This is a genomic window from Paenibacillus sp. FSL R7-0179 (assembly GCF_038002265.1).
Lineage (GTDB): Bacteria > Bacillota > Bacilli > Paenibacillales > Paenibacillaceae > Paenibacillus_AQ.
Genome location: NZ_JBBOCC010000002.1, coordinates 17501 through 75171 on the forward strand (window position 1 = coordinate 17501; position 57671 = coordinate 75171).

The 57671-nt window shown below is 54.0% G+C and carries 39 protein-coding genes, 13 tRNA genes and 3 rRNA genes (1 of these 55 cut by a window edge); 46 read left to right on the forward strand and 9 right to left on the reverse strand.

Annotated elements, in window-relative coordinates:
* The 18 genes from MKX63_RS16870 to MKX63_RS16955 form a co-directional block, all read left to right on the forward strand.
* Positions 1-177: ribosomal RNA gene (locus MKX63_RS16870) — 16S ribosomal RNA — on the forward strand (it extends 1384 nt beyond the left edge of the window).
* A gap of 250 nt (positions 178-427) precedes the next feature.
* Positions 428-3353: ribosomal RNA gene (locus MKX63_RS16875) — 23S ribosomal RNA — on the forward strand.
* A gap of 146 nt (positions 3354-3499) precedes the next feature.
* A 5S ribosomal RNA gene (gene rrf / locus MKX63_RS16880) occupies positions 3500-3616 on the forward strand.
* The 16S, 23S and 5S rRNA genes sit together here with 13 tRNA genes alongside, the layout of an rRNA operon.
* 50 nt (positions 3617-3666) lie before the next feature.
* A tRNA-Asn gene (locus MKX63_RS16885) sits at positions 3667-3742 on the forward strand.
* A gap of 3 nt (positions 3743-3745) precedes the next feature.
* Positions 3746-3835: transfer RNA gene (locus MKX63_RS16890), tRNA-Ser, on the forward strand.
* A 162-nt stretch (positions 3836-3997) separates the two neighbouring features.
* Positions 3998-4072 (forward strand) — tRNA-Glu (locus MKX63_RS16895).
* A 116-nt stretch (positions 4073-4188) separates the two neighbouring features.
* Positions 4189-4264: transfer RNA gene (locus MKX63_RS16900), tRNA-Val, on the forward strand.
* Between the two features lie 32 nt (positions 4265-4296).
* A tRNA-Met gene (locus tag MKX63_RS16905) sits at positions 4297-4373 on the forward strand.
* A gap of 22 nt (positions 4374-4395) precedes the next feature.
* A tRNA-Asp gene (locus MKX63_RS16910) sits at positions 4396-4473 on the forward strand.
* A 95-nt stretch (positions 4474-4568) separates the two neighbouring features.
* Positions 4569-4643, forward strand: a tRNA-Gln gene (locus MKX63_RS16915).
* 26 nt (positions 4644-4669) lie between these two features.
* A tRNA-Lys gene (locus MKX63_RS16920) sits at positions 4670-4745 on the forward strand.
* 16 nt (positions 4746-4761) lie between these two features.
* Positions 4762-4845 (forward strand) — tRNA-Leu (locus tag MKX63_RS16925).
* A gap of 7 nt (positions 4846-4852) precedes the next feature.
* Positions 4853-4927 (forward strand) — tRNA-Gly (locus tag MKX63_RS16930).
* Positions 4928-4937: 10 nt separating this feature from the next.
* Positions 4938-5014, forward strand: a tRNA-Arg gene (locus tag MKX63_RS16935).
* Between the two features lie 144 nt (positions 5015-5158).
* Positions 5159-5232, forward strand: a tRNA-Pro gene (locus MKX63_RS16940).
* A gap of 17 nt (positions 5233-5249) precedes the next feature.
* Positions 5250-5320: transfer RNA gene (locus tag MKX63_RS16945), tRNA-Gly, on the forward strand.
* 398 nt (positions 5321-5718) lie between these two features.
* Positions 5719-6672 (forward strand): helix-turn-helix transcriptional regulator, encoded by a 954-nt coding sequence (locus MKX63_RS16950; RefSeq protein WP_341018728.1) that lies wholly within the window; start codon positions 5719-5721, stop codon positions 6670-6672.
* 176 nt (positions 6673-6848) lie between these two features.
* Positions 6849-7691, forward strand: a complete 843-nt coding sequence (locus MKX63_RS16955) for a DNA-binding protein (protein ID WP_341018729.1) — start codon at positions 6849-6851, stop codon at positions 7689-7691.
* A 195-nt stretch (positions 7692-7886) separates the two neighbouring features.
* Here MKX63_RS16955 and katA read toward each other — a convergent pair whose 3' ends face one another.
* Positions 7887-9341: a catalase KatA gene (gene katA, locus MKX63_RS16960; protein WP_341018731.1), complete on the reverse strand. Its 1455-nt coding sequence runs from the start codon at positions 9339-9341 to the stop codon at positions 7887-7889.
* Between the two features lie 243 nt (positions 9342-9584).
* Positions 9585-11201: an alpha-glucan family phosphorylase gene (gene glgP, locus MKX63_RS16965; RefSeq protein ID WP_341018733.1), complete on the reverse strand. Its 1617-nt coding sequence runs from the start codon at positions 11199-11201 to the stop codon at positions 9585-9587.
* Between the two features lie 312 nt (positions 11202-11513).
* Between glgP and rbsK the strand changes: the two genes are divergently transcribed.
* The 6 genes from rbsK (at position 11514) to MKX63_RS16995 (ending at position 16803) form a co-directional block, all read left to right on the forward strand.
* Complete coding sequence (rbsK, locus tag MKX63_RS16970; RefSeq protein WP_341018735.1) at positions 11514-12452, forward strand: ribokinase; 939 nt, start codon at positions 11514-11516, stop codon at positions 12450-12452.
* A gap of 82 nt (positions 12453-12534) precedes the next feature.
* Positions 12535-13299: a type I 3-dehydroquinate dehydratase gene (aroD, locus tag MKX63_RS16975; RefSeq protein WP_341018737.1), complete on the forward strand. Its 765-nt coding sequence runs from the start codon at positions 12535-12537 to the stop codon at positions 13297-13299.
* A 176-nt stretch (positions 13300-13475) separates the two neighbouring features.
* The gene (locus MKX63_RS16980; protein WP_341018739.1) at positions 13476-14168 is read left to right on the forward strand and encodes a response regulator transcription factor; all 693 of its coding nucleotides are present in this window, start codon (positions 13476-13478) and stop codon (positions 14166-14168) included.
* Positions 14165-15532, forward strand: coding sequence for a sensor histidine kinase (locus MKX63_RS16985; RefSeq protein ID WP_341018740.1), 1368 nt, complete (start codon positions 14165-14167; stop codon positions 15530-15532). Before MKX63_RS16980 ends, MKX63_RS16985 begins: the two co-directional genes overlap by 4 nt.
* The gene (locus MKX63_RS16990; RefSeq protein WP_341018742.1) at positions 15529-16131 is read left to right on the forward strand and encodes a PepSY domain-containing protein; all 603 of its coding nucleotides are present in this window, start codon (positions 15529-15531) and stop codon (positions 16129-16131) included. The genes MKX63_RS16985 and MKX63_RS16990 overlap by 4 nt, the downstream gene beginning before the upstream one ends.
* Before the next feature lie 111 nt (positions 16132-16242).
* A complete protein-coding gene (locus tag MKX63_RS16995; protein ID WP_341018744.1) occupies positions 16243-16803 on the forward strand; it encodes a PepSY domain-containing protein in 561 nt (186 codons plus the stop codon).
* 74 nt (positions 16804-16877) lie between these two features.
* Here MKX63_RS16995 and MKX63_RS17000 read toward each other — a convergent pair whose 3' ends face one another.
* Both MKX63_RS17000 and MKX63_RS17005 read right to left on the reverse strand, forming a co-directional pair.
* A complete protein-coding gene (locus tag MKX63_RS17000; protein ID WP_341018745.1) occupies positions 16878-17648 on the reverse strand; it encodes a MerR family transcriptional regulator in 771 nt (256 codons plus the stop codon).
* A gap of 243 nt (positions 17649-17891) precedes the next feature.
* Positions 17892-18644, reverse strand: coding sequence for a 3'-5' exonuclease (locus MKX63_RS17005; RefSeq protein ID WP_341018746.1), 753 nt, complete (start codon positions 18642-18644; stop codon positions 17892-17894).
* Between the two features lie 232 nt (positions 18645-18876).
* On the opposite strand from MKX63_RS17005, the gene MKX63_RS17010 reads away from it, so the two are divergent.
* The 6 genes from MKX63_RS17010 (at position 18877) to MKX63_RS17035 (ending at position 31825) form a co-directional block, all read left to right on the forward strand.
* Positions 18877-19296, forward strand: a complete 420-nt coding sequence (locus tag MKX63_RS17010) for a hypothetical protein (protein ID WP_341018747.1) — start codon at positions 18877-18879, stop codon at positions 19294-19296.
* A gap of 13 nt (positions 19297-19309) precedes the next feature.
* Complete coding sequence (locus tag MKX63_RS17015; protein ID WP_341018749.1) at positions 19310-24295, forward strand: DUF4132 domain-containing protein; 4986 nt, start codon at positions 19310-19312, stop codon at positions 24293-24295.
* Positions 24296-24907: 612 nt separating this feature from the next.
* Positions 24908-27019 carry a LuxR C-terminal-related transcriptional regulator gene (locus tag MKX63_RS17020; RefSeq protein WP_341018751.1) on the forward strand — a complete coding sequence of 704 codons (2112 nt, stop codon included), beginning with the start codon at positions 24908-24910 and terminating at the stop codon, positions 27017-27019.
* 188 nt (positions 27020-27207) lie between these two features.
* Positions 27208-28779, forward strand: coding sequence for a methyl-accepting chemotaxis protein (locus MKX63_RS17025; RefSeq protein ID WP_341018752.1), 1572 nt, complete (start codon positions 27208-27210; stop codon positions 28777-28779).
* A 15-nt stretch (positions 28780-28794) separates the two neighbouring features.
* On the forward strand, positions 28795-29223 hold the full coding sequence (locus MKX63_RS17030) for a chemotaxis protein CheW (RefSeq protein ID WP_341018754.1): 429 nt from the start codon (positions 28795-28797) through the stop codon (positions 29221-29223).
* 76 nt (positions 29224-29299) lie between these two features.
* Positions 29300-31825: a chemotaxis protein CheW gene (locus tag MKX63_RS17035; protein ID WP_341018756.1), complete on the forward strand. Its 2526-nt coding sequence runs from the start codon at positions 29300-29302 to the stop codon at positions 31823-31825.
* On the opposite strand, the gene MKX63_RS17040 is transcribed toward MKX63_RS17035, so the two are convergent.
* Both MKX63_RS17040 and MKX63_RS17045 read right to left on the reverse strand, forming a co-directional pair.
* The gene (locus tag MKX63_RS17040) at positions 31788-32573 is read right to left on the reverse strand and encodes a spermidine synthase (protein WP_341018758.1); all 786 of its coding nucleotides are present in this window, start codon (positions 32571-32573) and stop codon (positions 31788-31790) included. The two genes, MKX63_RS17035 and MKX63_RS17040, sit on opposite strands and share 38 nt — an antisense overlap.
* Positions 32574-32715: 142 nt before the next feature.
* Positions 32716-34068 (reverse strand): MATE family efflux transporter, encoded by a 1353-nt coding sequence (locus MKX63_RS17045; protein ID WP_341018760.1) that lies wholly within the window; start codon positions 34066-34068, stop codon positions 32716-32718.
* A 133-nt stretch (positions 34069-34201) separates the two neighbouring features.
* On the opposite strand from MKX63_RS17045, the gene MKX63_RS17050 reads away from it, so the two are divergent.
* Both MKX63_RS17050 and MKX63_RS17055 read left to right on the forward strand, forming a co-directional pair.
* On the forward strand, positions 34202-34897 hold the full coding sequence (locus MKX63_RS17050) for a TetR/AcrR family transcriptional regulator (RefSeq protein ID WP_341018762.1): 696 nt from the start codon (positions 34202-34204) through the stop codon (positions 34895-34897).
* Between the two features lie 207 nt (positions 34898-35104).
* A complete protein-coding gene (locus MKX63_RS17055; RefSeq protein ID WP_341018764.1) occupies positions 35105-37729 on the forward strand; it encodes a beta-mannosidase in 2625 nt (874 codons plus the stop codon).
* A 456-nt stretch (positions 37730-38185) separates the two neighbouring features.
* Here the strand turns inward: MKX63_RS17055 and MKX63_RS17060 are convergent, their stop codons facing one another.
* On the reverse strand, positions 38186-39106 hold the full coding sequence (locus tag MKX63_RS17060; protein ID WP_341018765.1) for a DsbA family protein: 921 nt from the start codon (positions 39104-39106) through the stop codon (positions 38186-38188).
* Positions 39107-39218: 112 nt separating this feature from the next.
* Here MKX63_RS17060 and MKX63_RS17065 point away from each other — a divergent pair, with 112 nt between their 5' ends.
* The 13 genes from MKX63_RS17065 to MKX63_RS17125 all read left to right on the forward strand — a co-directional run bounded on the left by MKX63_RS17065 (position 39219) and on the right by MKX63_RS17125 (position 53508).
* Positions 39219-39563: a winged helix-turn-helix transcriptional regulator gene (locus MKX63_RS17065; RefSeq protein WP_341018766.1), complete on the forward strand. Its 345-nt coding sequence runs from the start codon at positions 39219-39221 to the stop codon at positions 39561-39563.
* 121 nt (positions 39564-39684) lie between these two features.
* Positions 39685-40179 carry a CYTH domain-containing protein gene (locus MKX63_RS17070; RefSeq protein WP_341018767.1) on the forward strand — a complete coding sequence of 165 codons (495 nt, stop codon included), beginning with the start codon at positions 39685-39687 and terminating at the stop codon, positions 40177-40179.
* 99 nt (positions 40180-40278) lie between these two features.
* Entirely contained in the window at positions 40279-41667 is a 1389-nt protein-coding gene (gene thrC, locus MKX63_RS17075) for a threonine synthase (protein ID WP_341018768.1), read from the forward strand.
* A 1034-nt stretch (positions 41668-42701) separates the two neighbouring features.
* Positions 42702-43688, forward strand: a complete 987-nt coding sequence (locus MKX63_RS17080) for a Gfo/Idh/MocA family protein (protein WP_341018769.1) — start codon at positions 42702-42704, stop codon at positions 43686-43688.
* Between the two features lie 49 nt (positions 43689-43737).
* Positions 43738-44613: a radical SAM/SPASM domain-containing protein gene (locus MKX63_RS17085; protein ID WP_341018770.1), complete on the forward strand. Its 876-nt coding sequence runs from the start codon at positions 43738-43740 to the stop codon at positions 44611-44613.
* Positions 44614-44731: 118 nt separating this feature from the next.
* Complete coding sequence (locus MKX63_RS17090; RefSeq protein WP_341018771.1) at positions 44732-45406, forward strand: response regulator transcription factor; 675 nt, start codon at positions 44732-44734, stop codon at positions 45404-45406.
* The gene (locus MKX63_RS17095; protein ID WP_341018772.1) at positions 45403-46770 is read left to right on the forward strand and encodes a sensor histidine kinase; all 1368 of its coding nucleotides are present in this window, start codon (positions 45403-45405) and stop codon (positions 46768-46770) included. The genes MKX63_RS17090 and MKX63_RS17095 overlap by 4 nt, the downstream gene beginning before the upstream one ends.
* Before the next feature lie 124 nt (positions 46771-46894).
* Entirely contained in the window at positions 46895-47833 is a 939-nt protein-coding gene (locus MKX63_RS17100; RefSeq protein ID WP_341018775.1) for an alpha/beta hydrolase, read from the forward strand.
* 170 nt (positions 47834-48003) lie between these two features.
* Positions 48004-50106, forward strand: coding sequence for a class I SAM-dependent methyltransferase (locus MKX63_RS17105; protein ID WP_341018777.1), 2103 nt, complete (start codon positions 48004-48006; stop codon positions 50104-50106).
* Between the two features lies 1 nt (position 50107).
* Positions 50108-50800: a response regulator transcription factor gene (locus MKX63_RS17110; protein WP_341018778.1), complete on the forward strand. Its 693-nt coding sequence runs from the start codon at positions 50108-50110 to the stop codon at positions 50798-50800.
* 62 nt (positions 50801-50862) lie between these two features.
* Positions 50863-51819: an ABC transporter ATP-binding protein gene (locus MKX63_RS17115; RefSeq protein WP_341018780.1), complete on the forward strand. Its 957-nt coding sequence runs from the start codon at positions 50863-50865 to the stop codon at positions 51817-51819.
* Positions 51812-52549, forward strand: coding sequence for an ABC transporter permease (locus MKX63_RS17120; RefSeq protein WP_341018783.1), 738 nt, complete (start codon positions 51812-51814; stop codon positions 52547-52549). Before MKX63_RS17115 ends, MKX63_RS17120 begins: the two co-directional genes overlap by 8 nt.
* Positions 52550-52575: 26 nt before the next feature.
* Positions 52576-53508, forward strand: a complete 933-nt coding sequence (locus tag MKX63_RS17125) for a sensor histidine kinase (RefSeq protein ID WP_341018784.1) — start codon at positions 52576-52578, stop codon at positions 53506-53508.
* Positions 53509-53570: 62 nt separating this feature from the next.
* Here MKX63_RS17125 and MKX63_RS17130 read toward each other — a convergent pair whose 3' ends face one another.
* Positions 53571-53921, reverse strand: coding sequence for a nuclear transport factor 2 family protein (locus MKX63_RS17130; protein WP_341018786.1), 351 nt, complete (start codon positions 53919-53921; stop codon positions 53571-53573).
* A gap of 160 nt (positions 53922-54081) precedes the next feature.
* Positions 54082-54999: a helix-turn-helix transcriptional regulator gene (locus tag MKX63_RS17135; RefSeq protein WP_341018788.1), complete on the reverse strand. Its 918-nt coding sequence runs from the start codon at positions 54997-54999 to the stop codon at positions 54082-54084.
* Between the two features lie 126 nt (positions 55000-55125).
* On the opposite strand from MKX63_RS17135, the gene yicI reads away from it, so the two are divergent.
* On the forward strand, positions 55126-57459 hold the full coding sequence (yicI, locus tag MKX63_RS17140) for an alpha-xylosidase (protein ID WP_341018790.1): 2334 nt from the start codon (positions 55126-55128) through the stop codon (positions 57457-57459).
* Positions 57460-57671: the final 212 nt, after the last annotated feature.

Below are 57671 nucleotides of genomic sequence, written 5' to 3' on the forward strand. Positions count from 1 at the left end.
GCGGTGAATACGTTCCCGGGTCTTGTACACACCGCCCGTCACACCACGAGAGTTTACAACACCCGAAGTCGGTGGGGTAACCCGCAAGGGAGCCAGCCGCCGAAGGTGGGGTAGATGATTGGGGTGAAGTCGTAACAAGGTAGCCGTATCGGAAGGTGCGGCTGGATCACCTCCTTTCTATGGAGAATCGTCTTCTGCAATGAAGACATTCAAATCGGAAGCTTCGCTTCCAAACCAATCAGGTTTAGGCCTGTTACTCACTCGTTGGTCAGTTTTGAGAGTTTAAGCTCTCTTCTTTACCTTTGATCCTTGAAAACTGGATACCGAAACGAATTTGCGTTTTAGAACATCTTTTAGCTGAAACTTGTGTAAGCAAGTGGAAATAGTTATTAGTTGCTACCGTGATTTTCCTAACGGAAAACACATTGGTTAAGCTACTAAGAGCACACGGAGGATGCCTAGGCGCCAGGAGCCGACGAAGGACGTGGCGAACAACGAAACTGCCTCGGGGAGCTGTAAGCAAGCTTTGATCCGGGGGTGTCCGAATGGGGAAACCCAGCTGTGGTAATTCGCAGTTACTCGTATCTGAATACATAGGATACGCAGAGGCAGACCAGGGGAACTGAAACATCTAAGTACCCTGAGGAAGAGAAAACAATAGTGATTCCGTCAGTAGCGGCGAGCGAACGCGGAACAGCCTAAACCAAGGGGCTTGCCTCTTGGGGTTGTGGGACGTCTCACATGGAGTTACAAAGGAATAGGGTAGGCGAAGAGGTCTGGAAAGGCCCGCGATAGAGGTAAAAGCCCTGTAGCCGAAATGGTATTCTCTCCGAGACGGATCCCGAGTAGTGCGGGGCACGTGAAACCCCGTATGAATCCAGCAGGACCATCTGCTAAGGCTAAATACTACCTGGCGACCGATAGTGAAACAGTACCGTGAGGGAAAGGTGAAAAGCACCCCGGAAGGGGAGTGAAATAGAACCTGAAACCGTGTGCTTACAAAAAGTCAGAGTCCTCTTTATGGATGATGGCGTGCCTTTTGTAGAATGAACCGGCGAGTTACGTTTAACATGCAAGGTTAAGGTGAGAAGCCGGAGCCGCAGCGAAAGCGAGTCTGAATAGGGCGACTGAGTATGTGGACGTAGACCCGAAACCGTGTGATCTACCCCTGTCCAGGGTGAAGGTGCGGTAACACGCACTGGAGGCCCGAACCCACGCATGTTGAAAAATGCGGGGATGAGGTGGGGGTAGCGGAGAAATTCCAATCGAACTCGGAGATAGCTGGTTCTCCCCGAAATAGCTTTAGGGCTAGCCTCGGTGAATGGAGTGGTGGAGGTAGAGCACTGATTGGGTGCGGGGCCCGCAAGGGTTACCAAGCTCAGTCAAACTCCGAATGCCATTTACTTCTTGCCGGGAGTCAGACAGTGAGTGCTAAGATCCATTGTCAAAAGGGAAACAGCCCAGACCATCAGCTAAGGTCCCCAAGTGTGTGTTAAGTGGGAAAGGATGTGGAGTTGCACAGACAACCAGGATGTTGGCTTAGAAGCAGCCACCATTGAAAGAGTGCGTAATAGCTCACTGGTCGAGTGACTCTGCGCCGAAAATGTAACGGGGCTAAACACACCACCGAAGCTATGGCTAGATACTTTGTATCTGGGGTAGGGGAGCGTTGTGTAGGGGTTGAAGGTGTACCGTAAGGAGCGCTGGACACTACACAAGTGAGAATGCCGGTATGAGTAACGAAAAGATCAGTGAGAATCTGATCCGCCGAAAGCCCAAGGTTTCCTGAGGAAGGCTCGTCCGCTCAGGGTAAGTCGGGACCTAAGGCGAGGCCGACAGGCGTAGTCGAAGGACAACAGTTTGAAATTACTGTACCACCGTAATCCGCTATGAGCGATGGGGTGACGCAGGAGGGTAGTGACGCGGACTGATGGATGTCCGTCTAAGCAGTGAGGCTGGTGTGCAGGCAAATCCGCACACCGTAAGGCTGGGCTGTGATGGGGAGCGAAAATTACAGTAGCGAAGGTCATGATCTCACACTGCCAAGAAAAGCCTCTAGCCAGGAGAAGGTGCCCGTACCGCAAACCGACACAGGTAGGCGAGAAGAGAATTCTAAGGCGCGCGGAAGAACTCTCGTTAAGGAACTCGGCAAAATGACCCCGTAACTTCGGGAGAAGGGGTGCCTCGGTAGGGTGAATAGCCCGAGGGGGCCGCAGTGAAAAGGCCCAAGCGACTGTTTAGCAAAAACACAGGTCTGTGCGAAGCCGTAAGGCGAAGTATACGGGCTGACGCCTGCCCGGTGCTGGAAGGTTAAGGGGAGCGGTTAGGAGCAATCCGAAGCTGTGAACCGAAGCCCCAGTAAACGGCGGCCGTAACTATAACGGTCCTAAGGTAGCGAAATTCCTTGTCAGGTAAATTCTGACCCGCACGAATGGCGTAACGACTTGGGCGCTGTCTCAACGAGAGATCCGGTGAAATTTTAATACCTGTGAAGATGCAGGTTACCCGCGACAAGACGGAAAGACCCCATGGAGCTTTACTGCAGCTTGATATTGAATTTGGGTACGATCTGTACAGGATAGGTGGGAGCCGTTGAAGCAGGAGCGCAAGCTTCTGTGGAGGCGCCGTTGGGATACCACCCTGATCGTATCTAGGTTCTAACCTAGTACCGTAACCCGGTACGGGGACCGTGTCAGGCGGGCAGTTTGACTGGGGCGGTCGCCTCCTAAAGAGTAACGGAGGCGTTCAAAGGTTCCCTCAGAATGGTTGGAAATCATTCGCAGAGTGCAAAGGCATAAGGGAGCTTGACTGCGAGACCTACAAGTCGAGCAGGGACGAAAGTCGGACTTAGTGATCCGGTGGTACCGCATGGAAGGGCCATCGCTCAACGGATAAAAGCTACCCTGGGGATAACAGGCTTATCTCCCCCAAGAGTCCACATCGACGGGGAGGTTTGGCACCTCGATGTCGGCTCATCGCATCCTGGGGCTGAAGTAGGTCCCAAGGGTTGGGCTGTTCGCCCATTAAAGCGGTACGCGAGCTGGGTTCAGAACGTCGTGAGACAGTTCGGTCCCTATCTGTCGTGGGCGCAGGAAATTTGAGAGGAGCTGTCCTTAGTACGAGAGGACCGGGATGGACGTACCGCTGGTGCATCAGTTGTTCCGCCAGGAGCATGGCTGAGTAGCTACGTACGGACGGGATAAGCGCTGAAAGCATCTAAGCGTGAAGCCCCCCTCAAGATGAGATTTCCCAACATGTAAGACCCCTTGAAGACGACGAGGTAGATAGGTTGGAGGTGGAAGTGCAGCAATGCATGGAGCTGACCAATACTAATCGGTCGAGGGCTTATCCAAAAAACTACCCCAAAAAGTGAAGATGACGCTGACGAAGCGGATTCCGAGTACTTTCCGGGGGCCCCGTAAGAAGGGCGAGCGCAGATTCGTTTCGGATTCAGTTTTCAGGAATCAAATTCCTGAAGCATTTACGTTGTAAATGCCCGTTTGGTGGCGATAGCGGAGGGGTTCCACACGTACCCATCCCGAACACGACCGTTAAGCCCTCCAGCGCCGATGGTACTTGGACCGAAGGGTCCTGGGAGAGTAGGACGCCGCCAAGCGGACCATCCACACACATTGTGGTATTTTTTTTGCCTAATTGTTTACATATTCCCTGATAGCTCAGTTGGTAGAGCACTCGACTGTTAATCGAGTTGTCACAGGTTCGAGTCCTGTTCGGGGAGCCATATGGAGAGGTGTCCGAGTTTGGCCGAAGGAGCACGATTGGAAATCGTGTAGGCGCCACAAGCGTCTCGAGGGTTCGAATCCCTCTCTCTCCGTAGCTGTACTTCCCTGCAAGGGGATGAGAACCCTCTGTGGTTCGTTGGAGCATAAGCTTCGTTAGCACTACATCGCAATCTCGTAACGAAGTGAAGAGTATCCCTCTCTCTCCGTAGCGTTACCTCCCTGCAAGGGGATGAGAGTAAATGTATTTACAGCATGGCTCGTTGGTCAAGGGGTTAAGACACCTCCCTTTCACGGAGGTAACATGGGTTCGAATCCCATACGAGTCACCACTTTCTTCTTTGGATGATGGGATGAGAATTCCCTGGGTTCGTTGAAGCATAGGCATCGTAAGGAATACTTCGCAATCTCGTAACGGAGTGAAGAGTATCCCAAACGAGTCATATATGGAGGCTTAGCTCAGCTGGGAGAGCATCTGCCTTACAAGCAGAGGGTCGGGGGTTCGAACCCCTCAGCCTCCACCATCTTTCTTAACCGAATAGATTTTGTACAATGACGCGGGGTGGAGCAGCCCGGTAGCTCGTCGGGCTCATAACCCGAAGGCCGCAGGTTCAAATCCTGCCCCCGCAACCAATCTTGACAAAGTACTAAACCTGGAACCGTGGTGTAGTTGGCCTAACATGCCTGCCTGTCACGCAGGAGACCGCGGGTTCGAATCCCGTCGGTTCCGCCATTTTAATTGGTATTAAGACATGAGGGATTGAGCATCCTATATCTCGAAGTATAGAGTATCCATCCGATTCCGTAGTATTTTGCTAATTATAATATTGGGGATTAGCCAAGCGGTAAGGCAACGGACTTTGACTCCGTCATTCATAGGTTCGATTCCTATATCCCCAGCCATCTATTTTCGATTGTTTCTCTTATGAGAGCCATTAGCTCAGTTGGTAGAGCACCTGACTTTTAATCAGGGTGTCGAAGGTTCGAGTCCTTCATGGCTCACCATTTTCTTGTAACGTGTGCGCGTGTGGCGGAATGGCAGACGCACCAGACTTAGGATCTGGCGTTTCACGACGTGGGGGTTCAAGTCCCTTCACGCGCACCATGTTTTTGCGGACGTGGCTCAGCGGTAGAGCATCGCCTTGCCAAGGCGAGGGTCGCGGGTTCGATTCCCGTCGTCCGCTCCATATAGATTTTGCGCCCTTAGCTCAGCTGGATAGAGCGTTTGACTACGAATCAAAAGGCCGGGAGTTCGAATCTCTCAGGGCGCGCCATATATTGCTTCCTTGAATTATCTAAGTGTCCGTCAGATTCGAACGAGTTCGTTGGAGCATATGCTTCGATAGGATTACTTCGCAATCGGATGCGTTGCATCCGTATCTCTCAGGGCGCGCCATTACTACTTCATTAATTATTAACGGGATGTAGCTCAGCTTGGTAGAGCACCTGGTTTGGGACCAGGGGGTCGCATGTTCAAATCGTGTCATCCCGATATTTCATTTCACCTATGCGGGTGTAGTTCAATGGTAGAACTTCAGCCTTCCAAGCTGATAGCGTGGGTTCGATTCCCATCACCCGCTTATATCTGTATCACGTGAGTCTGTCATCCCTATAGGGATGACAGACTTTTTTGCTATTCGGATATGTATGCGAAAAATCGAATACGTTCGCTGCTGATGAGCTATATAAGGAGAATGTATGCGGAAAACCGAACACAATAGAATTCAGAGTATCTATGGTTAATTTGGCTAAGCTGTAGCAGTCAAATGGCAGCCAGAAGGCAGAGAGATGGAGAAAAGTAAGCTCCGTTTAGAGTGGTATTAGCACCAGTATCCTTCACCCGCTAGGGCGATCTTCTTGTATGGCCGGGATTGCAATAGTATTGAAGGGCGTTATGTTTCTATAGAACTGATATAGTATAACTATTGGACTATTGGATCATAGGCAACACTTACTTGGAAGCTGAGGAGCATTTGTTATGACAGACAAAGTAATACGGATTTTTAGAATCATTAACGCTATTCAGTCGAACCCCGGGATTACTGCAGCAGATTTGGCCTTTAGGTGCGAGGTGAATATTAGAACGATCTACAGGGATCTTGAGGTGATCAGCCATTTTGCTCCGGTTACGAATGAGGGAAGGGGCACGGGGTACCGGTTCATGGGGAAGTTCTTTTTGTATCCGCTGGATTTCTCGGAGCAGGAGTCGCTGGCGTTCTCTTTGCTGCCTTCGGTACTGAACCAGGATAGAATTCCGCCGGGTTTTCATTCTGCGTATGACAAGGTGATGGGTACTCATCTGAAGGAGAAATCGCGGCAAAATGGCCTGCTGGAGAATATCGCGGATATTATTCAAATGGGCACCCCGGCCTACCGCAAGGAAAGCCGGAACTTCCTGCAGCCGCTGATTGGAGCAATTCTGGAGCAGCGCAGCATCCGTACGGTATACCACTCGCAATCAAGCAACGTCACTACGGCGCGGAAGATTGACCCGTATTATCTGATCCCGCGGGATCAGCGCTTTTATCTCATTGGCTATTGTCATCTGAAGGGCGCCATCCGTACGTTCCGGATCAGCCGGTTTGAGCAGGTGGAGATGACGGCATCCACTTTTGATAAGGGGAATTTCAATATTAAGCAGTATCTGAAAAACACCTGGTCGATCAACCGGGGAACCCGGAATGTCACGTTCAAGGTACGGTTCGATCCGGAGGTGGCGCGTTACATTAAGGAAGAGGAGCTGTTCGTGCAGCCGCGGATGAGCGAAGAAGGCGATGGAACACTGCTGTTCGAAGTCACGGTTAATAATGAGAAGGAGTTCATCAAGTGGATTCTGCAGTATGGCCCAAATGCGGAGATTCTGGAGCCGGAGTCGGCCAGGGAGCACTTGAAGGAGCGGCTGGAGCATTGGCTGGATGTGTATCAGCAGTAGCCGCAGACTACAATATTACATAATATGGAATAAAAAATGTCGAAAAGGTTAGATTGAATAGCTCAACTGGAGAATAAAGGCTTTTTTAGAGAGATATATGCCCTGAATGAATTGACCGGAGCGGTGAAGCAGGTTATTATTGGAATATAATGGAATGATAGGAGGCAAGATAGAAATTGCTGGAACTGGATGGGATGAATGAAGACTCTTTGACTGATATGCTTAAAGTCTCGTTCTCATGGGAGAACTGGGCGGCAATTCTCGAGATTTCAGACAAGCTCTTTGAACTTGCAGTTCTAACCTACGGCTCCCATCAACAGGGTGCAAAGAAGTATTTTTTGAAAAAAAATATAGTGTATTATCTCGGCTACAGCGCGTGCATGAAGGGGATTGCCTATCAAAAGCTCGGTAACCTCGCTGAATCAAGAAAATGTATAGGCTTGTATTCAGATTTGAGCTGGATCAAGGATGTGGATCAGGAAGCTGCCGCAGAAGTGGAATACTACAGGAACATTGCGATAGCCAACACCTTCGTCATTGATCTGCTGGAAGGAAAGGTAGAAGTTCTCCCTGATTATGTTGAATTCATTCGCACAGGGGACCAGGAGGAGCTGCTTGCCTGCCTGATTACTGTGCTGGAATCTGCCATTAAGTACAATTTTTCTATCGATTGGGTACTGGATGAATTCAATGAGCAGCTACAGGAACTAAGCTGCAGAGAGAAACAGGAAGATATCAGATACTACATAGACTATATGCATCTTAGTGCAATTTATTTGTATAAAAGGGAGAAAATTCATGATGCAATTAATTTGACTCTCTATATTTTGGTAATAAGTAGTAAACTTTATGACGGGACAGGCTTTAGGAAGATCGTGTCGTTTTATGAGCATATCCGAAGCCATGCGACCGCAGAACAACAAGAATCTTATCAAAATATAATGAAAAATATCTTAGAGAGGGAGTTTTTAAAAGATGAAAAAGGCGATCTCGTTATTAACAGCCGTATTGTTGATTAGCGCAAGCGTAGTGGTAACAACGGCAAGCGCAGGCGGCCAACTTTCCGCAGCCTCCGGCAATATCTCTATTAACAATCACGGAGCAGGCCACTAGTCTATAATCTCTCTGTCTCATGAATCTGGAAATATAATCTGCATATCATGCAAAAAAGGGGTAAGCGACGATGCTTATCCCTTCTTTGCTGCGGAAAGAGGTTACTCTGTTACAGCCAATCCCAGTCCTTCTGCAATTCGCCGTCCAAACTCCGGATCGGCTTTGTAGAAGTGGCCAATCTGGCGGAGCTTGATCTCCTCAGACTCTACTGGAGTCATGGCACCTACAATATTGCTTACGAGCCGGGCACGCTCTTCTTCGCTAAGCAGACGGTACAGGTCACCCGGCTGGGTGTAGTGATCGTCATGATCATAAGACACGCTATCCGCCTGGCCGGAGACTTCAAAAGCAGCTGCCTTATGCTGCGCTGACTCGGTTGCCCCGCCGGAGCTGTTAGGCTCGTAGTAGACGGAGCTTCCCCCGTTATTCGTAGCATTCATCGCGCCGTCGCGCTGATTATTGTTGACCTCGGCGATGGGGCGGTTAATCGGCAGATGGTTATGGTTCGCTCCTACCCGGTAGCGGTGGGCATCCCCGTATGCGAACAGGCGGCCCTGAAGCATTTTATCCGGAGAAGCCTCTATGCCTGGAACGAATGAGCCGGGGGAAAAGGTGGCCTGCTCCACTTCGGCGAAGTAATTCTCAGGATTGCGGTCCAGCACCATGCGGCCTACCTCAATCAGCGGATAATCCTTCTGTGACCACACCTTGGTTACATCAAACGGATCGAAGCGGTAGGTGTCGGCATCCTCCACAGGCATAATCTGCACATGCAGCCTCCAGGCCGGGAAGTCTCCTGTATCAATGGCGTTGAACAAATCCTCTGTATGATAATCCGGGTTCTCCCCGGCTAGCTGTGCTGCCAGCTTAACATCGAGATTCTTGACGCCCTGCTCTGTCTTGAAGTGGTATTTCACCCAGACAGCTGCGCCTTCGGCATTCACCCACTTGAACGTATGGCTGCCGAAGCCATGCATATGGCGGAGAGTAGCCGGGATGCCGCGGTCAGACATCAGAATCGTTACCTGGTGCAGAGACTCGGGAGAGAGGGACCAGAAGTCCCAGACCGCATTCGGGTTCTTCAGATGGGTCTGCGGATGACGCTTCTGGGTATGGATGAAGTCCGGGAATTTGATGGCGTCACGGATGAAAAAGACAGGCGTGTTATTGCCGACCAGGTCGTAGTTGCCTTCCTCGGTGTAGAATTTCACAGCAAAGCCGCGCGGATCACGCACGGTATCGGATGAGCCCAGTTCCCCGGCTACGGTAGAGAAACGGATGAACATCGGGGTGCGTTTGCCGACCCCGGACAAGAAGGCCGCCTTCGTATATTGGGAGAGATCATTGGTGACTTCAAAATAACCGTGGGCACCGGCACCCTTGGCATGAACGACCCGCTCAGGAACACGCTCACGGTTGAAGTGGGCCAGCTTCTCCAGCAAATGGACATCCTGCAGCAGTACGGGGCCACGGGCACCGGCGGTCATTGAATTCTGGTTGTCGCCTACGGGGGCGCCCCAGCTAGTCGTTAGCTTGTTGTTATTGTTTGTGGTCATGAACACAATCACCTCGTATAGGATTTGATTTTAGAATAAGTATAAGTTTTATAATAGCAAGAATTTAAATAAAATCAATCTTTTTTTATAATCATTATTATTAAGCTTATGTAGAATAAGGAAGGTTGATGATACAATCGGAACAAAAAACTCCCGCCCGCAGCAGCGGACAGGAGGAGGGATTCGTGAACAGAAGCGGAGTAGTAAGGAGATGAAGTTGGCGGGAGCAAGAACTACTGCAAGTTAGCTTGTGATATACATCCGGTTATAGTATTCATCCAGCATGCGCTTGGTAGCGAATTCGGTGCGGGTGGTCTCGATGCTGCGGTGCATCATCTGCACCCACTTGGCCTGATCCTCATAAAAGACGGGGAGGACGCGGTTCAGAAGGGTCTCGTAGAGTGCATCGCTGTCATGCTGGTCAAGCACCGCAAAATCGGTGGTCTCGAAGCCATCGCCGATCTGCCAGCCGTTCTCGCCGTCGATACAGGCCTCCGGCCACCAGCCGTCCAGGATGGAGCAGTTCAGAACGCCGTTCATGGCGGCCTTCATCCCGGAGGTTCCGCTGGCTTCGAGCGGTCTGCGCGGATTGTTCAGCCAGATGTCAGAGCCTCGGGTCAGCTGGGCTCCGATGGTCATATCGTAGTTTTCCAGGAAGACTACGCTTTTTGGATATTTGCGCATCATGGCTACAAGATTGCTGACGATCCGCTTGCCGTTGTCGTCCAGCGGGTGCGCCTTGCCGGAGAAGACAATCTGAATCTTGCCGCTCTCCAGGTACGGCTCTATAATGTCCGGCTGGGAGAAGATCAGGTCACTGCGCTTGTAGGGAGCAGCGCGCCGGGAGAACCCGATCAGCAGCTGATCTGCATTCAGGGCGATGCCGGAGCGTTCTTCGATGAAGCCGATCAGCTCCTGCTTGATCTCCTTGTGCACGGCCCACAGGTCGCCGCCCTCTTCATAAGCGCGGGTCATCCGTTCATCTACCCAGGTAGGGGTGTGAATCGCATTGGTGATGCCGATGATGGCTGATCTGCCGGCGACTTCCTTCCACATTTTGTTCGCGGTGTCGGCATGAAGCTGGGCAACCGCATTCGAGATCCGCGACAGCCGCAGGCCGGCAACGGTCATGTTAAAGGGTTCTCCGCCAATCCGTTCCATTTGTGCCCGTGTTAAGCCATTAAAAGCCCCCATATATTCCAGACGATCCAGCGGGTGGGTCTCGTTGCCTTCCTTAATCGGTGTATGTGTAGTGAACACAACCTCTTCCCGTGTAGCCTTCCAGGCTTCTTCAAAGGTACTGCCGCCGGACATCTTCTCCCGGATCAGCTCGATCGCAGCAAGCGCTGCATGACCCTCGTTGAAGTGATAGACATCGATCTTAATGCCCAGGGCGCGCATGGCTTTGACTCCGCCGATGCCCAGCACGATCTCCTGGGCTATCCGCTCTTCCCCGAACCAGCCGTAGAGCTGGCCGGTAATCCAGGCATCACTGTTCTCCGGGATATCGGTGTCGAGCAAATAGAGCGGACGGTTGCCGAAATGGTCTGTTTTCCACACTTTGCAGACCACATCAGTCTTTCTGACTTTTACCGTGACCCTGACGCCTGTATCTTCCAGGAAGTCGTACACATAGTTGTGGTAAGCGTCGTAGGGGTTGCCGTGTGCATCAATCTTCTGGTCCGTGTAGCCCTGTTTCCATTTGAGTCCGATGGGGATGATAGGTGCCCCGATATCCTGCGCGCCCTTGATGTAATCTCCGGCCAGAATGCCTAAGCCTCCGGCGTACATTTTGAAATCGGAATGCAGTCCATACTCCATGCTGAAATAAGCTACTGACGGTAAGTGGTTCTCGCTCACTTGATAAGCCTCCTAAATGCGATTTAGATGGTACTGCGAATAAGAATTGCTGCAGGCTGTATCTAAGATGCAAACGTTTGCTCAATAAGGCAAGACAAGCTCTGGAAGCGATTGCACCATCATTCTAGCATATTTATCCTTAAAAAGCACAGCGAAGTTTCGGTAACGGCTGGCTGCCTGCGGAGCCGATAAATAAAATTTGATTAACCTGCCGGAAGGCCATAAGATAAGGGGAGAATAAATGTACAAGGTTCATCTAAATCATAAGCTAAACCATAAATCAAACAATAAACCAAGTGGTGGTGTAAAGGATTGAGTATAGTTGTTATTGGAAGTCTGAATATGGATATGGTCGTGCGGGCAGAGCGTGCGCCGGAGGCCGGGGAAACGCTGTTCGGTCAGGGGTTTGCTCTGTCTCCGGGCGGTAAAGGGGCGAATCAGGCCGTTGCGGCGGCCAGACTTGGCGCGGATGTGACAATGATCGGCAGAGTGGGGAAGGATGCTTTTGGCAGCGGACTGCTGGAGATTATGGAGCAGGAGCGGGTCCATACCGAGTATATCTCGCAAAGCGAATCCCAGGCTACAGGGGTTGCTTCCATTGTGGTCGACGGGTCCGGTGAGAACCGGATCATTGTGGTGCCTGGTGCGAATGTGGAGATGAAGCCGGAGGATATTGAAGCGCTTGAGACCGTGATCAGCGGAGCAGGGATCGTGGTGATGCAGCTGGAGACGGATCTGGCGATGTGCGAGGCTGCGGCAGTCCTGGCGTTCCGGCATGGGATTCCGGTGATTCTTAATCCGGCTCCGGCCCAGCCGCTGAGCGACGAGATGCTGCACCATGTGACCTACCTGACTCCGAATGAGACAGAGGCGGGGATTCTGGCCGGTATCTCTGTGGACAGTGTGGAGGATGCAGAGCGTGCCGCCCGGATGATGCTGTCAAAAGGGGTCCGGCACGTGATTGTAACGCTTGGCTCCAAAGGAGCGCTAATCGTGGATGCTGCCGGAAGCCGGCATGTCCAGGGCTTCCCGGTGCAGGCGGTAGATACGGTAGCTGCCGGGGATTCCTTCAACGGGGCGCTGGCCTGGCAGCTGACCTGCGGCAGGACGCTGGAAGAAGCGGTCCGCTTCGCCAATGCTGTCGGTGCGCTGGCGGTTGGCAAGAAGGGGGCGATTGCTTCCCTGCCCAGACTGGAAGAGGTGGAGCAGTTCCTGCGGGCAGCTGCTGATGCGGAGTCTCGTGAGCAGTAGATCATAGTAGATAATAGACAAATTAAGCGGGGAGCGTCAGAGGAAGCTCTGAGACTCCGGGTCCGCTAAGGAGCTGACACGTTTGAGCGGTACAGTAACTGTTAAGAATATAACCCTCGGAGAAGGGATGCCCAAAATCTGTGTTCCGCTGGTCGGAACGACGCGTACTGAGCTGCGTGCAGAAGCTGAGGCGCTAATCGCGCTGGCACCGGATATGGTGGAGTGGCGCAGTGATTTCTTCAAGGAGGTGGAAGATATTAATGCGGTAACCCAGGTATTGGAGGACATTCAGCGCCTGCTGCCGGAGGTTCCGCTGATCTTCACCTTCCGCAGCGCCAGGGAAGGCGGCGAGAAAAAAATCTCCTCGGCCTATTACTTCCGTCTGATCCAGGCGGCGGCAGAGAGCGGGCTGGTGGATATGGTGGATGTGGAGCTGTTCCAGGAGGAAGCGGAGGTGCGCAGACTGATTGCAGCAGCGCATAGTCAGGCGGTGTTCGTGATTCTCTCGAATCATGACTTCCACGGGACGCCGTCCGAGGAAGAGATTGTCTCCCGGCTGCGCCGGGCGCAGGAGCTGGGCGGCGATCTGCCGAAGATTGCCGTCATGCCGCAAGGTCCAGCCGATGTGCTGACCCTGCTGGCGGCGACCAACCGGATGCAGGAGCAGTATGCGGACCGTCCGATTATTACGATGGCGATGAATGGGGAGGGCGTGATCAGCCGGCTGGCCGGAGAGATCTTCGGCTCGGCGCTGACCTTCGGTGCGGCGCATAAGCCTTCGGCACCGGGGCAAGTGGCGGTTGCCGAGCTGCGCGGTGTGCTGGAACTGCTGCACCGCAGCTTGTAGCGGCTGCCGGTTCAGACGCAGCAGGAGTGGAGATGGACAGGGGTGTTTCCGGCCGGTGAAACGGTGGAAGCACCCTTTTGCATGTAAAGAGAGATAGTAAATAGCGGACAGAGTTTGAAACTGTAGCAGTCCATGCCCTACAATGGAGGCAACCAAGTAGAAGGGGCGGAGCGCTGATGACAGAATTGATTCTGGTGGTGGAGGATGAGGTGAGAATTGCCCGTCTGCTGCAGATTGAGCTGGAATGCGAGGGATACCGTGTGACCATTGCCGGGAGCGGCCATCAGGGGCTGGAGATGTATCAGGAGCAGCAGCCGGATCTGTTATTGCTGGATGTGATGCTGCCTGGATTCAGCGGTATAGAGCTCTTGCGGCGAATCAGGGCAGGTGATCCCGATACGCCGGTTCTGCTGCTTACAGCCAAAAGTTCAGTAGAGGATAAAGTGTCAGGCCTGGACCTTGGGGCCAATGATTATATTACGAAGCCGTTTCAAATTGAGGAGCTGCTGGCGCGTGTCCGTGCTGCGCTACGGCTGGCCTCGGGTCGAAAGAGAGAGGAAGCCGTCAACCTGCTGCTGGCAGATGATCTGGAGCTGAACGAAGCTACGCGGGAGGTGAAGCGGGCAGGCCGGAGCATCGAGCTGACGCCCCGGGAGTTCGACCTGCTGGTCTACCTGCTGAAGAATAAGCGGCAGGTTCTGAACAGGGAACAGATCATGGCTGCCGTCTGGGGGTACGATTATTACGGCGATACGAATATTGTGGATGTCTATATCCGCTATGTCCGCAAAAAAATTACGCTGGACCACCAGCCTGAACTGATTCATACCGTGCGGGGCGTTGGTTATGTGCTAAAGGATGCTCCATGAAGCTGCGGAGCACCATTCATCTGTATTCCAGCGTGCTGTTCGCCGTGCTGCTTATCCTCATGAACCTGTTCATCTATGCCGTATTCAGCCGAATGTCACTAGACAGCCAGCTCGGGCAGGCTTCTGCCGAGACGGCCAGAATCGCTGCCGCGATGAGAAAAGCGGGAGACGGGGTGACGGCACCGGAGCTGCTCCGGGCTTATGTGCCGGTGGAAGGAATGCTGCGGCTGCTTAGTGCAGACGGAAGCGGACCGGCACCGGTTACCTCAGCCTCCGGGCAGGAGATCAGCCGGATGAAGCCGGTCTACTATTCCGTGAAGCAGGCCGAGCGGGTCCGGGTGGATGGACGCTTGTATGCGTTCGTGAGCGTTCCGGTCATCTGGACAGACGGGAACGTCCTAAATCTCCAGATGACCAAAAGTCTGGAGGGCACGATGGATACGCTATGGGTGTTGCGGATGGTCCTGGCCGGGGCTACGCTTGCGGCACTGCTTCCGCTGCTGCTCTCCAGCCGCCTGTTGTCGGGCCTGATCATGCGGCCTATCGTCCAAATGACGGCGACTATGCGGGAGATTCAGCGCAGCGGTAAATTCCGCAGGCTTCCGCTGGAGGCACACTCGAAGGATGAGCTGGTGGAGATGGGGCATACCTTCAACGAAATGATCGGCCTCCTGGAGAGTAATTATGTGAAGCAGGAGAAATTCGTATCAGATGCCTCCCATGAGCTGCGTACACCGCTGACGGTTATTGAGAGCTATGCCAGCCTGCTGAAGCGCAGAGGACAGGATCACCCGGAGCTGTTCGATGAATCGGTTGAGGCCATCCATTCCGAAGCTGTGCGGATGAAGGAAATGACGGAGCAGCTTCTGCTGCTGGCGAAGCACCCGGAGCAGTGGGAGCTGGAGCTGAAGGTGATCGGTCTGGAGGAGCTGGTGCGTTCTTCGGCGAAGGCTTTTCGTAATGCGTACGGGAGAGAGGTCATAGTTCAGGTCGAAGGGCCGGCTGAGGGCTACAGCGATGAAGCGAAGCTCCGGCAGCTGCTGTTCATCTTCTTGGACAATGCCCGCAAATACAGCGATGAGCAGATAACCGTGCGTATTGAGGCTTCCGGGCAGGAACGGATGATAGTGATTACCGACCGCGGCATTGGAATTCCGCCGGAGGAGCTGCCGAAAATCTTCGACCGTTTCTATAGAGTGGATGAGGCGAGAACCCGTGAGAACGGAGGAGCAGGCCTGGGGCTGTCACTTGCCGCAGAGATCGCGGGAGCGATTGGAGCGGAGTTGTCCATGGATAGTACGGTAGGCCTGGGAACCTCGGTGACGATCCGTATGGCTGCGGACCGCAGGGGAGGTGGACAATGAAGCAGAATCCAAGGAACAAGAGCAAAATATACAAGACAGTCATAGGTATGGTTGTCTTCCTGCTGCTGTCTGTGGTTGCCTTCCGGATATTCGGGAAGGATTCCGAGCCGCTGTTATCCAGAGATCAGGCTACGCTGGCTGTGCTGAGCGAATATCCCGGTAAGGTAGACAGTCTGAAGCTGCAAGCTGGAGCTTATGTAGCAGAGCTTCAGACGGAGCAGGGACGGTATGAGCTGAAGCTGGACGGAGTTACCGGCGAGATTCTCTCCATCGTGCTGCTGAAGCGCACGGACGAACCGGCGGTGCAGCCTACGCCTGCCGCTACTCCAGCTCCATCTGGCGGAGCTGCTGTTACTCCGTCACCTGCACCTACCCCAGGGGGGCAGAGCGTAGTCTCCGAAGCGGAGGCTGTCAGGCTGGCTCTGCTTGAGGTACCGGGGAAGCTGGACGATGTGGATACGGAAATCGATGCGGCGGGCGCTTATTATCTGGTGGAGATCCATACTTCAGACGGACGGGAGGCCGTAGTCCAGGTCAACGCAATCTCGGGCCATATTATGTCTGTGACCTGGGAAGAGCCGGATGGGGACGATTCCTAGGGCAGATTCTTTTTCTCAGCGAATTCTAATGTTGCTCCCGCTGTTCTCTCAGATTGTAGCGTTATAGTTACTACAAGAAGCAGCGAAGAATGAACTTAGGAGGCGTTAACATTGAAGACAAAGATATGGAGCAGTATTACGGCGGCAGCACTTATTCTCGGGGGCGCTTATGGTATAGGCGAGCTGAAGGGCAATACGGCAGATGCAGCTGCATCAGTGAAGAGTCAGAGCCAAACGTTGATCAGTGTAAGCCGGGCTGAGCAGATTGCCTTGAAGGCAGCTCCGGGACTGGTGGAGAGCATCGATCTGGAGAAGAAGGCCAGCGGCACGTATTATGAGATCGAAATTCAGCAGACCAAGCAGGAGATCGATGTCCGGGTAGATGCGTATTCGGGAAAAGTGGTCAGCGTGCGCAAGGATGCAGACAAGGATGACTCTCATAAGGCAGCTCCGGCCTCAGGCGGGAAGCTGATTACCGCAGGCAAGGCGGCTGAGGTAGCCCAAGCTGCTGTGAAGGGGACGGTCACCGAGATTGATCTGGACCGGGATCACGGGGGCGCTGTCTATGAGATTGAAATCAGGAACGGACAGATCAAGACAGAAGTAGGTGTCGATGCGTATACTGCCAAGGTTGTGTATACCGATGTTGATTCTGACGACGATGACGATTGAGCCGGAATAACGTTTCAGCACGATAAAAGAGAGGCAGCCGGATTGAACGGCTGCCTCTTTGCTATGCCAAACTATTACGTCTGCTGCTTCGCTCCAGTATACACATGCACCGCATCCCGCAGGAACGCTGCCATGCCCGGGCGGCGCTGGTCGTAATAAGCGGTGAAGCGCTCATCATCGACATACATCTGGGCAACACCGGCATGGGCTTCCTTGGTATACGTATCCCAGTAGAAGCTTAGCCACTGACGGTGCAGGTCAGCGGCCTTCTGCGCCAGCTCGCTGGCCGAATCGCCTTCCTCCATCGCCTGCTCCAGGGACGCGAACATGTCAGCCTCAAGCTGTTGAAGGGCAGCGTACTGCTCCTCTGTCATATGGCTCAGCTTGCGGTTCGACTGCTCCACGGCTTCTTCTCCGTATTTCTCCCGGATCTCCTGCCCGTATTTCTGCTCGTTATCGTCAATCAGCTTCTGCTTGAAGCCTGCGAATTTCTCCTGATCGCTCATTATACTTCTCCCTTCTGTGTGTGCAATGGTCTGCTCAACGTTAGCGATGAGCCGGTCCAGCTGCTGTCTTCGCTGAAGCAGCTGGTCATGATGCTCGCGCAGGGCGCGGGCCCCGTCGAAGGAGGGCGAATGGACAATGTCCCTGATCGCCTCCAGGCTTAAGCCCAGCTCCCGGTAGAACAGAATCTGCTGCAGCAGGTCCACCTCGGCCTGGCCGTAGATCCGGTATCCCGAGGAATTGATTCTGGCCGGCTTCAGAATGCCGAATTCATCATAATACCGCAGGGTCCGTGCACTGATCCCCGCAAGTGTCCCCAGCTTCTGCACCGTATATTCCATGGTCCTGTCTGCCTCCAATCTGTCTTAGCGTGTACAGCAGAGAACGGGTTCAAGGCGTTCCCGCCGGGTAAGCGGCCGCTTACAAATCTAACTGTACACTTTGACGTAACGGCAAGGTCAACTCTTAATTTGTAGAATAACCAGACAACAGGGCCGGTAACCGGGGGGGAGTGGAAAAGCAAACAGCGGCAACCGTCCTGGTCTATGCCTGGGACGGTTGCCGCTGCTGTGCTCGCGTATGGGTTATTTCTTGCCGAGCTGGGCGGCGAAATACGCCTTAAGCTCTGCCAGCTTCCGGGGGTCCGCCAGGGCATCCTCCGCAGGGAAGTAATGCTCGGCAACCAGCTCCCAGGTGGGGACGATTTTCTGGGCGGTCATCGCTTTGATAGCGATCTTAACCGTCTTGCGCTCCCGCGCATTCGAGAAGGTATCGACATAATGCTGGGACCGTCCGAAGTCCAGCTCGCTGAAGACTGCGCGGAAGATCTCAGCCGTCATCTTGGCATCATCCAGCGCGCGGTGCGCGGAGCCGGAAGGCTCAAGGCCAAAGAGGGCCATCGCCCCCTCGACGCTGATGTCGTTACTGAGGCCGCGGGCACGCAGTACGCCCTTGAGCAGGTCGAAGTAGGTCGCTTCCATCCAGTAGGCATCATCCATCTTGTGCATCCGCACATCCTGGATGATCCGCTTCATATCCTCGCCGCCCCAGGTTAAGAGCAGCACGCCGTCAGCGCTCTGGTCAAGCCACGCTCTGAAGGCGGCAATGACCTTCGGGAACCGGCTGGCGACGTCGATATCCTCCTGGGGGATGCCGGTTTTTTTCTTAATAAATGAATTCAGGGTGGAGAAGTATATGGGTTTGATTAAGGCTGAGAATTCATCCTTAACCTGCAATGAAGCGTCTAACCGGACCGCTCCGATCTCAATGACCTCCATGGGATGCTCGCTGGCAAATTTGCGGCCGTTGAATTCGATGTCCAGAATAATATAATCCACAGGTAATGCCTCCGTTTCAGTGACTGGCGCCAAGATTGCACGGAAATGCGCCGACCCTTCTATTTTAGCAAAAAAAGAGGCTGCATGGGAAATAAGGAAGGAGAAATGGCATAAATCGGAAGCAAAATATTATCAAGCTTAATCGCTGGCTCAGGTGTGACATTTCTCTCTAAATCGGGTAATGAACTAGATAGTCTGTCAATCAGGGCTGTTCTTGAAGGGAGGGAAGGCTATGAAACTGTATGTAACCGTCAAAAGCCTGGGCAAACGCAAGTCGGTGCTTGAGCGCAAGGAGCTGCTGCTTGCATCCCGTCCGCAGACGCTTCGCGCGCTGATCTCGGAGTTGGTGGCCGGGCAGGTGCAGGCGATGCTGGAGCGCCAGGAGCAGGGGGAGCTGATCTCCTACCTGACTGCAACTGAAATTGCGGAGCAGGGCGGGAATGGCAAAGTCGGTTTCGGAGCGGTCTATGGCGAAGCGAAGCCGGAGGTGGAGCAGGCTACGGCCGCGGCGCTGCTTGCTTACGAAGACGGGCTGTACAAGGTGTTCGTGCAGGAACAGGAATGCTCCGCGCTCGATGAACCGCTTGTGATTGAAGAGGGCAATGAGCTGACGCTGATCCGGTTCACGATGCTGGCCGGAAGATTATGGTGAGGGAGATGACAGGATGAAGTTCGGAAATGAACAATGGGAGACCGAGTGGTACGAAGAGATCGAGAGTAAAGCAAAGGGTCTCAAAGGCGAAGGTGCAGAGCTGGCAGTTCTGCTGGCCGGGTTCAGCAAGACCCGCTACCTTCATGAAGGAGAAGACTCGCTGGACCGCTTTATTGCTATACTGGAAGCGCGTGCAGACGCTGCCCGGAGTGATTTTGCCGGTTACTGGGAGCCGTTGTTCCAAGTCATGCAGCAGCTCTACAGCGCTCATACCGTTGAGCTGGCCCGTTACATAGTTAAACATGCCGTGGAATATCCCTATTCGATAGGGTATATGCGCCGGCCGTTCCGTACCCGGGAGGTTCAGCCGCACCGGCTGCAGATCCTCCGCAAAATCAATGCTCTCATCTATATGGAGATGGTCGAATTCTCGCTGCCGGATTATTTGAAGGGTGGTCTGGATAAGGATTACAGTACCTCCTACCGTGTGGATGTGGCCGTCCCGGATGTTGTCGCCTATGAGCTGGACCGTGGCGGCAGCGGGATGGAGGATCTGCTCAAGGAAGCCGTCTATGGAGATAATCAGGGGGCGCAGCTCAGTCACAGTATGCTGAAGGGTGTTTTCCTTAGCCACAATGAGGCGGCTGTCCAGATGGTGGGCGAGCTGCTGGTTGCTGCACGTCTGCAGGAGGGGCTGCGGCAGTCGATTGTGGAGCGGATGGATGAGGGGACGATAGCGAATAACCTCTATATGCTGAAGGTGATTCTCGACAATGATCTCGTGCGCTACAGCTCGGTGGTACGTGCTCTGGGCGTATGGACAGGCATGGGTCTGGAAGCGCAGAACCAGCGGGTGGCGAAGCAACTGGTGGAGGGAGCCTATCAGGTGCTGACGGATGAAGTACTGCGCGAGGAATGGCTGAGCAGTGAGAATGCCAACCATGTCTACCTGGGCTTGTGGGCTACGGCCGTGTATGAAGAGAACGATCTGATCGGCAAGGTTGACGTTCTCATGGAGCAGGGACTGCGGTACCAGAAGATTGTCGCCCAGTACGTGCTCTCGAACAGCCAGAACCAGGAGGTCCGCCTGCGCAGCGCCCGGCAGCATCTGAGCGAGCAGGAGCCGGAGCTGCTGTACTGGATTCTGATGAACTACAACTACGATTATGACCGGATGTGGAGAGGGCCGAAGGATAACGGTCCAAGGATCGAGGTCAGAACCACCCCCCAGCTTGCGGATAAAAGCGAGCGTCGGCGCGACTTCAGCCTCCTGATGGACATCTTCCTGAATCCGGCCAGCCGGGAGCAGACCGGCCCGTCCAAGGTGCTGGATTTCGTGCAGGTTAACTATACCCGTGATCTGCCGGTACAGAAGATGCTCTATCTGATCTCCTATGACATGGACCCGGCCTGGGTGAACGAGCTGCTTGCCCATAAGGACAAGCTGAGCCCGGATATGCGCGGGGAGCTGCTGAACTACTTCGTGCAGGATGCAGAGGATGCTGTGCAGCGGGAATTCATTTTCGCCAGCCTCTCGGACAAAAGCATGAAGAACCGCGAGCTGGCGCTGAAGCTGGCGCAGGAGCTGACGCTGGCAGAGGAGGAGCTGCTGATGGCCGAAGGGCTGCTGAAGCTCAAGACCGGCACGCTGCGCCAGAGCGTCACCCTGATGCTGCTTAATCAGCCGGAGGAAACGCTGAAGGCCTCCATCCGCAGGCTGGTGCAAGGCAAGAATGCCCTGCAGCGGCAGGCGGGACTTGAGATAATGACCGTGCTGTTCGAGGATGAAGAGCGGCAGGGGCTGTTCGAAGCGGTGCGGCCGCTGGCAGAGGAGCTGGTGAAGCCTTCTGACCAGGAGCGTGAGCTGATCGCCAGGCTGAGCCGGAAGAACGAGTATACCAAGGCGAACAGCTTCGGTTTGTTCGATCCGAAGCAGACGGAGGAGTGGCTGGCTCAGCCGCCGGCAACGGATGGATTCACGTGGGATCAGGTGTTCAAGCTGTCGCTGGAGCAGATCAAGAAGTTTCTTAAGGATCTGGACAACACTGTTCACAAGCACCGCGATGTGGAGTATGAGGTCGAATACTACAGCGGATACAAGGATACGCTGCTGATCGGGACCACGCTTAGACCGTTACAGGGGTATTTTGTGAACGATGAGGAAGGCAGCCGTTCTGTTCTGGAGCAGTACCCGTTGCCACAGGTGTGGGCAGAGTTCTGGGACAAAAGCGGCTGGAGCGCCCGGGACCTGATGGAGCTGAACTTCTATATGAGCCTGGAAGAGCTTGATGAGACCCTGGATAACTATGACGGCTACGATACGATGGGCATTGATGACGATGAACTCAGCAAGCAGAAGCTGCTGTCAGGCTGGCGGAAGGAATTCGCGGCCAAGGTCTACCCGCTGGAGCAGCTTGAGGCTGTGATGAAGCTGGTGGACAAGCTGAAGTACAGATGGCAGGTCGAGTCGCTGCTGGATGCGTTCCGCGCCGACCATAAGAGCCCGGAGAGCTTCCGGCTGGTAAATGGTGCAGTGAACACCCTGGTGGCTGCCTTCCCGGAGGAGAAGCTGGAGGCGGACTGGCCTTTCCTCTCGGTTCTGGCTGATCCGTGGATCGACATGGTCCAGAAGCTGTGGAAGGGACCGGAGGAATTCAAGGAGATGTTCCATACCTGCTACCGGTTCGAGGAGATCAGCGGCGGCGAAGAGCGGGACAGCATCATCGGGCTGAAGCACTATGTCGAGGCCTTCACCGGTGGGATCATCCGTGAAGAGACGCTGCTTAAGGAGCTGCTGCTGAGCAGTGATGCGCGCAACCATATGCGGTGGATCAGCTCACGCATGTATGATTGGATTGAAGGCAGTCCGCAGATGGTTGAGCTTCGTACCCGGATCATCGACCGTCTGCTGGCGGTTGAGCTGGGGCGCGGCGACCTGCCGACCGAGGTGACGGGCATGACGATGGGGCTGCAGCGGATCGAGGGGCTGGAGTACTGTATCCGCATCCTGTCCGGGCTGAACAAGGACACCTTCGTGCGCGGGTATGTGTATGGCTATGGCGACAATATTACGAAGAAGGAATCCTTCAGCCATCTGCTTAAGGTATGTTATCCGCGCGAGGGCGACAATGCGGAGCGTCTGAAGACCTTGCTGCAGGAGTACAAGCTGTCCGATCAAAAGCTGCTGGAAGCCGCCATGTACGCCCCGCAGTGGATCGAGATCATTGCCGAATACCTGGGCTGGGAAGGGCTGCGGAGCGGGGCCTGGTACTTCCATGCCCACATCAACGAGAGCTTCTCGGCCGAGAAGGAGACGGTGGTGGCGCATTACTCGCCGATCACCCCGCAGGAGTTCAACGACGGCGCCTTCGATGTGAACTGGTTCCAGTCGGCGTATGAGGCGCTTGGCGAGGAACGGTTCGAGCTGCTCTATGATTGTGCCAAGTATATCTCCGCCGGTGCGAATCACCGCCGCTCCCAGCTGTTCGCTGATGCTACGCTCGGCAAGCTGAGCCTGGAGGAGATGAAGGAGTCTGTTGAGCAAAAGCGCAATAAAGAGCATCTGCTCAGCTATAGCCTGATTCCGCTGAAGGCAGACCGCGAGAAGGATATCCGTGAGCGGTATGAATTCATCCAGCGCTTCCTGGCGGAGAGCAAGCAGTTCGGCGCACAGCGCCGCGCCAGCGAAAGCGCGGTGGCGCAGATTGCGCTCGGCAACCTGGCGCGCAATGCCGGCTATGCCGATGTGACCCGCCTGATCTGGGATATGGAGGCGCGTAAGCTGGACGAATATGCCGCGTACTTCGAGCCTTTTGCGCTGGACGACGAGACTTATGTCTCGCTCAGCATCGACGAAGAGGGGCAAAGCGATTATGTGGTCACGAGCAAGGGGAAGGCGCTGAAGTCGGTACCGGCGCGCTTCAAGAAGCATGAGCGGATCGAAGCGCTGAAGGAGGCCAAGAGCGATTTGACTGGCCAGTTCCGCCGCGCCCGCGCTGAGCTGGAGCGGTCGATGGCGTCCGGCGGGACCTTCACGCCGGGTGAGATTGCCGGGCTGAGCCGGAATCCGGTGCTGGCTCCGCTGATCAGCAAGCTGGTGCTGAGGAGCGGCGATGCGCTGGGATATTACGATGCAGACCAGGCAGCGCTGGTAAGCCCGTCGGGTGAACGGCACGCTGTAGACGAAGAGGCGGTGCTGCAGATTGCCCATCCGCTGGACTTCTACCGCAGCGGACAATGGAGCCTGTACCAGAAGGATCTGTTCGACCGTCAGCTCCGACAGCCGTTCAAGCAGGTCTTCCGCGAGCTGTATCTGCCGAATGAGGATGAGCTGGCCCATGGCGTGCTGTCCCGCCGTTATGCGGGCCATCAGGTACAGCCGAGTAAGACGGTCGCCCTTCTCAAGGGGCGGCAATGGACAGTCAGCTATGAGGAAGGATTGCAGAAGGTGTTCTATGCCGAGAACCTGATTGTCCGGCTCTATGCTATGGCGGACTGGTTCTCGCCGGCGGATACCGAAGCGCCGACACTGGAGACGGTGCAGTTCTTCGACCGGAAGACCTACAAGGGCGTGCCGCTGGATCAGGTGCCGCCTGTGCTGTTCTCGGAGGTTATGCGCGATGTGGATCTTGTCGTCAGCGTAGCGCATGTGGGAGGCGTCGATCCGGAAGCCAGCCTGACAACTGTAGAGATGCGCCGGGTGATCGTCAGCGAGTCGCTGCGGCTGCTGAAGATTGAGAACGTCCGGCTTGACGGCAATTATGCACGGATTGACGGTACTCTGGGCGAGTACGCTGTGCATCTGGGCAGCGGCCAGGCGTACAAGCAGGCTGCGGGCGCCCTGTCCATTATTCCGGTGCATTCGCAGCACCGGGGCCGGCTGTTCCTGCCGTTCCTGGACGAGGACCCGCGCACAGCGGAGGTTCTCTCCAAGGTCGTGCTGCTGGCCGATGATACGAAGATCAAAGACCCGCAGATTCTGGCACAGCTGAGCAGATGAGCTGCTGCACGGATGGAGGAACGGACGGTGCACTACCTGCCGCAGCCGTTTATAGAGGGATGCCAAGGCACCGGTGCTGGATTTCAGCGCCGGTGTTTTTTGTCGTGCGGGAGGAGAGGTGCCTCTTAAGGCTGGGCGAAGGCTCGTTGGCCAAATGTAATCGAAAAACCGAATACAATCGGTGCGGCGATGAAGCATGGGGCCCCATGCTTCATCTACAGCCAGTAACATTTATAGAGAAATCCTGCAAGAATTGCAACAATACTACCTCCATAGAAGCGATATATACTGAAATCCTGCCAGAAATGCAACAAATTCAGCGATAACTTGCTCTAAACACCGAAAATTGTGCAAATAATGCAACATTGCACTTCAGCCAGTAACATTTATGAAGAAATCCTGCAAGATGTGCAACATTGCTGCTCCTTATTTGAAATTGCCCGATTGATTGACAAGGAAATCACACAAGCTGTCATGAATGTTTCGCACATGCGCATTTTTTCACTAAGATCCCTGGACTATTGTGCTGTGTTTGTAGAATAAAAGGGAGAAAAAGCAGGGGATCTGTGAGACTATGGCGAATTTGTGAGAGGAGAAAGCGAGGAATAAGGAATGAAGAACAGGCTCCGCCAAAATCTGCAGTCGTTGCAAGACGCATACGCCTCCTTATGCGGATTGACAATTATTATTACCGATCAAGCGGATCAACGGATAACAGAGCCTTCCGGCTTGACCGAGATGGCATCCCTATTGTTCGGTTCTCCTTGTGCAACCGCTGAACATGCAATTGTGAACCTGCTGGAGAAGTTCAGGAATGCATCGAAAACTATTGTCTATGAAACCCGCTCGGGGCTAAAAATGCTGGTTACCTCCATAACGCTCAGCCAGCAAAGGCCCTATTATATTCTGACAGGCGTCTGGGTGGATGGTTGTACGAAGGAGCTGATTACCGCCAGGATTCATGAGACTGTTCTCCCGGAGAAATGGGCGGATTGGATTCAGGCGCTGGATAAGGTACCGGTATTGGATCAGGAGGGCGTCGCCAGGATCATTACGCAATTGGATATGCTGGCTGATACGGTGCTGGCGCTGCTTGAACGGGAGCAGGGGGGAGAATATTCTGCGTATGACCTGCAGCTTTTGAACCTGATCTATCTGCTGGACCCGGCAAGTCCCGAGTGGCTGCAAGGAATACTGGGCATTGTGGTACGCATTCTTGGAGTAGAATTTGCGGGCTATGCCATGAATGCTACAGACGGGGACCAATTCACGGTGGTGGAGACAACCGGGATGCCTAAGGATAACTCCCTGCAGGGGTCTTCTTTTTTTTATGGAGAAGGATTTCTGGGGCAGGTGGGGCTCTCCAAGCAAATGGGGTATTGGAGGAATGCTGACCGGGATATCCGGATTTCTTTTTTTGCTGCGCATGGGTTAAGGCCTAAGGTGTTAATCTGCTATCCTATCAAATACAAGGACAAGCTGTATGGATTATTGTATGCCGGAGATCCGGCCCGCCCGGAGCTGACGGAGGAGCAGGCGGATATGGGCATGCTGGTGGCCAATCAGCTCGCTGCTTCCATGTATCATATGGAGAGTGAAGCGCTCTATGAACGTCAAAGGAAGAGGCATGATACCTATAAAGAAATTGTCCAAGGGATTCTGGTTACTCAGGATAAGGAGAATTACCTGCAGCTGTTCATTGAGTTTTTCCAGCAGCAGCTCGGCAGTCCGTTCATGTGCTTGTTATTACATACGCCTGACGAAGCCGGACTGAGGAGCTATTCTTCCTCTTCCGCCCCGAATGAGCTGTATACCCTCTACGCTGAAGATGCTGAACAGATCTATTTCGCTGACGGGATACCGGGGTTCAATCTGCTGAGCAAGCCTATTCGCCGGGAATGGAAGAGCTGGCAGCTGGTAGAGCATCCAATGGTGTTTGAACAAAGGCTGCTGGGGCTATTTACGGTCCAATTCAGTGATGAGAGGCAGCGGCGGGAATATGAAACGATTCTTCATATGACCAATGTGCTGCTAGTGACCAAGCTGCTTGCCCAGCAGCCTCAGAACATGCCCTCCGGCACTGACTTCATGCGGCTGCTCCAGGATAATCTGCTGATGCAGCAGCCGGTAGTACATAACAGAGCTGCAGATATCCGAAGGCTTGCACAGGACTTGCTGGAGCCGCTAAATCACTCTGCGGAAGAGATAGAATGGATTGGCCAGGCTGCGCTCCTCGCTCCATATCCTATAGGGCTATTGATCAAATACCTGGGTGACATTCCTGCTGTATGTGTTCTGCGCCATATGCATTATTACCAGTCGGATTACAATGGGCATGAGGATATAGGAGAAAGTTCCCACCTGTATTTGGCGAAGGTCTTACTTTTGCTTACGAAGTACACGGAGCAGGGCGGCAGGCAATGGAAGGAAACACTTCCTATACCTGTACCCGAGCCGCTTATGCGTTCTTTTGAGCAACTGATAGCTCCTCCGGCGGTTGCAGCGCAGCAAGAGGGAAGCGCAGGTTTTACTGCCCGCGAAAGGGATATCCTCGATGGTCTGCTGACGGGCCTCAATAACAAGCAAATTGCGGAGAGGCTGTTTATCAGTACGCATACTGTCAAGAATCACATCACCAAGATCTACGAGAAGCTTGGTGTGCATAGCAGATCACAGGCCATCTCGCTAATGTATCAAGCTACGGGCAAAAAAGATTCTCTATAAAAGCAATGATTACGCAGCATGTAAGCGTACATTGCTTTTTTTGTGCGTAAAGGAAAGAAGGCCTGTAGAAAACAGGAAGATTATGTCGAAACATAGGAACCAGTGGCGATAGGCGCAGAGGCAATACGCTATACATAATAAGGGAAGCTTTGTAGACTCGACAAAATACATATTGAGGAGTGCTTCATTTGAAACTAAACATCCGCACCAAATTATTGGGAGGCTTTCTGGTTATTGTAGCGTTGCTTATATCTATCAGCGGGCTGTCGATTATGAAAATGGCGGGCATGAACAGTAACTCTCTACAGATGCAGAGCTACAACTTCCCCGCGCTCGTCAATGTTGCCGAGATTCGGACGGAACTGTACAAGCTGCGCGGTGACTTGTTCAAGCTTGTCCTCGAAACTGATGATGCGGTGAAGGAGGAGATTCAGGCAGTTATTAAAGCAGATCAGGACAAGATTGCTGACCGCATGAAGGTCTATGGAGAACTCGCGCTGAATGCGGATCAACGGGCTGCGTTAGAGAGCATTAAGCAGAGCGTGGATAACTACAACCAATTCGTACCCAAAGTCCATGAACTGCTGGATAAAGATCAGAATACGCAGGCTTACGGCGTCTTGAATGACGCACTGCCTGATCTGCAGAAGGCTCAGGATACCGCTGATCTGGCCGTCAGTAATGTCATCCAAGGCGCAGATGACCGGATTGATTCCACGGTTGCCAGCTTTAACTCCGGAAGATTGATGGTCCTGGTCATCTCCAGCATTGCCGCAATTGCAGCTGTTGTGCTCGGTGTCGTGATCTCGCAGGGCATCGTCGGTCCGGTATCCAAGCTGCTTGCTGCGATGGTCCGCATGGCAGGCGGTGACCTCAGAGAAGAGGTTGCGATCAAGAACCGGGATGAGTTCGGCCGGCTGGCCGCAGCAGCCAATGAGATGATTGCCAGCCTGCGTAAGCTGATTGGCGGGACTGTTGAAGCGGCGCAGAGTGTCGCGGCCTCCTCGGAGGAAATATCGGCAACGACCGAAGAAATTGCCAGCGGCAGCCAATCCCAGGCCCAGGCAGCGCAAAATATCAATCAGCTGGTTCAGGATCTGACCCGGGGCATCGATGAGGTGGCGAAGAATGCTGAGCATGCATCGGAGCTGTCCCTGCTGACGCGTCAGGGCGCTGAGGAGGGAAGCACTGCGGTAAGAGAATCCGGCCTCGGCATGAGCAATCTGTCGGAGAAGATGGAGCTGCTTGAGCAGGATTCCCAGAAGATCGGCGAGATTATCGAGGTCATTGATGAGATTGCCGAGCAGACCAATCTGCTGGCGCTCAATGCAGCGATTGAGGCAGCGCGTGCCGGTGAGCAGGGACGGGGCTTCGCCGTTGTCGCCGATGAGGTCCGTAAGCTGGCTGAACGGAGCAGTGAAGCGACTAAGCAGATTGCTCTGATCATCCGGGTGATGCAGAATAATACGGTTCTGAGTGTACAGGCAGTTAGTGAGGTATCGGCCCTGTCCGAGCGCACAGAGCGGCTGATCGACGGTATCGTTACCCGCGTCAATGAAACTACCCAGCAGATTACAGGCATTGCTGCGGCTTGTGAGGAACAGGCGGCGCAGACGAACGAGGTACTGCTGTCGATAGAATCCATTGCGGCCGGAAGCCAGGAATCCGCAGCAGCGGCTGAGGAGACGGCCTCCTCCTCGCAAATGCTCGCCTCCTTGGCCGATGAACTGAATAGCTCTGTCTCGGTGTTCAGATTGTAGAGGGGGGAGTAAGCTATGCTGGCTGCGCGAACGGAGCAGTACATCATATTCCGGCTGGTACAGGAGAAGCTGGCCATAGATATCCGGGAGATAAACGAGATTATCAAGATGGAGCCTATCACAGCCGTGCCTAACAGCAAGTCTTTTATTAAGGGCGTGATTAATTTACGCGGTAAAATTATACCGGTGGTCAGTCTGTGCAGGCGGTTTGGCCTGGCAGAATCCCCACCGGATACCCGGTCAAGGATCGTAGTGGTGCATTACCGGCAGGAGGCCATAGGGATTATGGTGGATTCCGTAGAGAAGGTGGCTTCCTTCCAGCAGGTGGAGCCTCCTCCGGAAGCTCATGAAGTGCAGGGCGTGCAGTACATGGACGGGATCGGTATGTGTGCTGAGGAGCTGATCAGCATTCTGAACATCGGGCGTCTGTTAAGTCACGGGTGAAGGCTAATACATGAAGGCTAACGCATGAAGGCTAACGCATGAAGGCTAACGCATGAAGGCGGGGAGGAGAACAGAGATGAGTGAGTTTCATAATATGATGTATTTGGGCGTTTTTCTGGATGAAATGGACGAGCAGCTGCGGTATTTGGATGAGGCCCTGCTCATGCTGGAGAGCAAAGGGTATCAGAATGACATTATTCAGAGGCTCTTCCGGGTCGCGCATACGCTTAAGGGCTCATCCGCGGTCATGGGGTTCAAGCAGCTTAACCGGCTGACGCATCAGATGGAGAGTGTGCTGGAGCTGCTCAGAGGCAGAAGGCTTGCCATAACCTCCGAATTATTGAACATTCTCTTTGCTTGCGTAGATTTCATTAAGGAGCTTCGTCAATCCATTCTAAGCGGTGCGCTGGAGGAAGGGGATACGACAGAGCTGCTGCACCGGTTAAAAGAGTTGCGGAAGACAGCAGCCGAGTCGCCCGCTCCTGCTGCAGAGGGGCTTCCGCATGGAGAAGCGGAAGCTGCGCCGGATATTATCTTCGATGATATCCGCAAAGAGCAGATTCAGGCGGCCATAGATCAAGGCTCTACGGCTATAGCGGTTCATATTCAGCTGGCTGCTGAGGAGCCGATGAAATATGTCCGTGCGAAGCTAGTAGAAGCCAAGCTGCGGGAAACGGGCGAGCTTGTTGCTACCTACCCCGAACTGGAAGCCATCGAGCGGGACGCACAGTTCTCCGGTACTGTAGCGTATATCCTGCTTACGCAGCAATCCCGGCAGGATGTGATGGCCTGTCTGCAGGAGATTTCACAGATTGAACTTATACATACAGAGCTTATTACTAATACGAATCAGGGCAGCTTCAACGAAGGAAAAGAGGCGCAAAAAAACAGCGGCTATGCTGCCCAGACGGTTCGTGTGGATGTAGAACGGCTTGAGGGGCTGCTGAATCTGGTAGGAGAGCTGATCATAGATAATACCCGCTTGCACAGTGTCCGTTCCCGATTAAGCGAGCAGTTCAAGAGCAACAGTGATGTTCATCTGCTTAACGATATCGCAGGGCATTTGAATATGGTTATCAGCGATCTTCAGGAGGGGATGATGAAGACCCGGATGCTGCCGATGGAGCATCTGTTCGGCCGTTTCCCCCGGATGATCCGGGATTTGGCGCAGAAGTCGGGCAAGGAGATCGAATTCATCATTGAGGGCAGTGAGACCGAGCTGGACCGCAGTCTCATTGAGGAGATTAGCGATCCTCTGATTCATATTCTGCGCAACGCGGTGGACCATGGGCTGGAGCCGCCGGAAGAACGTGCAGCTTCGGGCAAGCCGCGGAAAGGGACCATTACTCTGCGTGCAAGCCATCAGGGGAATATGATTGTAATTACGATATCCGATGACGGCAGGGGCATTGATACCGGCAAGGTCAAAGAAGCTGCTGTGCGCAGAGGCTACGTCACTGCCGAAGAAGCGAAGTTGATGACGGAAAAAGAGCTGGTGATGCTGATTTTCCGTTCAGGCATTTCAACAGCCCGTACGGTCACGGATTTATCCGGCCGCGGAGTAGGCATGGATATTGTCAAAGCACATATAGAGAAACTAAATGGCATCATAGATATTGAGACGGCTCTTCATCAGGGGAGTGTCTTCACGATCAAGGTCCCGTTGACCCTTGCCATCATTCGTTCCCTGCTGGTTAAGCTGGGAAGCAGTACCTTTGCCATTCCGCTGATTAATGTCATTGAAATCTTCAGAATGACGGCGGAGGATATTGTTACCGTTCAGGGACAGGAGGTCTGCCGGTTCCGCGATCAGGTGCTTCCGCTTGTCCGTCTGCACCGTATGCTGCAAGCGGAGGAAGAGGAGCCAGCGGTGAAAAGCCGGCTGTTCGTAGTCATCGTCGGCTTCGCGGATAAGCGGGTCTGTCTGGTGGTAGATGAGACGATCGGCAATCAAGAGATTGTCATCAAGTCACTAGGCAGTTACATAGGCAGCGTTCCTTACATCGCAGGCTCAACCATACTTGGCGACGGCCGTGTGGCCCATATCCTGGATATAGGTTCGATTGCAAGGGAAACAGGCTCAGCCTGCGATACACTTCTCCAAGAGAACATAGTTACAGCTGGGAATCAGGACAGTCAGAGCGAGAAATACATTACCTTCAAGCTGGAGAAGCTGGATTTCGGGATTCCGATCCGTCAAATGAAGGAGATTGTACCTGTTCCCGAGATTCATCCGCTGGTGTCCGCCCCGGCTCATGTCCTGGGGATGATCAATCTGCGCGGGCTGCTGTTCCCGGTCTATGATATACGGCCTAAGCTCGAAATGGACAGCGGCGAACGGACAGCCGGCTCCCGGATTCTGATCTGCGAGGTGTCGGGACAGGAGGTAGGGGTGTGGGTGGATCAGGTGTCGGCGGTGCAGCTCCTGCCAAGAGAGCATATGGATGAGGCGCCGGATCACATTCTCCAGAACCCGGAGGCACTGGATGCCGTCTATAAAGATAACCACCAGTTTATTCACTTGCTGAATCTGGAGAACCTGCTGGACTTGGAAGCTTGCGCCATCACCGGTCCCGGATTACATGACCCGGCACTGGTGTAATCTCGCTGAAGCCGGCCATGTGGCGGGACTGGCAGGGGATCGGCCGGGCGCTGGCGGTCATGAGGATATTACATAGATCAGTCTTGCCCTCTCCCGGAAGGACGAAGGTTCTGGTATATGGATACACTTCACAGAGTGTCGTATGGATGGCACTGATGAAGCGGTCATTGCCGCTGCGGCCCATCAGATTCATGATGATCTGGCCGTGTCCGTTCAGCTTGGCACGGGTAAGGCGGAAGAATTCCAGCGTGGTGAAGTGGGGCGGCGTCCCGGCAGCGGTGAAGGCATCGAGCAGGATGTAGTCATGGCCCTGGTCCGGCGCGGCTTCCAGCAGGCTGCGGCCGTCACCGATCAGGACGTTATCCTGCGTGTAGCCAAAGCGGGTTCTGCTGTATTCCACCACCTTCGCGTTCACCTCAGCCACGGTAAACTTCTTCTCGGCGAAGTAACCGGCAATCGTCCCAATCCCGTGTCCGATCAGGAAGACATGCTCGAAGTAAGGATTACCTGCCTCCATCAGATGGATCATCGCCCGGGGATACTCGAAGATCACCCGCCGCGGATGGTCCAGATCCAGTGCGCCCTGAACAGCTTCCCCTGAGAATTGCAGCACCCGGAACCGTCCGGTCTCGCCATATAGCTCGGTTGTATCGTAGACCTCGATGTTCTGAGAGTCGTGGTAAGTATGGGACGGTGCGTGCAAGCGGATCAGACTCCTTCTGCAGATGGGATTCGTTACAACCTTCATAGTAACATAAAAACATTAAGCAGCCGCAGGAAGGCCTTCCTGCGGCTGCTTGTAATTCTCAAAAGGTAAGAATGTATATGATATGCTTCACGCTTTAAAAGAACGGCATTGCCTTTTCCGCTTGGAGGCGGCTTAAGCTCACTTAATGCACCAGACTCTCAAGTTCCGGCTGCAGCTTATGCCGCAGGGCGTACAGCATGGCGGCACCGACCAGGAAGGCAGCGGCATCGGCAATGACCAGCGACCACACCACGCCATGGAAGCCGTTCATCCGGTTGGCGAAGAAGAGCACAGGAATCAGTGTGACCCCTTGAATAATCGACATTACGAACGCGGCTGTTCCCTGCGCGGTAGCCTGGAAGATCCCCATGAACAAGGTGGTCAGCCCTGAAATGAATAAGGACAAGAAGGTGACATGCAGAATGTAGCTGCCCATTTCAATCATTTGCGGGTCCCGGGTGAACAGACCAATCAGATGGTCGGAGATCAGATAGACTAGAATGCCGAATACGGCAGCCATGGCGGCCATCGCTTTCACCGTGAATCCGATGGTATGCTTCATGCGCAGCTTATCCGCTGTGAATGAGAAGGCAATGAGCGGCACGACTCCCTCACACAACCCCATCAGAATAAACTCAGGGAACTGCAGCAATCTTGAGGATATCCCGTAAGCGGCTACAGCCGAATCCCCATATTCGATCAGGAACAGGTTGAAGATCAGCGACATGGCTCCGAGAAAGACACTCATGATAAAGACCGGAACGCCGATTTTGAACACATTGCTGAGAATATCCTTGGTGGCCTTGAACCATTTGAAGGAGACGGTGAGGAATTGGCTTTTGTAGCCCATATGGAAGGCATAGTAGGCACTCGCAACCATGTTGGCAACAACTGTTGCCGATGCTACGCCAATTACACCCCAGTGGAGCACGAAGATGACAAAAGCATCGAGCAGGATATTAACCACCACGCTGAGCATCATACCGATCATAGACACGATGGCTGCACCCTCGGAGCGGACCATATTCTCCAGCGTAAAGAACAACACGACAAACGGCGCGCCAATCAGCATGACTGTGACATAATCCTTCGTGAATCCATAAGAATCCGGCGTTGCCCCCAGACTGTGAAGGATGGGGCCGATCAACGGCAGGCCCACGGCCATCACGAGGAGGCCAAGCAAGAGACTGCTGTAAAAGGCGAAGGAAGACACTTGCTTCACTTCGTCATATTTGTGCTCACCCAGCAGCCGCGAGATGTAGGTGCCGCTGCCGATGCCCACCAGATTGCCCAGCGCCATAATAATGGCGAACAGCGGCAAGGTCAGGGCGAGTGCGGTCAGCATGGCCGTATTGTGTAGAGTGCCCAGGAAATAGGCATTCAGAATCGAATAGATGACGTTCATAGAGGTGCCTAACATCATGGGCACGGCGAAATGGGCGACGGCTTTGGTGATAGGTGCTTTTTCAAAATAATAAAGGTTTTCGGTATCCATTAGGGATCACTTCTTTCACTGATTTTTGTTAATCTAACGGTGTTAGATTGAACCTTACAGTGTTAGATGATATCATGAACCTAAGAGACTGTAAAGCATAAACTTACACTGTTAGATAAAAGGGCGGATAGCGATGAAAAAAGCACAACCTCAAATCTCGGAGGACCGGATTCTGGAAGCTTCATGGGAGCTTCTTAAGGAAGGGGGAATCGAGAAATTCAGTATGCGGCGTCTGGCGGACCGGCTGGGCATTCAGGCTCCCTCGCTGTATTGGTATTTCAAGAGCAAGCAGAACCTCTACCAGCGGCTGGCCAACCACATCTCCAGAGTCATCCTGGAGGAGCACCACCCGGAGGGCGACTGGAAGGAGCAGCTGACAGAATTCGCGGTAACGGTACGGAGTGTGCTCAGCCGTTATTCCTGCTCCACACAGCTTATGATGATGACCCTGCCCCACGAGCCGGACATTATCCGGTTCAACAACCGGATGCTGCAATGCGTGGAATCCACGCCGCTTGAGGAAGCGCAGAAGGTGCAGGTGGTCACAACACTGGTGAATTTCGTGTTCTTCTTCGTGTTGGATGATTATGAGCATGAGCGCAATGTCGCTATGATGGCTAAGGAACAACAGGAGCCTCCGGGTGAGGAACTGCTTCGCCTGATGGAATCGATGAATGATAAGGAGGTCGGGTTGTTCCGCAGGATGTTCAAGAACGGACTGTTCGAGCTGCTGGGGACTGACGGGGCCTTTGAATTCGGACTGAGGCTGATTCTGCTCGGGACGGAGCAGGTGATTAAGGAGCATGAGGAGCAGCAGAAGCACAAATAAGTGCAGGGGAAGATAACAAAAATAACAAAGGGTACATTGGTGAGTGGGGCTTAATATTTAGGTAACATGTGGTAGAGAGGTTCAATGAAATATTTGTTTTGTTTGTATTGTAGCTGCTTTAAATATTGTTATTGCTAACGTTATTATAACAAAATATAATGAGGTTAGCTAAGCGCCGAAATGCGCAAAAACAGTATAGGAGGAACTATGAAACAACTACAAATCAACCTGTCGAACTGGGAATTCAGAGCCTGCGGAGATGAAGAATGGCTTACGGCTGTGGTACCGGGAACAGTGCATACGGATCTGCTGCGCAATGGCGTTATCGATCAGCCCTTCTATGGAACGAATGAACATGAGCTGCAATGGATTGATAAAAAGGACTGGGAATACAGAACCGGATTTGTACTAGAAGAGGCATGGCAGACCCTGGCGGTAACTGAGCTGGTGTTCTCGGGGCTGGATACGTATGCCGATGTGTATGTGAACGGGGTGCACACCTTGTCAGCAGACAATATGTTCCTGTCCTGGACTGTGAATGTGAAGGGGCTGCTGCGGGCAGGTGAGAATGAGCTCCGCATCGTCTTCCGCTCGGTGGTGACGGAGGATCTGCCGAAGCTGGCGGCGCTGGGCTACGCTCTGCCTGCACCGAATGACCAGTCTGAGTTAGGGGGGCTTCAGGAGCAGCGGATCAGTGTATTTGCCCGCAAAGCGCCGTATCATTACGGCTGGGACTGGGGCCCGCGGTTCCTGACCAGCGGGATCTGGCGGGAAGCTGTGCTGACGGGCCGTAACGTTGCGGCGATAGAGGATCTGTACATTCGCCAGCAGGTGGTGAATGAGCAGGAGGCCCGGCTGACGGCCGTGATTGAAGCGGATGCCCCGGAAGCTTGGAGCGGGATGCTGCGGGTAAGTGCCGAGGGGCAGGAATGGATGAAGGCGGTTACGCTCGCTGCGGGCAAGCAGACGATAGAGCTTGAGCTGGTGATTGACCGCCCACGCCTGTGGTGGTGCAACGGCCTGGGCACGCCGGAGCTGTATCATTTCCGTGCAGAGCTGCTGCAAGGGGCGGAGACTGTAGCGGTATCGGAGGTAACTACGGGACTTCGGGAAATTAAGCTGGTGCGTAAGCAGGATGCGCAGGGGGCGTCGTTTCATTTTGAGCTGAACGGGGTGCCGGTCTTCGCCAAGGGTGCCAATCATATCCCGAACGACAGCTTCATTACAGAGGTTACGGAAGAACGTTACCGCCATGAGATTGCCACAGCCGTGGCATCCAATATGAATATGCTGCGGGTGTGGGGCGGCGGATTCTATGAAGAAGAGGTGTTCTACCGGCTGTGTGATGAATACGGACTGCTGGTCTGGCAGGACTTCATGTTCGCCTGCAGCATGTACCCGGGGGATGAGGCATTCCTGGATAATGTCCGCGCAGAAGCGGTATATAATGTCCGCAGGTTGCGTAACCACCCGTCTATCGCGCTCTGGTGCGGGAACAATGAGATTGACTCAGCCTGGTCGCAGTATGAGGAGTACATGGGCTGGGGCTGGAAGGAGAAGCTGAATGCTGAGATCCGGGAGACTCTCTGGCGGGCTTACGAAGAGATTTTCCACCGGATTCTGCCGGAAGCCGTTGCTGCGAACCATCCGGGTATGGACTACTGGCCGTCCTCACCGCTGCGCGAGCTTACCGGCGGTCAGGATCAGCATGCCACGCGGATTAAGGGGGACGGGGATGTTCACTATTGGGGCGTCTGGCACGCCAAGGAGCCGTTCGAGAACTATAATCTCAAGGTAGGCCGCTTCATGAGCGAATACGGCTTCCAGTCCTTCCCGGAGCTGAAGTCGGTGCTGAGCTATGCAGAGGAAGAGGAGCTGGCGCTGGAATCGAAGGTCATGCTGGCTCATCAGAAGAACGGATCGGGCAATCAGCTGATTAAGGAGTATATGGATATGTATCTGCCGCAGCCGAAGGATTTCCGGGGCTTCCTGTACATGAGCCAGATGCTTCAGGCCGAGGCGATCCGCATGGCTATGGAGAGTCACCGCCGCAACAAGCCTTATTGCATGGGCACGCTGTATTGGCAGATGAATGACTGCTGGCCGGTAGCCTCCTGGGCGGGCATGGATTATTACGGGCGCTGGAAGGCGCTGCAATATACGGTGCGCCGCAGCTTCCAGGAGGTGCTGCTGTCTGTAGACAGCGCGGACGGGGAGAACGTCAAGGTCTATGGGGTGTCTGACCGGCGGGAAGCCTTGGACGGCGAACTGGTGCTGCGGCTGCATGACATCAGCGGCGTGCTGCTGCGTGAGTGGTCGCAGCCGGTAACCCTTGCTGCTGATTCGTCGGCTGTGGTCTTTACGCTGCCGCTGGCCGATGTGTTGGAGGGCCGCGAACTGGCCAGTGTGGTGCTGGTGGCTTCGCTGCTGGAGAGCGGGCAGGCGGTGGAGCAAGGGGCTGAGGCACGACAGGTGCTGGAGCCGGAGACACGGCAGGTATTGGAGCCGGAGACAAGGCAAGTGCTGGTGCGCAAGGAGCATTACTTCGCGGCGGCCAAGGATATTCCGCTGAGCAAGCCGGTCATTACGGTGACCGAGGTGCCGGGCAGCGGTGGCACCAGCTTCACGCTGAGCAGCGACGTGCTGGCACGGGGCGTGCATCTCACTGTAGAAGAAGAGGGCATTTTCTCTGATAATTACTTCGATCTGCTGCCGGGCGAACCGAAGATGGTGGAGTTCTCGCTTCGGGGTGGAGGCAGCGGCGGAGGGGCAGAATTCATCCCCGCAGCTCCGACCGGACTCGTAGTCCACTCGATGGCGGATTATATCTAATCACGAACTCTCACGCAGATGCAGACACCTCCGCAACGGTGGACTCGTCCGCAATGGTGATTCCGCCGCAACTGTGATTCAACCGCAACTGTGATTCCGCCGCAGCGGGGATTCACCCCTGGAGCCGTGGCTTCCCTCACCCACAGCCGGCCTTGCGGACTGACATGACCTTATTTGCTCATTAACTAACCTGATTTCTGTTCTTGCGGACTCAGAAGACCTTGTTGTCTTCAGGGTTGGCCGTTTCAAGTCGAAATCGTACGAATAAGGACCTCTGAGTCCGAATGATGGGCAAAAGTGGCTATTTAAGCCGAATAGCGGATTCTCAGTCCGCCATGGGCTGGGCATCATGCTTCGGTATTATGGGCATTATGATTCAGTAACATCAACCAAACAGCGGTCCTCCGATGACGGGGGACCGCTGTTTGGTGATTGTACAAGAAAGGATGGCCGTCTTCAGGCCGGTTCGATGAACATCTCACCCAGGATCTGGCGTGTGCGGTAAGATTGCCCGGGAAGCGCAGCAGCGGTGAAGGCCTCCACCTCATCCTGCCCGATATCGTACATGGCCTCGATCTCTCTGGAGAAGAGAAGATGTCCTTCAGCAAGCAGCTCCGGCATAGCCGGCAGAGCAGCAGGAGTAAGAGGCTCAGGGATAAGCTGCTGCAAGGCGTCCACGTAGTTTTGCAGGGTACGGGACCCGACGAGCTTGATGCCTTGGTTCTCTTCATTGATCATGACAAGGGTCGGGAAGCCGCGTACGCCGAGCTGGGCCACCTTCTGGAAATCCTCTTCCAGCAGCTCCTGTGCCGCTTCCAGTCCTGCTGCTTGAACGATCTCATCGCCGGGTAACCCCAGACTATCCACAATATCCGTGAGCACCTCGTCTTCCCCGATATTCCTGTTGAAGACGAAGACGGCTTCTCTGGCGCTCCGCAAGTAGGCCAGCTCCTTCCCCGGATGTCTCTGCTGGATAACCTTGAATACTCTGGAGGGCGGATAAGAGGACATGACCGGATTGTTCAGCCACAGGCTACCGTCAATGGGCATGCGGTAATGCGCTCCGACTTCCTTCCAGTGCCCCGCTACATCGGCTGGCTGCTGTATTCCATTCGCCTTGTCAGCGAAGCCATTCCACCCGGCTAATAATCCGCCCATCAGAGGCTGCAGATGAAAGTACTTGCCATATTGCTGAATAAACCGGTTCAGGGTAGGCTCAATCGCCCAGCAATGTGAACAGATCGGATCAGTCGCATAATAGAGAGTAACTTTGGGCTGCGGCTGCGGATTGAAATCTATAATTTGGGTATGTTCATCCTCCTCGCCGACACCACATACACCAGTCTTCAGATCACAGATCATAGGATTTGTATTCATAGCTGTTTACCTCACTTTCTTTTGTAGTATGATTATAATATCTGGAAGCAGACTAACAAGTACTATTGTTTTTAATACCTGGTATATAAAATATACTAATGGAGGAATCCTCATGCAATATGAAGTGGATTTAACGCAGATGTGCCCCGCTACCTTTGCCTTTCATGTTATCAGCGGGAAGTGGAATCTGCCTATTCTGGCTTTGCTGAGCGAAGGCGGGCCGATCCGGTATAACGAACTAAAAAGAAGGCTCAACGGCATCACAGGAACAACGTTAACGAACTGTCTCAAGGATCTCATCGACCACGGGATCATCCACCGGGAGCAATATCATGAGGTGCCTCCGCGCGTCGAGTATTCCCTGACCCCCTCCGGGCAGGAATTGGTTCCGTTAATTGAAGAGATCGTGGCTTGGGGAGCCAAAAACATCCATGTGCCGGGCGCAGGGAAGGGATAGGAATATTTTCCCCGTGAATCTGTTCCCTCCGGTTGACTTGCGTATGACCCGCCCCTATGATGATAAATAATATGTAACATTAACGCTCGCACAAAGCTCGCACACAGAGGAGAGAAACAGCATGGCTATGGAGATTGAACGCAAATTCCTGCTGCCGGAATACCCGGAGCGGCTGATTGAAGAGGGACAGCTGAAGGTGCTGACCCGTCACAGTATTGACCAGACCTATCTTGCGATTGAAGACGGGCAGGAGCTGCGGGTGCGGAAGATCACGGATCTGGACACGGGTGAGGTAACTTACACGCATACGTTCAAGGATGGCAAGGGCATCAGCCGCCAGGAGATTGAATATTTCATTTCCGCAGGCTTGTATAACCAGATGATTGAGGCTGTGAAGGCGATCCCGCTGGTCAAAACCCGCATTACAGGCGTATGGAACGGTACAACGGTGGAGATTGATCTCTACACCCAGCTGGAGCTTACGGTGCTTGAGGTTGAGTTCGATTCTTTGGAGGAGGCTGAAGGCTTCGCTGCCCCGGAATGGTTCGGCCTGGATGTGAGCACAGAGAAGAAGTACAGCAACAAAACCGTCTGGAAAGAGCTTCAGGGCAAATAGCCCCAGTGAGCCTTAATCTTATAGAATCAGCGGACTTTAACGCGTAAACGTGGTACTATGTACAGTAAATAAAGAGGGGTTCAGGAGGATGAGACGGGTATGGAGTATATAAGCACAAGAGGCAAGGTAGCGGCCAGAGGCTTTATTGATACAGTTCTGATGGGGCTGGCGGATGACGGCGGACTCATGGTGCCGGCTGAGATTCCGGTGATTTCCCCGGAGAAGCTGGAGGAATGGAGAAGCCTGAGCTTTCAGGAGCTGTTCCTTGAGATTTTCTCCTACTATACCAATGACGAAATTCCTTATGACGATCTGCGCTCAATGGTCTACACCAGCTATGGCAGCTTCCGGGCTCCGGAAGTCACGCCGCTGCACAAGGTGAACGATTCTCTATATGTGCTGGAGCTGTTCCATGGGCCGACGTTTGCCTTCAAGGATGTGGCGCTGCAGTTCATGGGCGAGCTGTATTCTTATATTGCCAAGGTGCGCGGAGAGATCATCCATATTCTGGGGGCTACCTCCGGCGATACCGGAGCGGCTGCGATTCAAGGAGTGCGCGGCAAGGAAGGCATCAAGATCTGCATCCTTCATCCCCATGGCAAGGTCAGCAAGGTGCAGGAGCTGCAAATGACCACCGTAGATGACAGCAACGTGCTGAACCTGTCTGTAGAGGGCAATTTCGACGACTGCCAGAAGATTATCAAGGAGCTGTTCGCCGACCTCGACTTCAAGGGACGGTATCACCTGCGGGCGATTAATTCCATCAACTTCGTGCGCATTCTGGCGCAGACGGTCTATTATTTCCATGCTTATCTGCAGCTTCCGGGAAGCGATCAGCAGAAGGTCAATATCAGCGTGCCTTCGGGTAACTTCGGCAATATTTTCTCAGGCTTCCTGGCGCAGCGGATGGGTCTGCCGATCCACAAGCTGATCATTGCCACCAACGAGAACAACATTCTTGAACGGTTCGTGGTTACCGGTGAATACAAGCCGGGCAGCTTCACGGGCACCTACAGCCCATCGATGGATATCCAGGTAGCGAGCAACTTCGAACGCTATCTGTATTATCTGCTGGATGAGGATGCAGAGAGGCTGTCCGGGTACATGGCAGCCCTGCAGAGCGAGGGCGTAATTAAGGTGGATGGCGAGCTGCTGGCCCGGGTGCAGGCCGATTTCTCCGCGCTGGGCGTGAAAAATGCACAGTGTCTGGAGATTATCAGCAAGTACCAGCAGGAATCCGGCTATCTGCTCGACCCGCATACGGCTTGTGGCGTAGCCGCGTACGAGAAGTTCAGTGCCCCGGATGAGGTAAGCATTGCTTACGCTACAGCGCATCCGGCGAAGTTCGATGAGGCGATTGCCTTGACCGGCATCAGGCAGGAGTTCCCGGCCCAGATCTCGGCGCTGTTCGAGCAGCCGCAGCATCAGGTCGTGGTCGATCATGATAAGGCGGAGATTGTGCGCCAGCTTGTGGCTTTTTACGGTTAAAATAGTGCGCGTGTCCAGTGGGCCACGCGCAGGTTGAAGACAGCCCCCGCCGGGATGAGCGGGGGCTGTTTGGTGTGGCTGGTATTGTGGGACACTGGATAGTGTGGGAGTGTTGTTCGCTAGTAGCTCGTATTGTAGGGACACTGGTTAGTGCGCGCATTGTTCGTTGTAGCTGGTATTGTGGGACACTGAATAGTATGTGCGATGTCCGCTGTAGCTGGTATTGTGGGACACTGGTTAGTGCGCGCATTGTTCGCTAGTAGCGGATCAGAGGTGGATTTGTGAGAAGGGCGTTAACTAATTGCTTACCAGTGTGCTAATTGCCTAATTGCCTAACTGCCTGGTGCGCGAACCTGCTTCCACCAGTCGGTGATTGCATTATGTGCAATAGAAAGTCCCCGAAACACCTCTAAAAAAGATTCTATTGTATTTGATACAGCAGATTTATGGGGGAAGGCCTGTTACAGGCTCAAATTACAAATTCTGTTGTACGAAATACAGCAGAATAGAAAAATGGGAGCTTTACACCGGATTCTATTGTACGAAGTACAATTGCTGGCTAATTTGTGGGAAATATAAGGCTAGGTTGGAGTAGAATGGCTCAGTGGGAGTTAATGCAAGGCTAGGTTGGAGTAGAATGGCTCAATGGGAGTTAATGCAAGGCTAGATTTGAGTTGAACGGCTCCACTGCGGGGTATGATTCTGCCTGGGGTTAATGCATAGCCCATAGAAGGCAATGGCTGAATGAATGGCCTCATGCTCCGAGAGGCGTTGGACAAATGAAGGGAATTCTGTGCGGATGCTCAGGTGCTTTTTTTCACAAGCGAAATCTAGCGGAATTTGTCGGAAATTACGGTATATAAGTGGACATACCTATCATGGAATGAGAAAATAGCAGTTATAGCTGACATTTCAAGTGGAAACGGCTTTGCCGTCCTTTCGGAGGACGTTTATCGTTTCGGCGGGAAATAGAAGGATAATGTATAACGTGATGCATATAAATTTTTATATTTTAAAAAAGGACGGGATCATTCATGACTATTCGTTTCGGGGTTGTAGGGACTAACTGGATTACAGACCGCTTTGTGCAGGCGGGACTTGAGAATGAGGAGTTTCTGCTTACGGCCGTGTATTCCCGCACAGAGGAGAAGGGACAGGCTTTTGCCGCCAAGTATGCCGGGGCTTCGATCTATACGGATCTGGAGGCGATGGTATCAAGTGCAGAGGTGGACGCGGTCTATATCGCCAGCCCCAACTCGATGCATGCGGAGCATTCATTGATCTGTCTGAATCACGGCAAGCATGTCCTCTGTGAGAAGCCGGCGGCCTCCAACAGCCGTGAGCTGAAGACGATGATCGAAGCGGCGCGCCGCAATGATGTGCTGTTCATGGAAGCCATGAAATCCACGTTCATGCCGAATTTTGGCGTGATCCGGGATAATTTATATAAGCTGGGTCAAGTCCGGCGCTACTTCGCAGGTTATTGTCAATACTCATCGAGGTATGATGCTTACCGCCAGGGGACGGTGCTGAACGCATTCAATCCTCGATATTCCAACGGCTCTCTGATGGATCTGGGCATCTACTGCCTGTATCCGATGGTGGTCTTGTTCGGCAAGCCGGATACAGTGAAGGCGGCAGGCCTGATGCTCGCTTCGGGTGTGGACGGCGAAGGCAGCATGGTGATGCGCTACCCCGACATGGGGGCGGTCATTATGCATTCCAAGATTGCGGACTCCTACCTGCCTGCCGAGATTCAGGGAGAGAACGCAACAATGGTTATCGACAAGATTAACCAGCCCTATCAGGTCAAAATCCACTACCGCGACGGAACCGTCGAGGAGCTTACGCTCCCGCAGGTGTATGAGGCAATGTACTATGAGGTTGAGGAGTTCATTCATCTGCTGAAGAGCGGGCAGCGGGAGAGCGCGACCAACAGCCATGCCAATTCCCTCGCGGTAGCAGAGCTGATGGAAGAGGCGAGAGCCCAGATCGGCCTTCGTTACACTTCGGATCTCTAGCATAACGGGCAGTCTGGCCTGCAATATATATTGAAATGGGGAGCGGAACTTGAAGACGTTCAAAAAGGTATACATCGAGATCACAAGCGTCTGCAACCTGGCCTGCAGCTTCTGTCCGCCCACGGAGCGGCAGAAGAATTTCATGAAGCTTGAGACGTTTGTTACCATTCTTGATGAGATCAAACCGTACAGCAATCATATCTATCTGCATGTCAAAGGCGAACCGCTGCTGCATCCGAAGCTGGGCGAGCTGCTGGATGCCGCGCATGCCAAGGGCTTCAAGGTCAATATTACGACCAACGGTACTTTGATCCGTAAGGCAGGGCCGAAGCTGCTTGGCAAGCCGGCGCTGCGGCAGATGAACTTCTCGCTGCACAGCTTCGACGGCCATGCAGGCTCGGAGAACCGCGAAGGTTATCTCACAGAGATCATCCAGTTCGTCCGGGAGATCTCAGCTCAGGGCGTTATTGTCTCGTTCCGGCTCTGGAATCTGACGGAGGACAACCGGACGAATCTGGAGAAGGAACGCAACCGGGAGACGCTGGCCCTGCTGGAGGAGGCTTTTGGCCTCGACTATAGGATTGAGGAGAAAGTGGTTCCCGGAAGCGGCGTGAAGATTGCCCCGCGCGTGTACCTGAACCAGGACCACGAGTTCAGATGGCCGGCGCTGCATGAGCCGGAGGATGACGGAAAGGGCTTCTGCCATGCGCTGCGCAGCCAGGCTGCGGTCCTGGTAGACGGCACTGTTGTGCCGTGCTGTCTGGATGGCGAAGGGGTGATCAACCTTGGCAATATTCATGAGCAGCCGTTCTCCGAGATTGTCGAGGGGGAACGGGCGAATAATCTGTTCTACGGCTTCTCGCGGCGGGAAGCTGTTGAGGAGCTGTGCCGCAAATGCGGCTACCGGCAGCGCTTCGGGACCTAGCCGGAGCGCCAGGCCGGAGTGGATGCTGGTAATGGTGCATACCGGCTAAGCAGCAGGGTGATGCTAGAGGAAAGATAGAAATATTTATAAGGCCGGATCATACGAAAAGAGGGAATAGATGCCTACTATACTTGTTGCAGACGACGATGCGAATATCCGCGAGCTTGTCTGCCTATTTCTGCGCAATGACGGATTCGATACCGCTGAAGCGGCAGACGGCCAAGAGGCGCTCTCGGTCTATGCCAGAACGCATGTGGATCTGGTCATCCTGGATATTATGATGCCGGTGATGGACGGCTGGGCGCTATGCAAGGAGCTCCGCAGAGCGGACCCGGAGCTGCCGCTGTTAATGCTGACGGCAAAGGGGGAGACCTGGGAGAAGGTGAAGGGCTTCGAGCTGGGAACCGATGATTATCTGACCAAGCCCTTCGATCCGCTGGAGCTGACAGTCCGCGTCAGAGCCTTGCTGAAACGCTCGGGAATCGGCAAGTCGCATACGATCCGTATCGGAGAGGTAACGCTGGACCGGCAGACCTACAAGGTAATGAACGGTACAGAAGCGCTGTCCCTGCCGCTGAAGGAGTTCGAGCTGCTGTACAAGCTGGCCGGAACACCGGGACAGGTCTATACCCGCGAGCAGCTGATCGACCAGATCTGGGGGATCGATTACGCCGGGGATGACCGGACGATAGATGTACATATCAAGCGTCTGCGTGAACGGTTTGCGGCTTCGCCGGATTTTCGGATCGAGACTGTCCGCGGTCTGGGCTACCGGCTTGAGGTTACTGAATGATCAAATCTCTCTATACCCGGGTGGTCCTGATCTTCCTGGTCTCCGTGATCGGGGGGACAGTGATCTCCTTCAATCTGGCGATTTGGATATATAAAGACGAATTGAATGAGAATCTGCAGGTTCAATTGCAGCGCTTCGCACAAGATGTCGTACAGATCTATGACACCTTCCCGCTGACGGAAGCCGACAAGTTCGTAAGCAGCATGAAGCAGCTTGAGACCTACCATGTGCGGATTTATGATGCGAACGGCGGGGTGCAATCTTACGGCGGGCCAGAAGGACTGAAGCTGGAGACTGTGACTGAAGCGCAGGTGCAGCAGGTGCTGGCAGGCGGGATCGTGCAGGTCAATCCGACAGGCATCTCCGTCAGCCTGCTGGGAGTGCAATTAACTACGGATACGGGAAAAAAAGCATTGTTCGTAGAGCCTGTCGGTCCCCCGTCTGCCGACTTTGTGCTGAAATGGCTGGTGAATTTCGTGGTGTATTCGCTGGTCTCCGGGAGTCTAATAATCCTGGTAGCGGCCATGTTCCTGGTCCGGCCGATCAAGAAGCTGACCAACGCGACACGCAAGATCGCAGCCGGGGACTTCAACGTGAAGCTGAATATCAAGCAGAAGGGAGAGCTGGGTGCCCTCGCGCGCAGCTTCGAGGAGATGACACATGATCTGCAGCAGCTGGAGCAGATGCGCCGTGACTTCGTGTCGAATGTATCCCATGAGGTGCAGTCGCCGCTGACCTCCATCTCCGGCTATGCCCTGGCGCTGAAGCAGATGAACATCCCTGAGAGCGAGCGTAACCGCTATCTCGATATCATCATCGGGGAGGCCGAGCGGATGTCCAAGATGAGCGATAGCCTGCTCAAGCTGAGTCTGCTTGAATCGCAGTCCCAGCAGCTCCGGTTCACCACCTTCAGCCTGGATGAACAGCTCCGGCGCGTAATTGTTGCCCTTCAGCCGCAATGGTCCGCCCGCCGCATCAACTTCGATCTGGAGCTGACGGCTGCCACGCTGACGGCGGATTACGATCTGTTGAACCAGGTATGGACGAACCTGCTGGGCAACAGCATCAAGTTCTCCGGGGATGGGGGAGTAATAACTGTCCATACGAAGCAAGATAATAAAAGTGTGACCGTTCGCGTATCCGATACCGGCATCGGGATCGCCCCCGAGGACCAGAAGCGGATCTTCGAACGCTTCTTCAAGGCGGACCGCTCCCACAGCAACAAGTATAACGGCAGCGGGATGGGACTGGCGATCGTGAAGCAGATCGTGCTGCTTCACCAAGGAGATATCCGGGTTGAGAGTGAGCTTGGCGCAGGCACAAGCTTCATCGTGACCCTGCCGCTGAATACACCGGCAGAATAGATTATTGAACCAATTCATCCTCCGTTCATATTACCGTCACGAGGAGTACATTTTCATTATATATACTATCCTTAGCTCTTCAACAAGGCAGCACATTCCATTTATAAGGACAGGTGATTGTATAATGAAAAAAGGACTCAGAATCCTGCTTAAGTCTATTGCGGCATTGCTGATTGTGATTGTATTGTTTTTTGCCGTAGTATTTGTGGTCAATATCATCAGCAGCAAATCGGAGCTGAAGAAGATCGATCAGTATGGACAGCTTGTGCCAGTCGATGGCAAGAAGATGAATGTACTCATCCAGGGATCGGGTGAGGAGACCGTGGTGCTGCTGACGGGGTATGGTACTGGGGCACCGGCACTTGATTTCAAACCGCTGGTAGACGAGCTGTCCCCTAACTACAAAGTAGTCGTGGTGGAGCCGTTCGGCTATGGCTTAAGTGACCGGACAGATAAGGAACGGACCTCGGACAATATCGTCAGTGAGATTCATGAAGCGCTGCAGCAGCTTGGAATCAAGCGATACACGCTCATGGGGCATTCCATCGCCGGAATCTACGGGCTGGACTATGTGAACAAGTATAAGGATGAAGTGCAGGCTTTTGTAGGAATCGACACCAGTGTGCCCAATCAAGGGGGCTTGGACGATGAAATGCCGATCGGTACGCTTAAGTTCCTCGAGAAATCCGGTATCGTAAGATTGTTCCAAAAGATAGGCGGAGACCCTTATGCCGGGCTTTCGTTCGACGAACACACCAAGCAGCAGATGATTATGATCGCCAGAAAGAACTCAAACAATGACACTGTCGTGAATGAGAGCAAGCATTTCAAGGAGAATTTCATTGCAGCTCAAGCGCTTACCTTCCCCAAAGATCTTCCGCTGCTGCTTTTCGTACAGTCGAATAATACCGATGTTGAGGGCTGGATGCAGCTGCATGAAGAACAGGTGAAGGATTCCGTGTACGGTAAGCTGGTGCCGCTCGAAGGCGGTCATTATCTGCACCATACGCTGTCCAAAGAGATTGCCAAGGATTACAGAGAATTCATGGCAGGCGTGAAATGAGGGGGATCTGATTCCCGGCCAACTATCTGATACAATTGAATAAGAGCTTACGCCGCCGCAGGCTTCTACCCAGAAGCTTGCGGTTTGTTCGATTCGGCAGAGCTTCTGATTCAAACCTGAAGCACATGGGCTATTGTATATAGATTGCTATTACATAGGGAGGCATGCAAATGCTGAAATCATTACGGGCTATAGAGGCATATCGTGAAGGAAGGTGGCCTGCCGGAGAAGGCCATATATGGCTGGAGTATATCGTGCAGGCAGAGCAAACAATTGTGAATCTGGAGCGGGTGGAGTCGCTGCAATCGCTTGCGCAGCAGAATCCGGTACTGGATTATGTCGAGCGGAGTCTGCGGGTGCTGGACAGCCTGCCGCTGTCTTATTGGATCAAGGAGCTGGCCGAGGAGACGCTGATCTGGTCCGAGACGGCCAAGGGCGGGACTCTCCGTCAGCGGCGGAGCTGGCAGGAAGAGGGCATAAATATCTTCGTTCATAACATCGGCTCCGCGGAGTTGTACCGCCGGTATGCGGAAGGGTTGAAGCAGGACGAGGCAGGCTCTGCGGAGAAGAGACGGGTGATACATACGCTGATTGAGACTCATGGGCTGATTGGGCAGCAAATCCGCGGCGAGGTTCCGCCTTCCGTCAATCTTCCATTATCCGCGCTGGTGGAGCATGGACTGTTGACCGCAGAGGAGCTGGAGCGGCTGCTATTCGCGCTGAATCACTGCATCATTGCTGCCGTGTCCCCGGAGCTGTGGCAGGAGGTCCGCCTGCAGGTCATGGAGCTGATTGCTGTAATTGCTTCAGGGAATCTGCAGCCTGAGGTCCCGATGAAGGAGCGTCTGCGGAGAATGCGCGCCGGGTCCATTGCCCAAGGCGACGATTATGAGTCAGAGTGGGACGGGCTGGTGCAGAAGGGCTTCCTCCCTGCTAAGCTGGAGCCGCTGCAGCCTGCCACCTTCTGGTATGTGGAATCGGCACTCCAGACCTTCTCGCTGGAGCAGTTCCTGAAGGTCATGAGTCTGGTAGCCCGCAGCGGCCCGCTGCAGCTAAGCCATCTGAGCCATCTGAGCTTCGAGGCGGTCATGAACAGTATTCATTATGACTATAAGGGCAGCAAGAAGATCAATGTCTATAAGAAACGGATTATCGAGAAGTATCTCTCGGAGCTGGGCTGGGAGGAGATCTACAGCGGCGTGAAGCCTACCAGCAGCAACCCGCATCTAACGCATCGGCTGCGGGGCAAGGAGCATCTGCCGGATACGCTATTCTTCCAGTTCGAGTTCTCGGCGGCGGCGGAGAAGCTGATTGAGTTCTGTATGGAGGCCGAGAAGTCGGCGCTGTATGAGCGGGCGGTCCTGCTGCTGTTCGACCTGTTCGATCTGCGGCGGGACGCCTTCGACCGCTTCCACAACGAGGACACGTATTTAAGCCAGATGAATGATACGGCTGATTATAAGGCAGTGATTCTGGACTACGTTACCGGACGGAAGGTGCTGGACATCGGCCCCGGCGGCGGGGTGCTGCTTGATCTGATTGAGGAGCGGATGCCGGAGGCCGTGCCTGTGGGGATTGATATCTCAAGCAATGTGATTGAAGCGCTGCGGCAGCGCAAGCAGCGGGAGGACCGCCGCTGGGAGGTGCTCCAGGGCGATGCCCTGAACCTGAAGGATTACGTGGAACCGGGCACGGTGGACACGGTGATTTTCTCATCGATTCTGCATGAGCTGTATTCTTATGTGCCGCTGGACGGCCGGAAGTTCAATCACGGCACGGTGGCGGCAGCGCTGACCAGTGCCTTCGATGTACTGGCAGATGGCGGGACGATTATTATCCGCGACGGTATTATGAGCGAGCCGGAAGAGCAGCAGCGCCGGGTACGGTTTCTGGAGGCGGACGGCATGGCGTGGCTGGAGCGGTACGCGAAGGATTTTGCCGGACGGACAATCCGTTATGAACAGCTTGGCGAACAGGAGGTTCTGATGCCGGTGAATGATGCGATGGAATTCCTCTATACTTACACCTGGGGCGAGGAAGCCTACATCCATGAGGTGCAGGAGCAGTTCGGCTACTTCACCCCGTCGCAGTACAGAGCGTTCATTGAGCAGACGCTGGGGGACCGGGCCAAGATAGAGGTCTTCCGCCATTACTTGCAGGAGGGGTACACGGAGGCGCTGGAGAGCAGAGTTGAGATCATGGATGAGAGCGGAGCGCAGGTAGGCTTGCCGGAAAGCACCTGCTTCATCGTGATCCGTAAGGAGGCAGGCTGAAGTGAACAATGCGAAGCTCAGCGTGCTTGTAGTAGAAGACGATGCTGATATTAACCGCCTGCTATGCCGTATGCTGACGGGGGAAGGCCTGACGGCTGTGCCTGCCTTCTCAGGGAGCGAAGCCTCCCTTAGAATGTCGCTGGAAGACTACCAATTGATCCTGATGGATCTGATGCTGCCGGGAATGACAGGCGAATCGCTGATTGCACAGATCCGTGAGCAGTCTACAGTACCCATTATTGTGATCTCCGCCAAAAGCACGCTTGAGGACAAGGTGAGTCTGCTGCGTCTGGGAGCGGACGACTACATCACCAAGCCCTTTGACCAGGAAGAGGTGATGGCCAGAGTGTACGCGCAGCTCCGCCGGCTGCAATATGCACCTGCCGCAGGTCCTGAAGGCGAGATATTCAAGGTGCGCGGGCTGGTCATGGACAAGCAGCGGCGGGAGGTTACGCTGGATGGCCAGGTGCTGACTCTAACCAAATACGAATTTGAGCTGCTGGCGGTGCTTCTGTCGAGGCCTGAGCACATTTTCTCCAAAAGCGAGCTGTACCGCCAAATCTGGCAGGGAACTTACCTTGGGGACGATAATACCATTAACGTACATATCAGCAATCTGCGGGCCAAATTTGCCGCCATCACCGAAGAGGAGTATATCCGCACGATTTGGGGCATCGGGTTCAAGCTGGTGTAAGAGGAGGTCTTTATACTTTCTTAAGACTTTGCTTAAAGCTTATTAAGAGTGTTCTTTATACAATGAAATTATCAAACGGCAAGGGAGTCTTAACGATGATGCATTGTATATTGGAGATTAAGGCGCTTAATAAAACCTATCAGGAAGCTTACGCGCTCCGGGATATTAACCTGCAGATTGAGTCGGGGGATATCGTTGCACTGATCGGTAAAAATGGCGCAGGCAAAACCACGCTGTTCAAATGTATCACAGAGCAGGTGTTTCCGTCGGCTGGCACGATTGCACTCTACGGACACCAGGATGACGCCGGTCTGCGGAAGGGGCGCCGGAGAATTGGTGCGATGATTGAAGAGCCGGCTTTTTTCCCGGATTTCACTGCCAGGCAGAACCTGGAATATTTCCGCCAGCAGAGGGGGCTGGCCGGTAAGGAGTGCATTGAGCAGGCGCTCAAGGATGTCAATCTGCTTCATGCCGCGAACAAGAAATTCAAAGCCTTCTCCCTTGGCATGAAGCAGCGGCTGGGACTCGCGCTTGCGCTGATGACCCGCCCCGAGCTGCTGATTCTGGATGAACCAACCAATGGCCTTGATCCGGAGGGGAAGGCGGAGATCCGCCAGCTCCTGCAGACCCTGAATGACGAGAAGAAGGTCACAATTCTCATCTCCAGCCACGTATTGTCTGAGCTGCAGAGTGTGGCTACCCGTTATATTTTCATGGACCAGGGGCGGATTGTGGAGCAGTTGACGGCAGAAGAGCTGCTGCACAAAACCCGGAAAGGTGTCGAGATCGTGGTGGATGACAGCGGCAAGGCCTCTACGGCCCTGGAAAAGCATTTCCCGGGCATCCCGTACCGGATTCTGCCGGGACACCGGATTCTGCTCTCCGGCGGTATGGATAAGACCGATCAGCTCAACCGGGTGCTTCATGCCCAGGGCGTCAGCGTGTTCTCCATTGCAGCCACTGGCGGGGATCTGGAAGAATATTACCTGGGTCTGCTGGGAGGTGAGCGCCATGCTTAATCTGATGAAAAGTGAGCAGTACCGCTGGGTCCGCACCAAGAACTATTATTATTACGGGCTGCTCTGTGCGGTGTTAATGGCCGGTGCCGCGGTGACGCTCGCTGTCTTCCATCATTCTGATCCGGGTTTCCCCTATGGAAATGAGCGCTTCTTCTACCGTAATGTGCTGGCAATGATGCCGGTGGTATTCGCCTTGCTGACTATTTTCACCGGAATCCTGATGGGCGATCACAAGCATGTACTCAAGAATACCGTTGCCTACGGCTTCAGCAGACGCTCAATCTACACCGCCAAGCTGCTGGTTACGCTGGCCGGCTTCCTGCTGTTCGCGCTTGTTCTGGTCGGGATCTCGGTCCTGCTTGGTACGAACCTGCTTTTCCGCAGCTATGAATATGCGCTTACTGAATACTGTCAGATGCTGCTAGGTATGCTGCCTGTGATGATTGCCGGCGTAACCACCTACTTCTGTCTCACCGCTGTGTTGAATAAGAATGCCCAGGTAACTACCGTGTTTCTGCTGATTTATTTTCTGCCCTACATGATTCTGGGGGCTTTCAAAGGCAAGTATGTCTGGGCGGCCTGGCTCCACAGCCATAGTCCGGCTTATTATCTGTTCAATGCCTACGATGTAGGAACCTATACGGTCTGGGAGCCGTGGATTACAGGAATGGTGTTTACGGTGTTCTTTTATGTATTGGGATTGTATCTGTTCAGGAAAGAAGAGTTCTGACAGGTGCAGATAAGGAGGGAAGACATATGTATCTTGCTATAGCCATCATTGCCGCTCTGTCTGCTGTATGTATACTCCTTGTGTATCTGCTGCAACGGCAGAGCATTATCCAAGTGCGGCGGCAACTGGCGGATGCGGAGTCGTCCTCCCAGCAGCATCTTCACGTCAAGCTGCCCCTGCCGGGCAAGGAAATCGAGCAGTTGGTAGTGGGCATTAACCGGCTGCTGGACCAGCGCCAGAAGGAGCGGGTGATCCACCGGTCGAGAGAGCACGCCGTGAAGGAAGAGATCACCAATCTGTCCCATGATCTCCGGACTCCGCTTACGTCTATGCAGGGATATGCCTCTCTGCTGAAAGATCCCCTTGTCCCCGAGGCCGAGCGGCAGCAATATATGGAGATTATCATGCATAAGATGTCAGTCATGAATAATATTGTAGAAGCGTTCTATGAATTATCCAGTATGGATTCGGGGGACTCTCCTTTGGACAGTCAGCCGATCTATCTCTACAGTCTGCTGAGCGAAGTGATCCTGGCGTTTCATCCCGACTTTGAGCAGAAGGGCATCGAGGTGCAGCTTCATCTGGATGAGAACGTCAAGGCAATTCCCCTGGATGAAAAAGCCATGATCCGCATCTTCTCCAATGTGCTGCAGAATGTGCTGCGTTACGGCAAGAATGGCTTGACCATTTCGCTGTATACGGAAGAGCACCGGGTTAGGATTGTGTTCGCCAATGAAACGGAGTACATCCGCAGGGCAGATCTGCCCAGGCTGTTCGAACGGACCTACACCAGTGACCCTTCGCGGTCAAGCGGCCAGCTCGGCCTGGGCCTCGCCATTGTGAAGCAGCTGGTAGAGAGGCAGGGAGGCAGCCTTGAGGCTGCGCTGGACGGCGGACAATTCCGGCTGTCCTTTGCCTTCCCGGAGGATTGTCCCATACCAAAGAAATCGCTCCTTTGAAAGGGCTGGGCGGCAGCCCAATCTTCCGAAGGAACGATTTCTTTTTTTGCTTCATTCAAAGCTTATTTTAGCGTGATGATCAGCTCGCTGATTTTGCCGCCGTGTACCTTGAATTCATGGGTGAACTGCTGCGGGGCGGGAACGCGGTTCTTGTTGAACTCCCCCTCCATTTCGGCTGTCACTGCAATGCGGCCCTGAACTTCTTCAATTTCCATAATAGTAAAGCGGACCTTGGCAGAGAATAGTTCGGATTCTCCCCAAGCTGCAATGGCTTCTGTGCCTTCGGCCGACTTCCCGTTATCCTTCACGGTAGCGCCGGGAGCGAACAATTCGATCAGAGCGTCGGGCTGGTATTGGTTCACTGCATTGTAGAAGTCCTGTACCTCAATTGGCAAGGTAACATGTTGATTCATGAATATCTGCCTCCTGTAAGTAGATTAGTGGGGAACGGCATGTCCACCCGAATGGGCCACTAAGCCACCGCTGAAGCGGCAGTGCCGTGGTCATCCATACCCTAACTTAAACGTATCCGGGCAACCGTAAGCAGGAAAAAGAAAGGTAGCGGGGTTCAGCCTACGGATAAAGCTGATTCTGCCCGGCGAAGGGACTGGCGTCCTTGCGGAATTCTGAGGGCGAGCAGTTCATGACTTTGCGGAACACTTTGATGAAGTAGCTGACGTTGTCGAAGCCGACATCCATGGCAATATCTGAGATTTTGCGGTCCCCCTGCTTCAGCAGGGCTGCGGCCTGGCGGACCCGGTAGGAGTTGATGTAATCGACGGGCGTCTTGCGGGTCATGCTTTTGAAAAACCGGCAGAATTGCCCCTCGCTCATCGGAATCAGCCCCGACAGGTCCCGGGTGCGGATCGGCTCCTGGTAGTTGTCCTGGATATAGACAATGATCTTCTTCAGCCGGTCTGCCTTCGTGTTATCCGCTCCCTCCGAGGGGCTGTGGTTCACCGAACGTCCCGGCGGCGCAATCTGTGAGAGCATAATTAGCAGGGTTCCCTTCATAAAAGCTTCGAATCCGGGCCTTTGTTGAGCATACGCGTTCATCATGCGGTTCAGATGCAGCAGCAGCTCCGCCTGCCAGGGAACAGAAGGGGTGAGGTGACGCGGAAAGCTCTGGCGTTTCTCCTGAAGCGGCAGAATGACGCTCTGCTGGATGGTATCATATTGCGCGCTGGCCAGCAGGTCGGGGTGGAAGACAAGGGCGCAGAAGCGGCAGGGGGTCTCCGTAAGCGCGTGAGCGGCGTGGATATCGCCGGATTCAATGAACACAGCCTCACCGGGACGAAGCGTGAAATAGTCGCTGTCCACCTGAAACAGAATCTCGCCTTCCAGCAGCAGGAAGAACTCGGCTTCCTCATGCCAGTGGGTGTCCAGGACATGCGCTCCGGCGGGAAGGTCGATCCAGTAGGCAGCCAGGGGGAACATGACATCCCCGTGTTCGCGGTCTTCTTTGAGCAAGCGCTGCGAGGTGCGGTCCATTAGGGGCCTCCTTGTAAGATGACGTCAGAATAGTGTTATAAATAAGCTATATATTATTAGTTTTGAGATTTTATTATCGGTATAATGCAACTATATACACCAAATCGAAGGGTGGCAAGTGCACATATGAAATTTACAGACGGCTTATGGCTGGTTCGTGACGGCATTACAATCAATGGTGCAGTGCAGAACTATGTAGTAGAGAAAACGGAGGAAGGCCTGACCGCCATCACGCAGACGACCCCCATCACGGGACGTTCGGCGACACTCAACTCGACGCTGCTGACGGTGAAATTCCATTCCCCGCTTCCGGGTGTGGTAGGCGTCAAAATTATTCATAACGACGGCGTGATTCCGCGCGGACCTTCGTTCGAGCTGACGGAGGGAACGGGCGATCATGTTCAGGTGGAAGAGAGTGAAGAGCAGACGGTGCTGATCAGCGGCGGACTCCGCGTGGTCATCAACAAGGGGACTCACTGGTCTGTGGACTTCTACCGCGGCGACGAGCGCATTACCGGCAGCGGTTACAAATCGATGGCCTATATCACGGATCAGGACGGCAACACCTTCATGCGTGAGGAGCTGGACTTAGGCGTCGGTGAATTCGTGTATGGTCTGGGCGAGCGCTTTACGGCTTTTGTCAAAAACGGCCAGGTGGTCGATCTGTGGAACAAAGACGGCGGTACAAGCTCCGAGCAGGCGTACAAGAACGTTCCGTTCTATGTGACGAGCAAGGGCTACGGCGTCTTCGTGAACCAGCCGGAGCTGGTGTCGTATGAGATTGCGTCTGAGAAGGTGAAGAAGGCCCAGTTCAGCGTAGCGGGCGAGAGCCTGGAATACTTCGTGATTGAAGGGCCGACGATTAAAGAGGTCATTACTAAATACACCTCCCTGACCGGCAAGCCTGCGCTGCCACCAGCCTGGACCTTCGGCCTGTGGCTGACGACTTCGTTCACTACAGATTACGATGAAGCTACGGTGAACTCCTTCGTGGAAGGGATGGCAGAGCGCGATCTGCCGCTGCATGTGTTCCACTTCGACTGCTTCTGGATGCGCGAGTATCAATGGACGGATTTCCAGTGGGATTCCCGTGTGTTTCCGGACCCGGTGGGGATGCTGAAGCGCCTGCACGACAAGGGACTGAAGATTTGCGTCTGGATCAACTCTTATATCGGACAGCGCTCCCCGCTGTTTGAAGAAGGCCGCAAGAACGGTTACCTGCTCAAAAAAGCCAACGGCGACGTCTACCAGACCGACCTCTGGCAAGCGGGCATGGGCCTGGTCGACTTCACGAACCCTGCGGCTTGTGAATGGTATGCCGGTTACCTGCGTGACCTGGTGGACATGGGCGTAGACAGCTTCAAGACGGACTTCGGCGAACGGATTCCGACCGATGTAGTATACTTTGACGGCTCCGACCCTTACAAGATGCATAACTATTACACCCAGTTATATAACAAGGTAGTGTTCGAGGTATTGGAAGAGAAGCTCGGCAAAAATGAAGCTGCCGTCTTCGCACGCTCCGCCACCGCCGGCGGGCAGCAGTTCCCGGTTCACTGGGGCGGCGATTGCTACGCTGACTATGAATCGATGGCAGAGAGCCTGCGTGGCGGCCTGTCGCTCGGATTGTCCGGCTTCGGCTTCTGGAGCCATGACATCGGCGGATTCGAGAACACCGCTCCGGCGCATGTGTTCAAGCGCTGGCTGGCCTTCGGCCTGCTCTCCAGCCACAGCCGCCTGCACGGCAGCACCTCGTACCGTGTGCCTTGGGCGTACGACGACGAAGCTGTTGACGTTACCCGCTTCTTCACCAAGCTCAAGTGCAGCCTGATGCCGTACCTGTATGATGTCGCCGGACAGGCGCATGAGCAGGGCTGGGCTTCAATGCGTGCGATGGTGATGGAGTTCCCGGAAGATCCGACCTGTGAGGTGCTGGACCGCCAGTACATGCTGGGCGATTCCCTGCTGGTCGCTCCGATCTTCCAGGAGAACGGCGAAGTGAAGTACTACCTGCCGGCCGGACGCTGGACACATCTGTTGAACGGTGAGACCGTCCAGGGCGGAGCATGGCGCAAGGAGAAGCATGACTTCTTCAGCCTGCCGCTGTTCGTGCGGCCGAACACTCTGCTGGCTGTGGGCAGTGAGGACAGCCGTCCGGATTATGATTTTGCCGATGGCGTGAAGTTCGGCTTGTACTCCCTGGAGGACGGCAAGTCTGCGGCGGCGACTGTGCGCGATATCCACGGCGCTCCTGAGCTGAAGGTTGAAGCTGTACGCAGCGGCAGCACTGTAAAAGTAACTGCTGAAGGCAGCGGCAAAGCCTTCACCTTCGCGGTGAAGGACCTCGGCGCTATCGCCTCCGTGGAAGGTGCGGAGCAGGTGGATGAGACAACAGTGAGCGTGGGCGCGGGCGCGGGCGCGGGCGAGAAGTCCGTAACGTTCACGATTAAGCTGAAGTAGGACATCCGCAAGACTGAATGAACACACTCTAACACTGGCTTAGCCTTTGGCTGTGCCTTTAAGTAACCAGGCTCTCTGATGACAGGGGACATTCGTCTCCTGGGTCGGGGAGCTTTTTGGGGATTGGCGGCGTTGGGGGGATTGTTGGTCGCTATGGCGTACAATGGGCTAAATGCTGCAAGAAGTGCAACATTCCCCTCAGTAGGAGCAGG

Excerpts from the sequence above, each read along its gene's own strand:
- MKX63_RS17080 (WP_341018769.1), top strand. The coding sequence starts at position 42,702 with ATGACTATTCGTTTCGGGGTTGTAGGGACTAACTGGATTACAGACCGC.
- MKX63_RS17000 (WP_341018745.1), bottom strand. The coding sequence starts at position 17,648 with ATGGAATATACGGTGCAGAAGCTGGGGACACTTGCGGGGATCAGTGCA.
- MKX63_RS17050 (WP_341018762.1), top strand. The coding sequence starts at position 34,202 with ATGAAAAAAGCACAACCTCAAATCTCGGAGGACCGGATTCTGGAAGCT.
- MKX63_RS17125 (WP_341018784.1), top strand. The coding sequence starts at position 52,576 with ATGTATCTTGCTATAGCCATCATTGCCGCTCTGTCTGCTGTATGTATA.
- MKX63_RS16980 (WP_341018739.1), top strand. The coding sequence starts at position 13,476 with ATGACAGAATTGATTCTGGTGGTGGAGGATGAGGTGAGAATTGCCCGT.
- MKX63_RS17120 (WP_341018783.1), top strand. The coding sequence starts at position 51,812 with ATGCTTAATCTGATGAAAAGTGAGCAGTACCGCTGGGTCCGCACCAAG.
- MKX63_RS16950 (WP_341018728.1), top strand. The coding sequence starts at position 5,719 with ATGACAGACAAAGTAATACGGATTTTTAGAATCATTAACGCTATTCAG.
- yicI (WP_341018790.1), top strand. The coding sequence starts at position 55,126 with ATGAAATTTACAGACGGCTTATGGCTGGTTCGTGACGGCATTACAATC.
- katA (WP_341018731.1), bottom strand. The coding sequence starts at position 9,341 with ATGACCACAAACAATAACAACAAGCTAACGACTAGCTGGGGCGCCCCC.
- MKX63_RS17010 (WP_341018747.1), top strand. The coding sequence starts at position 18,877 with ATGAAACTGTATGTAACCGTCAAAAGCCTGGGCAAACGCAAGTCGGTG.
- MKX63_RS17115 (WP_341018780.1), top strand. The coding sequence starts at position 50,863 with ATGAAATTATCAAACGGCAAGGGAGTCTTAACGATGATGCATTGTATA.
- MKX63_RS16990 (WP_341018742.1), top strand. The coding sequence starts at position 15,529 with ATGAAGCAGAATCCAAGGAACAAGAGCAAAATATACAAGACAGTCATA.
- MKX63_RS17105 (WP_341018777.1), top strand. The coding sequence starts at position 48,004 with ATGCTGAAATCATTACGGGCTATAGAGGCATATCGTGAAGGAAGGTGG.
- MKX63_RS17090 (WP_341018771.1), top strand. The coding sequence starts at position 44,732 with ATGCCTACTATACTTGTTGCAGACGACGATGCGAATATCCGCGAGCTT.
- MKX63_RS17040 (WP_341018758.1), bottom strand. The coding sequence starts at position 32,573 with ATGAAGGTTGTAACGAATCCCATCTGCAGAAGGAGTCTGATCCGCTTG.
- MKX63_RS17020 (WP_341018751.1), top strand. The coding sequence starts at position 24,908 with ATGAAGAACAGGCTCCGCCAAAATCTGCAGTCGTTGCAAGACGCATAC.
- MKX63_RS17030 (WP_341018754.1), top strand. The coding sequence starts at position 28,795 with ATGCTGGCTGCGCGAACGGAGCAGTACATCATATTCCGGCTGGTACAG.
- MKX63_RS17095 (WP_341018772.1), top strand. The coding sequence starts at position 45,403 with ATGATCAAATCTCTCTATACCCGGGTGGTCCTGATCTTCCTGGTCTCC.
- MKX63_RS17055 (WP_341018764.1), top strand. The coding sequence starts at position 35,105 with ATGAAACAACTACAAATCAACCTGTCGAACTGGGAATTCAGAGCCTGC.
- MKX63_RS17100 (WP_341018775.1), top strand. The coding sequence starts at position 46,895 with ATGAAAAAAGGACTCAGAATCCTGCTTAAGTCTATTGCGGCATTGCTG.
- thrC (WP_341018768.1), top strand. The coding sequence starts at position 40,279 with ATGGAGTATATAAGCACAAGAGGCAAGGTAGCGGCCAGAGGCTTTATT.
- MKX63_RS17070 (WP_341018767.1), top strand. The coding sequence starts at position 39,685 with ATGGCTATGGAGATTGAACGCAAATTCCTGCTGCCGGAATACCCGGAG.
- MKX63_RS16985 (WP_341018740.1), top strand. The coding sequence starts at position 14,165 with ATGAAGCTGCGGAGCACCATTCATCTGTATTCCAGCGTGCTGTTCGCC.
- MKX63_RS17015 (WP_341018749.1), top strand. The coding sequence starts at position 19,310 with ATGAAGTTCGGAAATGAACAATGGGAGACCGAGTGGTACGAAGAGATC.
- MKX63_RS17045 (WP_341018760.1), bottom strand. The coding sequence starts at position 34,068 with ATGGATACCGAAAACCTTTATTATTTTGAAAAAGCACCTATCACCAAA.
- MKX63_RS17135 (WP_341018788.1), bottom strand. The coding sequence starts at position 54,999 with ATGGACCGCACCTCGCAGCGCTTGCTCAAAGAAGACCGCGAACACGGG.
- MKX63_RS17130 (WP_341018786.1), bottom strand. The coding sequence starts at position 53,921 with ATGAATCAACATGTTACCTTGCCAATTGAGGTACAGGACTTCTACAAT.
- MKX63_RS17035 (WP_341018756.1), top strand. The coding sequence starts at position 29,300 with ATGAGTGAGTTTCATAATATGATGTATTTGGGCGTTTTTCTGGATGAA.
- MKX63_RS17065 (WP_341018766.1), top strand. The coding sequence starts at position 39,219 with ATGCAATATGAAGTGGATTTAACGCAGATGTGCCCCGCTACCTTTGCC.
- MKX63_RS17060 (WP_341018765.1), bottom strand. The coding sequence starts at position 39,106 with ATGAATACAAATCCTATGATCTGTGATCTGAAGACTGGTGTATGTGGT.